This window comes from Amycolatopsis sp. NPDC049253 (assembly GCF_040678995.1).
Taxonomy (GTDB): Bacteria; Actinomycetota; Actinomycetes; order Mycobacteriales; family Pseudonocardiaceae; genus Amycolatopsis.
In genome coordinates this window covers 1-55,005 of sequence record NZ_JBFAQX010000004.1, presented here as the reverse complement: position 1 = coordinate 55,005, position 55,005 = coordinate 1, and the positions used below count along the sequence as shown (strand labels likewise).

At 72.1% G+C, this 55,005-nt stretch carries 54 protein-coding genes and 2 pseudogenes; 29 read left to right on the top strand and 27 right to left on the bottom strand.

The genetic code is table 11. The features are described from left to right. The first annotated feature begins 178 nt into the window (after window positions 1–178). The gene (locus AB0K15_RS10780; protein ID WP_364048124.1) at window positions 179–676 is read left to right on the top strand and encodes an ATP-binding protein; all 498 of its coding nucleotides are present in this window, start codon (window positions 179–181) and stop codon (window positions 674–676) included. Window positions 677–701: 25 nt separating this feature from the next. Here the strand turns inward: AB0K15_RS10780 and AB0K15_RS10775 are convergent, their stop codons facing one another. After that, a complete protein-coding gene (locus AB0K15_RS10775; protein WP_364048122.1) occupies window positions 702–1,328 on the bottom strand; it encodes a DsbA family oxidoreductase in 627 nt (208 codons plus the stop codon). A gap of 202 nt (window positions 1,329–1,530) precedes the next feature. Here AB0K15_RS10775 and AB0K15_RS10770 point away from each other — a divergent pair, with 202 nt between their 5' ends. Genes AB0K15_RS10770 through AB0K15_RS10760 form a run of 3 tightly spaced genes read left to right on the top strand, consistent with a single transcriptional unit; the run spans window position 1,531 to window position 3,876 of the window. Next, window positions 1,531–2,328, top strand: a complete 798-nt coding sequence (locus tag AB0K15_RS10770; protein ID WP_364048120.1) for a DUF3159 domain-containing protein — start codon at window positions 1,531–1,533, stop codon at window positions 2,326–2,328. Beyond that, on the top strand, window positions 2,325–2,678 hold the full coding sequence (locus tag AB0K15_RS10765; RefSeq protein ID WP_364048118.1) for a YciI family protein: 354 nt from the start codon (window positions 2,325–2,327) through the stop codon (window positions 2,676–2,678). Before AB0K15_RS10770 ends, AB0K15_RS10765 begins: the two co-directional genes overlap by 4 nt. A 7-nt stretch (window positions 2,679–2,685) precedes the next feature. Beyond that, on the top strand, window positions 2,686–3,876 hold the full coding sequence (locus tag AB0K15_RS10760) for an RNA polymerase sigma factor (protein ID WP_364048116.1): 1,191 nt from the start codon (window positions 2,686–2,688) through the stop codon (window positions 3,874–3,876). On the opposite strand, the gene AB0K15_RS10755 is transcribed toward AB0K15_RS10760, so the two are convergent. Next, window positions 3,873–4,727 carry an EamA family transporter gene (locus AB0K15_RS10755; protein WP_364048114.1) on the bottom strand — a complete coding sequence of 285 codons (855 nt, stop codon included), beginning with the start codon at window positions 4,725–4,727 and terminating at the stop codon, window positions 3,873–3,875. The genes AB0K15_RS10760 and AB0K15_RS10755 overlap by 4 nt on opposite strands. Before the next feature lie 83 nt (window positions 4,728–4,810). Between AB0K15_RS10755 and AB0K15_RS10750 the strand changes: the two genes are divergently transcribed. Both AB0K15_RS10750 and msrA read left to right on the top strand, forming a co-directional pair. Next, the gene (locus AB0K15_RS10750; RefSeq protein ID WP_364048112.1) at window positions 4,811–5,713 is read left to right on the top strand and encodes a LysR family transcriptional regulator; all 903 of its coding nucleotides are present in this window, start codon (window positions 4,811–4,813) and stop codon (window positions 5,711–5,713) included. After that, entirely contained in the window at window positions 5,710–6,210 is a 501-nt protein-coding gene (gene msrA, locus AB0K15_RS10745) for a peptide-methionine (S)-S-oxide reductase MsrA (RefSeq protein WP_364048110.1), read from the top strand. Before AB0K15_RS10750 ends, msrA begins: the two co-directional genes overlap by 4 nt. Here msrA and AB0K15_RS10740 read toward each other — a convergent pair. The 3 genes from AB0K15_RS10740 to AB0K15_RS10730 form a co-directional block, all read right to left on the bottom strand. After that, window positions 6,168–7,397 (bottom strand): MFS transporter, encoded by a 1,230-nt coding sequence (locus tag AB0K15_RS10740; protein ID WP_364048108.1) that lies wholly within the window; start codon window positions 7,395–7,397, stop codon window positions 6,168–6,170. The two genes, msrA and AB0K15_RS10740, sit on opposite strands and share 43 nt — an antisense overlap. Before the next feature lie 367 nt (window positions 7,398–7,764). Beyond that, window positions 7,765–8,478 (bottom strand): alpha/beta hydrolase-fold protein, encoded by a 714-nt coding sequence (locus tag AB0K15_RS10735; RefSeq protein WP_364048106.1) that lies wholly within the window; start codon window positions 8,476–8,478, stop codon window positions 7,765–7,767. Window positions 8,479–8,601: 123 nt separating this feature from the next. Continuing rightward, window positions 8,602–9,369, bottom strand: coding sequence for an SDR family oxidoreductase (locus tag AB0K15_RS10730; RefSeq protein ID WP_364048104.1), 768 nt, complete (start codon window positions 9,367–9,369; stop codon window positions 8,602–8,604). 81 nt (window positions 9,370–9,450) lie between these two features. On the opposite strand from AB0K15_RS10730, the gene AB0K15_RS10725 reads away from it, so the two are divergent. Then, window positions 9,451–10,353 (top strand): AraC family transcriptional regulator, encoded by a 903-nt coding sequence (locus AB0K15_RS10725; RefSeq protein WP_364048102.1) that lies wholly within the window; start codon window positions 9,451–9,453, stop codon window positions 10,351–10,353. 36 nt (window positions 10,354–10,389) lie between these two features. Here AB0K15_RS10725 and AB0K15_RS10720 read toward each other — a convergent pair whose 3' ends face one another. Beyond that, the gene (locus tag AB0K15_RS10720; protein ID WP_364048100.1) at window positions 10,390–11,982 is read right to left on the bottom strand and encodes an APC family permease; all 1,593 of its coding nucleotides are present in this window, start codon (window positions 11,980–11,982) and stop codon (window positions 10,390–10,392) included. A gap of 342 nt (window positions 11,983–12,324) precedes the next feature. Between AB0K15_RS10720 and AB0K15_RS10715 the strand changes: the two genes are divergently transcribed. After that, window positions 12,325–13,356, top strand: a complete 1,032-nt coding sequence (locus AB0K15_RS10715) for an LLM class flavin-dependent oxidoreductase (protein ID WP_364048098.1) — start codon at window positions 12,325–12,327, stop codon at window positions 13,354–13,356. A gap of 860 nt (window positions 13,357–14,216) precedes the next feature. Here the strand turns inward: AB0K15_RS10715 and AB0K15_RS10710 are convergent. The 3 genes from AB0K15_RS10710 to AB0K15_RS10700 are packed head-to-tail and all read right to left on the bottom strand — an operon-like array spanning window position 14,217 to window position 18,410. After that, window positions 14,217–15,875 (bottom strand): alpha-glucosidase, encoded by a 1,659-nt coding sequence (locus AB0K15_RS10710; RefSeq protein WP_364048096.1) that lies wholly within the window; start codon window positions 15,873–15,875, stop codon window positions 14,217–14,219. Window positions 15,876–15,895: 20 nt separating this feature from the next. Continuing rightward, window positions 15,896–17,086, bottom strand: coding sequence for an enolase C-terminal domain-like protein (locus tag AB0K15_RS10705; RefSeq protein ID WP_364048094.1), 1,191 nt, complete (start codon window positions 17,084–17,086; stop codon window positions 15,896–15,898). Between the two features lies 1 nt (window position 17,087). Beyond that, a complete protein-coding gene (locus tag AB0K15_RS10700; protein ID WP_364048092.1) occupies window positions 17,088–18,410 on the bottom strand; it encodes an MFS transporter in 1,323 nt (440 codons plus the stop codon). Window positions 18,411–18,541: 131 nt separating this feature from the next. On the opposite strand from AB0K15_RS10700, the gene AB0K15_RS10695 reads away from it, so the two are divergent. Further along, a complete protein-coding gene (locus AB0K15_RS10695) occupies window positions 18,542–19,576 on the top strand; it encodes a substrate-binding domain-containing protein (RefSeq protein WP_364048090.1) in 1,035 nt (344 codons plus the stop codon). A gap of 43 nt (window positions 19,577–19,619) precedes the next feature. Here the strand turns inward: AB0K15_RS10695 and AB0K15_RS10690 are convergent, their stop codons facing one another. Genes AB0K15_RS10690 through AB0K15_RS10675 form a run of 4 tightly spaced genes read right to left on the bottom strand, consistent with a single transcriptional unit; the run spans window position 19,620 to window position 23,768 of the window. After that, window positions 19,620–20,507: an amidohydrolase family protein gene (locus tag AB0K15_RS10690; RefSeq protein ID WP_364048088.1), complete on the bottom strand. Its 888-nt coding sequence runs from the start codon at window positions 20,505–20,507 to the stop codon at window positions 19,620–19,622. Continuing rightward, window positions 20,504–21,520, bottom strand: coding sequence for an amidohydrolase family protein (locus tag AB0K15_RS10685; RefSeq protein ID WP_364048086.1), 1,017 nt, complete (start codon window positions 21,518–21,520; stop codon window positions 20,504–20,506). The genes AB0K15_RS10690 and AB0K15_RS10685 overlap by 4 nt, the downstream gene beginning before the upstream one ends. Beyond that, entirely contained in the window at window positions 21,517–22,410 is an 894-nt protein-coding gene (locus tag AB0K15_RS10680; protein ID WP_364048084.1) for a DUF1932 domain-containing protein, read from the bottom strand. Before AB0K15_RS10680 ends, AB0K15_RS10685 begins: the two co-directional genes overlap by 4 nt. Then, window positions 22,407–23,768 carry an MFS transporter gene (locus AB0K15_RS10675; protein WP_364048082.1) on the bottom strand — a complete coding sequence of 454 codons (1,362 nt, stop codon included), beginning with the start codon at window positions 23,766–23,768 and terminating at the stop codon, window positions 22,407–22,409. The genes AB0K15_RS10680 and AB0K15_RS10675 overlap by 4 nt, the downstream gene beginning before the upstream one ends. Before the next feature lie 158 nt (window positions 23,769–23,926). Between AB0K15_RS10675 and AB0K15_RS10670 the strand changes: the two genes are divergently transcribed. From AB0K15_RS10670 to AB0K15_RS10660, 3 genes are read left to right on the top strand one after another with little or no spacing between them, the layout of a single operon-like run. After that, a complete protein-coding gene (locus tag AB0K15_RS10670) occupies window positions 23,927–24,580 on the top strand; it encodes a GntR family transcriptional regulator (protein WP_364048080.1) in 654 nt (217 codons plus the stop codon). A gap of 17 nt (window positions 24,581–24,597) precedes the next feature. Beyond that, on the top strand, window positions 24,598–25,302 hold the full coding sequence (locus AB0K15_RS10665) for a 4-carboxy-4-hydroxy-2-oxoadipate aldolase/oxaloacetate decarboxylase (protein ID WP_285967238.1): 705 nt from the start codon (window positions 24,598–24,600) through the stop codon (window positions 25,300–25,302). Next, entirely contained in the window at window positions 25,299–26,357 is a 1,059-nt protein-coding gene (locus AB0K15_RS10660) for a 4-oxalomesaconate tautomerase (protein ID WP_364048078.1), read from the top strand. The genes AB0K15_RS10665 and AB0K15_RS10660 overlap by 4 nt, the downstream gene beginning before the upstream one ends. 23 nt (window positions 26,358–26,380) lie before the next feature. On the opposite strand, the gene AB0K15_RS10655 is transcribed toward AB0K15_RS10660, so the two are convergent. Then, window positions 26,381–27,577 (bottom strand): MFS transporter, encoded by a 1,197-nt coding sequence (locus tag AB0K15_RS10655; protein WP_364048076.1) that lies wholly within the window; start codon window positions 27,575–27,577, stop codon window positions 26,381–26,383. Window positions 27,578–27,746: 169 nt separating this feature from the next. Between AB0K15_RS10655 and AB0K15_RS10650 the strand changes: the two genes are divergently transcribed. Both AB0K15_RS10650 and AB0K15_RS10645 read left to right on the top strand, forming a co-directional pair. Then, complete coding sequence (locus AB0K15_RS10650) at window positions 27,747–28,661, top strand: helix-turn-helix domain-containing protein (RefSeq protein ID WP_364048074.1); 915 nt, start codon at window positions 27,747–27,749, stop codon at window positions 28,659–28,661. Window positions 28,662–28,943: 282 nt separating this feature from the next. Beyond that, window positions 28,944–29,441 (top strand): nitroreductase/quinone reductase family protein, encoded by a 498-nt coding sequence (locus tag AB0K15_RS10645; RefSeq protein WP_364048072.1) that lies wholly within the window; start codon window positions 28,944–28,946, stop codon window positions 29,439–29,441. A 3-nt stretch (window positions 29,442–29,444) separates the two neighbouring features. On the opposite strand, the gene AB0K15_RS10640 is transcribed toward AB0K15_RS10645, so the two are convergent. Continuing rightward, entirely contained in the window at window positions 29,445–30,467 is a 1,023-nt protein-coding gene (locus AB0K15_RS10640; RefSeq protein ID WP_364048070.1) for an alpha/beta hydrolase-fold protein, read from the bottom strand. Between the two features lie 147 nt (window positions 30,468–30,614). Between AB0K15_RS10640 and AB0K15_RS10635 the strand changes: the two genes are divergently transcribed. Then, window positions 30,615–32,864, top strand: coding sequence for an FUSC family protein (locus tag AB0K15_RS10635; protein WP_364048068.1), 2,250 nt, complete (start codon window positions 30,615–30,617; stop codon window positions 32,862–32,864). Window positions 32,865–32,936: 72 nt separating this feature from the next. On the opposite strand, the gene AB0K15_RS10630 is transcribed toward AB0K15_RS10635, so the two are convergent. Next, window positions 32,937–33,353, bottom strand: coding sequence for a DUF302 domain-containing protein (locus AB0K15_RS10630; RefSeq protein ID WP_364048066.1), 417 nt, complete (start codon window positions 33,351–33,353; stop codon window positions 32,937–32,939). A gap of 148 nt (window positions 33,354–33,501) precedes the next feature. Between AB0K15_RS10630 and AB0K15_RS10625 the strand changes: the two genes are divergently transcribed. Genes AB0K15_RS10625 through AB0K15_RS10615 form a run of 3 tightly spaced genes read left to right on the top strand, consistent with a single transcriptional unit; the run spans window position 33,502 to window position 36,644 of the window. Then, complete coding sequence (locus AB0K15_RS10625; protein ID WP_364048064.1) at window positions 33,502–34,623, top strand: LLM class flavin-dependent oxidoreductase; 1,122 nt, start codon at window positions 33,502–33,504, stop codon at window positions 34,621–34,623. An 11-nt stretch (window positions 34,624–34,634) separates the two neighbouring features. Next, entirely contained in the window at window positions 34,635–35,975 is a 1,341-nt protein-coding gene (locus AB0K15_RS10620) for an NtaA/DmoA family FMN-dependent monooxygenase (RefSeq protein ID WP_364048062.1), read from the top strand. A gap of 42 nt (window positions 35,976–36,017) precedes the next feature. Next, entirely contained in the window at window positions 36,018–36,644 is a 627-nt protein-coding gene (locus AB0K15_RS10615) for a UdgX family uracil-DNA binding protein (RefSeq protein ID WP_364048060.1), read from the top strand. Between the two features lie 21 nt (window positions 36,645–36,665). Here the strand turns inward: AB0K15_RS10615 and AB0K15_RS10610 are convergent, their stop codons facing one another. Continuing rightward, window positions 36,666–37,058 (bottom strand): STAS domain-containing protein, encoded by a 393-nt coding sequence (locus AB0K15_RS10610; protein ID WP_364048058.1) that lies wholly within the window; start codon window positions 37,056–37,058, stop codon window positions 36,666–36,668. 172 nt (window positions 37,059–37,230) lie between these two features. On the opposite strand from AB0K15_RS10610, the gene AB0K15_RS10605 reads away from it, so the two are divergent. The 3 genes from AB0K15_RS10605 to AB0K15_RS10595 all read left to right on the top strand — a co-directional run bounded on the left by AB0K15_RS10605 (window position 37,231) and on the right by AB0K15_RS10595 (window position 38,233). Then, window positions 37,231–37,497 (top strand): DUF4235 domain-containing protein, encoded by a 267-nt coding sequence (locus AB0K15_RS10605; RefSeq protein ID WP_364048056.1) that lies wholly within the window; start codon window positions 37,231–37,233, stop codon window positions 37,495–37,497. 15 nt (window positions 37,498–37,512) lie between these two features. Beyond that, window positions 37,513–37,677 (top strand): hypothetical protein, encoded by a 165-nt coding sequence (locus AB0K15_RS10600; protein ID WP_364048054.1) that lies wholly within the window; start codon window positions 37,513–37,515, stop codon window positions 37,675–37,677. A 391-nt stretch (window positions 37,678–38,068) separates the two neighbouring features. Further along, window positions 38,069–38,233: a hypothetical protein gene (locus tag AB0K15_RS10595; RefSeq protein ID WP_364048052.1), complete on the top strand. Its 165-nt coding sequence runs from the start codon at window positions 38,069–38,071 to the stop codon at window positions 38,231–38,233. A 430-nt stretch (window positions 38,234–38,663) separates the two neighbouring features. On the opposite strand, the gene AB0K15_RS10590 is transcribed toward AB0K15_RS10595, so the two are convergent. From AB0K15_RS10590 to AB0K15_RS10560, 7 genes are all read right to left on the bottom strand, one after another. After that, window positions 38,664–39,401 carry an SDR family oxidoreductase gene (locus AB0K15_RS10590; RefSeq protein ID WP_364048050.1) on the bottom strand — a complete coding sequence of 246 codons (738 nt, stop codon included), beginning with the start codon at window positions 39,399–39,401 and terminating at the stop codon, window positions 38,664–38,666. Between the two features lie 25 nt (window positions 39,402–39,426). Beyond that, complete coding sequence (locus AB0K15_RS10585; RefSeq protein ID WP_364048048.1) at window positions 39,427–40,032, bottom strand: VOC family protein; 606 nt, start codon at window positions 40,030–40,032, stop codon at window positions 39,427–39,429. A gap of 100 nt (window positions 40,033–40,132) precedes the next feature. Continuing rightward, on the bottom strand, window positions 40,133–40,591 hold the full coding sequence (locus AB0K15_RS10580) for a DUF6328 family protein (RefSeq protein ID WP_364048046.1): 459 nt from the start codon (window positions 40,589–40,591) through the stop codon (window positions 40,133–40,135). 263 nt (window positions 40,592–40,854) lie between these two features. Further along, window positions 40,855–42,555, bottom strand: coding sequence for a hydantoinase B/oxoprolinase family protein (locus AB0K15_RS10575; protein ID WP_364048044.1), 1,701 nt, complete (start codon window positions 42,553–42,555; stop codon window positions 40,855–40,857). Then, on the bottom strand, window positions 42,552–44,684 hold the full coding sequence (locus tag AB0K15_RS10570) for a hydantoinase/oxoprolinase family protein (protein WP_364048042.1): 2,133 nt from the start codon (window positions 44,682–44,684) through the stop codon (window positions 42,552–42,554). The genes AB0K15_RS10575 and AB0K15_RS10570 overlap by 4 nt, the downstream gene beginning before the upstream one ends. Before the next feature lie 3 nt (window positions 44,685–44,687). Beyond that, on the bottom strand, window positions 44,688–46,025 hold the full coding sequence (locus AB0K15_RS10565) for an MFS transporter (protein WP_364048040.1): 1,338 nt from the start codon (window positions 46,023–46,025) through the stop codon (window positions 44,688–44,690). Further along, window positions 46,022–47,296 (bottom strand): lyase family protein, encoded by a 1,275-nt coding sequence (locus AB0K15_RS10560; protein WP_364048038.1) that lies wholly within the window; start codon window positions 47,294–47,296, stop codon window positions 46,022–46,024. Before AB0K15_RS10560 ends, AB0K15_RS10565 begins: the two co-directional genes overlap by 4 nt. Before the next feature lie 126 nt (window positions 47,297–47,422). Here AB0K15_RS10560 and AB0K15_RS10555 point away from each other — a divergent pair, with 126 nt between their 5' ends. Both AB0K15_RS10555 and AB0K15_RS10550 read left to right on the top strand, forming a co-directional pair. Further along, the gene (locus AB0K15_RS10555) at window positions 47,423–48,190 is read left to right on the top strand and encodes an IclR family transcriptional regulator (protein WP_364048036.1); all 768 of its coding nucleotides are present in this window, start codon (window positions 47,423–47,425) and stop codon (window positions 48,188–48,190) included. A 94-nt stretch (window positions 48,191–48,284) separates the two neighbouring features. Then, complete coding sequence (locus AB0K15_RS10550; protein ID WP_364048034.1) at window positions 48,285–49,325, top strand: membrane dipeptidase; 1,041 nt, start codon at window positions 48,285–48,287, stop codon at window positions 49,323–49,325. A gap of 24 nt (window positions 49,326–49,349) precedes the next feature. Here the strand turns inward: AB0K15_RS10550 and AB0K15_RS10545 are convergent, their stop codons facing one another. Further along, the gene (locus AB0K15_RS10545) at window positions 49,350–49,934 is read right to left on the bottom strand and encodes a hypothetical protein (RefSeq protein ID WP_364048032.1); all 585 of its coding nucleotides are present in this window, start codon (window positions 49,932–49,934) and stop codon (window positions 49,350–49,352) included. Next, the gene (locus tag AB0K15_RS10540) at window positions 49,931–50,386 is read right to left on the bottom strand and encodes a hypothetical protein (RefSeq protein ID WP_364048030.1); all 456 of its coding nucleotides are present in this window, start codon (window positions 50,384–50,386) and stop codon (window positions 49,931–49,933) included. Before AB0K15_RS10540 ends, AB0K15_RS10545 begins: the two co-directional genes overlap by 4 nt. Before the next feature lie 63 nt (window positions 50,387–50,449). Between AB0K15_RS10540 and AB0K15_RS10535 the strand changes: the two genes are divergently transcribed. The 5 genes and pseudogenes from AB0K15_RS10535 to AB0K15_RS10515 all read left to right on the top strand — a co-directional run bounded on the left by AB0K15_RS10535 (window position 50,450) and on the right by AB0K15_RS10515 (window position 54,034). Then, entirely contained in the window at window positions 50,450–51,268 is an 819-nt protein-coding gene (locus tag AB0K15_RS10535) for an enoyl-CoA hydratase/isomerase family protein (protein WP_364048028.1), read from the top strand. Beyond that, window positions 51,261–52,400 carry a CoA transferase gene (locus AB0K15_RS10530; RefSeq protein ID WP_364048026.1) on the top strand — a complete coding sequence of 380 codons (1,140 nt, stop codon included), beginning with the start codon at window positions 51,261–51,263 and terminating at the stop codon, window positions 52,398–52,400. The genes AB0K15_RS10535 and AB0K15_RS10530 overlap by 8 nt, the downstream gene beginning before the upstream one ends. Before the next feature lie 60 nt (window positions 52,401–52,460). After that, a pseudogene (locus AB0K15_RS10525) lies at window positions 52,461–52,748 on the top strand (FAD-dependent oxidoreductase); the annotation flags it as partial. A 241-nt stretch (window positions 52,749–52,989) separates the two neighbouring features. Then, window positions 52,990–53,295 (top strand): annotated as a pseudogene (locus AB0K15_RS10520) (FAD-dependent oxidoreductase); the annotation flags it as partial. 22 nt (window positions 53,296–53,317) lie between these two features. Next, window positions 53,318–54,034, top strand: coding sequence for an NAD(P)/FAD-dependent oxidoreductase (locus AB0K15_RS10515; protein ID WP_364049011.1), 717 nt, complete (start codon window positions 53,318–53,320; stop codon window positions 54,032–54,034). Between the two features lie 4 nt (window positions 54,035–54,038). Here AB0K15_RS10515 and AB0K15_RS10510 read toward each other — a convergent pair whose 3' ends face one another. Further along, entirely contained in the window at window positions 54,039–54,485 is a 447-nt protein-coding gene (locus AB0K15_RS10510; protein WP_364048024.1) for a hypothetical protein, read from the bottom strand. A gap of 186 nt (window positions 54,486–54,671) precedes the next feature. Here AB0K15_RS10510 and AB0K15_RS10505 point away from each other — a divergent pair. After that, window positions 54,672–55,005: transposase (locus AB0K15_RS10505; protein WP_364048022.1), on the top strand; the 334-nt coding region annotated here is incomplete at its 3' end.

Here is a 55,005-nt window from a genome sequence, read left to right as displayed (position 1 = left end):
TTCGCGGCCGGCACCCCGAAGCCGTGACCTGGGGCGTTCACCCAGCGAATCCGGATGCGTGAGGCGTGCGGACACGCACATCGACCTCCCGTCGCGAACCGGCGGGAGGTCGATGGCATGATGCCCCAACCGGTCCCGCCCGCGGAGGGCGGCAGTGAGCCGACGAGGAAGGTGAGGCTTGAGCACGCGCACCACCCAGGTGGACGATCTCCGACTGGTGGCTCAGCCCAGTGCGGTTCCGTGCACCGAGCTGTTCGTCCGCCTGATCCTGACCGACTGGTCGCTCCTGCCGATGCTGGACCAGGTCACCGCCACCACGTCGCGGCTCGTCGGCGACATCGTGGACCAGAGCAGCGCCGGCGCCCCCGCGTTCATCACCGTGCGCCTGCAGCTGCGCGGCGAGGTGCTGGTGGTCGAGATCGAGGACGACCTCGTCGGCCCGAACCCGCCGCGGACCGCGCCCGGCGAGCGGATCGGCGTCGAGCCCCTGCGCAACGGCCGCCTCACGTGGTGCGAGATGCCGCTGCCCGGCGGCATGACGGCGGGCCAGGTCCGCCTGCCGCGCCGCCAGGAACGCCGCACCCTCGTGGACGAGCCCGTGTCGGGCGCGCCGGTCGCCGCCGACCCGGAAGTGCTGGAACGGCTGCTCGACCGGCTCAGCGGCTGGTCCGGCTGAGCCGGTCGTCCACAGTGGACTCCGGTTACGCCGCGCGCTCGCTCCACGCGCGCTCGAGCGCCTGCGCGAACACCTCGGTGGCCTGACCACCCGCGACGCCGAAGCGCCGGTCCAGCACGAAGAACGGCACCCCGGTCGCGCCGAGCTGCGCCGCTTCCCGCTCCTCCGCGCGCACCGCGTCCGCGTAGGCCGCCGGATCGGCCAGTACGCGGCTCGCGTCGTCGCGGTCCAGGCCGGCTTCCACCGCCACGTCGAGGAGCGTGTCCCCGGTGAACAGCGGGCGTGCCTCGGCGAAGTTGGCCTTGAACAACGCGTCCACCATCGCGCGTTCCAGCCCGCGCTCGCGCGCGAGGTGCATCAGCCGGTGGGCGTCGAAGGTGTTGCCGATCTCCCGGTCCGACCGGTACCCGAGCCCGACCTCCGCGACGAGGCCGGCGAGGCGCTCCTCCATCTGCACCGCCTGTGGCCCGTACCTCGCGGTCAGCATCTCCTGCAACGGCTCCACCGTGTCGCGCGACGGGTCCAGCTCGAACGACCGGAACGTCACCTCCACCTCGTCCCGGTGCTCGAATCCCTCCAGCGCCGCCTCGAACCGCGCCTTCCCGAGGTAGCACCACGGGCAGATGACATCGCTCCAGATTTCCACGTGCATGCCCCCAGCCTAAGGACCGCGCAGGTGATCCAGAAGTACACACTCTCAGGTAAGCGGCCCTTTCCTGCGCGGCGGGGCAGCCGGGCGCGACAGGTGTGGGACGGCTCACCGCGGCGGGCCCACGCAGGGTGACCGCCCGGACCACCCGGCCGTGGGCCCAAGCTAGGAGTTTGCCTAGTTCCCGCCCGTTTCAATCGAACGTGTGGAGCGACCTGGGACGAAGACCGAAGCCCGGCGGGACGACGCCGGGTCCGCCTCCGAGTCACGGCCGCGCACGGCGTGGGAGCGGACGGGCGGGCTCGCGGGCCTGCTCGTGTCGTCGCTGCCTTCGCTGGTGTTCGTGATCGTGAACTCCTTCGCGGGGCTCATCCCGGGGATCGTGAGCTCCGTGGCGTCCGGCGTGCTGTTCGTGGTGCTCGCGGTGGTGTTGAAGAAGCCGTTGCAGCCGGCGGTGTCGAGCTTCGTCGGGGTGGCCATCACGTCGCTGATCGCGTTCCTCACAGGCTCGGCGAAGGGCTACTTCCTGTCCGACATCTGGTTCAGCCTCGCGAGTTTCGTGGTGCTGGCGGTGTCGATCGTCGTGCGCCGGCCCCTGGTCGGCGTGGTGTGGAGCCTGGTCAACAGCGAGAAGATGACCTGGCTCGCCGACCGGCGCTCGCGGCTGGGCTACGACCTGGCCACGGCCACGGCGACGCTGGTGTTCGCGTCGCGGTTCGTGGTGCAGCAGTACCTCTACGCCCAGGACCGCACGGGCTGGCTCGCGTTCGCCAAGATCGCGATGGGCAACCCGCTCACCGGCCTCGCGTTCGGCGCCGCCGCGTGGGCGATCCACTACGCGAGCAAACGCGAGAAGCTCCTCGCCGACGCGTGGGCCCGGCCGCAACACGGCAAAAGCGAGAAGTTTCGCCCTTCGTGGTGTCGAATGGCGTCGAGCCCGTTCGTGGGCAGGGTGAGGGACCGGCGAACGGGCCGGTCGCCCGAGCGAAGGAGCCCGCCGTGAAGCAGTACCTGCTCGCCGTCCAGCTCGACGAGAGCAAGCCGGACCCCGAGGAAGACTTCGAGCCGATGCTGGCCCGGACCGGCAAGGTCACCGACGACATGAAGGCCGCCGGGGTGTGGGTGTTCGTCGGCGGCCTGGAGCCCTCGCACGCGTCCACGGTCGTGCGCCCCGGCGACGGCACGGTCACGATCACCGACGGCCCGTTCGCCGAGACGAAGGAGCAACTCGGCGGGTTCTGGGTCATCCGGTGCGACGACCTCGACCAGGCGCTGGCGTGGGCCGAGAAGTGCTCGCTGGCCTGCGGGCAGGCGATCGAGGTGCGCCCGTTCGGCGAAATCCCGCAGCGCTGAGGCGCCGGTGGACCTCGACAGCGTCTACCGCGCGGAGTACGGCCCGTGCGTGGCCACGCTGACGCGTCTCCTCGGCGACATCGGGCTCGCCGAGGAGGCCGTGCAGGACGCGTTCGCGGTGGCGGTCACCAAATGGGCCGGCGGGCTGCCGCCCAACCCCGGCGGCTGGATCGTGACCACCGCCCGCAACCGCGCCATCGACCGCCTGCGCCGTGAGTCCACGCGCGAGGCGCGCCACGCGCAGGCGCTGCTGCTGAACCAGCCCGACGACCCGGCGGAGGTGGGGCCCGTGCGCGACGACCAGCTCCGCCTGATCTTCACCTGCTGCCACCCGGCGCTGTCGCCGCTCGCGCAGACCGCGCTCACCTTGCGGCTGCTCGGCGGGCTGGAGGTGCCGGAGATCGCGCGCGCCTACCTCGTGCCGGAGGCGACCGTCGCCCAGCGGATCGTGCGCGCCAAGAGGAAGATCCGCGACGCGGGCATCCCCTACCGGGTGCCTGGCGAATCCGACCTGCCCGACCGGCTGCCGCCCGTGCTCACCGTGCTCTACCTGGTTTTCAACGAGGGCTACACGTCGACGTCGGGCGAGCTGGTGCGGACGGACCTGTGCCGGGAAGCCCTCCGCCTGGCGCGGGCGCTCGCCGAGCTGATGCCGGACGAGCCGGAGGTACTCGGGCTGCTGGCGCTGCTCCTGCTCACCGAAGCCCGCCGGCCGGCGCGCGTCGGCCCCTCCGGTGAGCTGGTGGTGCTCGCGGAGCAGGACCGGTCGCGGTGGAACCGCGAGCTGATCGCCGAGGGACACGAGCTCGTGCGCCGCTGCCTGCGCCGGGGACAGCCAGGTCCGTACCAGCTGCAGGCCGCGATCAACGCCGTGCACACGGACGGGCCGGCCACCGACTGGACGCAGGTCCTGGCGCTCTACGACCAGCTCCTGCAGCACTCCCCCACCCCGGTCGTCGCGCTCAACCGGGCGGTCGCCGTCGCCGAGGTGCACGGTCCGGCTGCGGCGCTGGCCGTCGTGGACGAGCTGGACCTGCCGGGGTACCACCTGCTGCCGGCCACCCGGGCCGACCTGCTCACCCGGCTGGGCCGGATCGCGGAAGCCCTCGTCGCCTACGACGAGGCGATCAGCCTGGCCGGCAACGACACCGAACGCGCCTTCCTGCGGACGCGCCGGGGACGCCTGGCCGGAACCTAAGGCGCCGCAACGGGTTCCCGCGCGCCCGTGCGTTCGGCACCGATGCCCGCGACCACCACGAACAGCACTCCCGCGGCCGCGGCGAGGTCGGGCACCTGGTGGAGCACGAGCAGCCCGATGGTCATCGCGATCGCGGGTTCGAGGCTCATGAGCGTGCCGAAGGCCGACGCCGTGAGCCGCCGCAGCGCGAGCATCTCGAAGCTGAACGGCACCACCGGCAGCAGGATCGCGAGTCCCAGCCCGGCGAGCAGCAGCTCCCACGACAGGTGCCCGAACACCGCCGGCCCCTGCACCAGCGTGGCCACGAGCGCCGCCACCGGCATGGACACCGCGAGGCCGCGCACCCCCGACACCTCGTCACCGACGCGCTGCGTCAGCAGGATGTAGGTGGCCCAGCAGACCGCCGACGCGAGGGCGTAGCCGACGCCGAGCAGGTCCGCCCCGCCCTCCCAGGGTTCGGTCAGCAGCAGCACGCCGATCGCGGCGAGCACGGGCCACAGGCGTTTGCCGCCGCGCCCGCGCGTGATCGCGACCGTGAGCGGGCCGAGGAACTCCAGCGCGCTCGCGGTGCCCAGCGGCAGCCGCGAGACGGCGGCCATGAACAGCATCGTCATGCCGGCGGTGACGACGCCCAGCACCACGCACGCGAGCAGCGACGAACGGCTGAACGAAGACGGGCGCGGGCGGACCAGCACGAGCAGCAGCACCCCGGCCCAGGCGAGCCGCAGCCAGGCGGCGCCCTCGGGCCCGACGCGGTCGAACAGGCCGATGGACAGGGCCAGGCCCAGCTGCACGCAGAGCATCGCGGCGACGGCGAGTGCCGCCCCGGTGCGGGTGGAGGAGGAGAGCACGCGTCCAGGAGAACCGACGCCCACCGTTCATGTCCACGTGCCGATCGTGAACGTACTGTCCTGGAATCCTGGACAATGACGGTATGGACACCCGCAGGCTGCAGTTCCTCCTCGAGCTGTCGCGGCTCGGCTCGATGCGCGCGGTCGCCGATGTGCTCGGCACCACCACGTCGACGGTGTCGCAGCAGGTCTCCGCGCTGGCCCGGGAGACGGGGGCGCCGCTGCTCGAACCGCACGGCCGGCGCGTGCGCCTGACCCCGGCCGGGCGGCGGCTGGCCGAGCACGCCGTGACGATCCTGGCCGCCGTGGAGGCCGCGCGGGCGGACCTGGACCCGCACGCGGAGCCGGCCGGCACCGTGCGGGTGGCGGGTTTCGCGACGGCGATCCGGCGTGCTCTGCTGCCGGCGGCCGACCGGCTGGCGCGGACGCATCCACGGGTGCGGCTGGTGATCAGCGAGTACGAACCCGCCGAAGCGCTCGCCCAGCTGCTGACCGACGACATCGACCTGGCGCTGATCTACGACTACGACCTCGCGCCCGCGACCACGGACCGGTCGCTCGACGTCCGTCCTCTGTGGACCGCCGCGTGGGGACTGGGCGTGCCGGCGACGGACGCGCGCCGGGTGGTGGGCGAGGGCACGCTGGCCGTGTTCGAGGCGTTCCGCGACCACGACTGGATCGGCAACTCACGCAACCGCGCCGACGAGGACGTGGTGCGCACGCTCGCGTCGATGGCCGGGTTCACCCCGCGCGTCACGCACCTGGCCGACAGCCTCGATCTCGTGGAGGACCTGATCGTCGCGGGCCCCGGCGTCGGGCTCCTGCCGGTCGCGCGCCCGACGCGCCCGGAGGTGGCGCTGCTGCCCCTGACCGGGCCCGACGTGCGGCTGCGGTCGTTCGCGGCCACCCGGCGCGGGCGGGACGCTTGGCCACCGCTCGCGCTCGTGCTCGGCCTGCTGCGGCGCCGCTACGATGGCGAACCATGAGCACGGAAAAGGCGATCCTCGCCGGCGGATGTTTCTGGGGCATGGAGGAGCTGTTCCGCCACCAGCCCGGCGTCGTGTCCACGCGCGTCGGCTACAGCGGCGGCGACACACCCAACGCCACCTACCGCAACCACGGCACCCACGCCGAGGCCATCGAGGTCCTCTACGACCCGGCCACGACCGACTTCCGGAACCTGCTCGAGTTCTTCTTCCAGGTCCACGACCCCACGACGAAGAACCGCCAGGGCAATGACATCGGGATGAGCTACCGCTCCGCGATCTACTTCACGAACGACGAGCAGAAGAAGGTCGCCGAAGACACCATCGCCGACGTCGAGGCCTCCGGCCTCTGGCCCGGCAAAGTCGTCACCGAGGTCACCCCCGCCGGCGACTTCTGGGAGGCCGAGCCCGAACACCAGAACTACCTGCAGACCTACCCCAACGGCTACACGTGTCACTTCCCGCGGCCGGGCTGGAAGCTGCCCAAGCGCGCCTGAGCGAGCTCGGCGTCGCGGAAGGCGCCGGGCGAAAGCTGCCACCACACCACCGCGGCGCCGGCCAGCTGGATCAGCGCGCTCATCACCCACACCGCGCGCAGACTCACGTGCGCGGCGACGAACCCGCCCGCGAGCGCGCCGAGCGGCGTCAGTCCCCACGCGAGCGCGCGGTGGCTGGTGAGCACGCGGCCCAGCAACGGCGACGGCGTGAAGCGCTGGCGGGAGGACTGGGAGCAGACGTTCCACACGAGCGTGGTCGCCGTGAGGAACACGAGCACCAGCCCCACGACCGGCGGCCACGGCGGCACCACAGCGATGGCGAGCTGCGCCACCACCGCGCAGCTCTGCGCCAGCCGCATCGACCACGAGTAACCCAGCCGCCGCACCACCCAGTCCACCACGAACGACGACGCGACCCAGCCGACGGCCAGGCACGCGAGCAGCCCGCCGTAGCCGACGGGGCCGAGGTGCAGCACCTGTGTCGCGAAGAGCACCAGCATCGCGTTGCCCGCGCTCGCCGCGAACGACCCCAGTGCGACGGTGATCGTGATCGACCGAAGCAGCGGCGTGCCCACCAGGTACCGCAGCCCTTCGCCGATGTCGCGCAACGGATGCGCCGGCGACTTCACCGGCGGCGCCGACGGAATCCCGCGTACCAAGGCGAACGCCACGACCGCCGCCGCCGTGGCGCCCCACGCCGGAATCCCCGCCCCGATCCCCAGCAGCACCCCCGTCGCCGGAGGGACGACGAACTGCACCAGCCCCCGGTCGATCACCTGCAGCCGCGCGTTCGCCGCCGCCAGCCGGTCGGGCCCCACGACGTCGGGCACGAGCGCGCCGCTGGCCCCGTCGCCGAACACCTGCGCCGTGGTGACCACGAACGCCACCACCGCCACCACGGGCAGGCTCAGCTCGTGGAGCGACCCGGCCACCGCGAGCGCCACGACGGCGGCGGCCAGCACGGCGTACGCCCCGGCGAGCACCGCCGTCCGGCGCACCCGGTCGATCACGACACCCGCGAACAACGACAACACCAGCCACGGCGCCTGCCCGGCCACCGTCACCAGCGAGATCTCCCGCGGGTCGGTCGTGATCGACACGGCCAGCAGCGGAATCGCCGACAGCACCAGGCCTTCCCCCGCCGACCCGAACACCGCGACCAGCTGCAACCGCCCCCACGACCCCATACCGGCGAGTCTGGTGACGGGGTCAAGTGATTTTCTTGCCGGCCAGGCGTTTCCGGCGGCGAGAAGGTGCGCACTGGCGTTGATCGACGGTCGTGAGCATCGACGAGGCGGTAGAGCAGCCCGGACAGCAGGACGACGTCCGCGCTCGCGTAAGGCCACGCGAGTGCACACCGGTCGGGGGGCCGACGTCGAGCACTCGCAGCGCCTTCCTGTTCAGCACCAGGCGCACGAGTTCATCGCGACGCAAGCGAGAATCGGGCTCAGCCCACCGGCGGCCGCGGATTCGGAGCCGTCAGGCCGCGCAGAGCCCTGGCCAGTCGACCGCACCCCGCTACCGACCACGCCAAGGCAGCTCGCGGCGCTGCCGTCAGTGTCCGAACGCCCAGGCCACCATGAGCGGGAACTCCGCGGCCCAGAACGGGCCTCCGTGCTCGCCGGCCCGTTGCGTCAGCACGACGTCCGCGCCGGACAGGGCGTCCGCCCATCGCGTCGCGTTCCTCGCGAAGAACGGCTCCAGCGTGCCCGCAACGAGGTAGCCGCGCGGCAGCGGGCTCGTCATCGCGGCAGGCGGGCGGTAGCCGGCGCCGGGCGACGCGGAGAAGACCGCGCCGTAGACGTCCGGATGCCGAAGGCCCATCGCCAGCGAGAGCTCCGCACTCGCCGACACACCGCACACCGCCGTGCGTTCGGCGGGCAAGGCGACGCCGAAGCGCGACCGCACCCATCGGCGGACGTCCCCGGTGAAGAACCTCTCGTGCGCCGCGAACCGCTCCCGGTCGAACGAGGGCGAGTACTCCCGGATGCGCACCATCTCGTCCTCGTCGGCGCTCCGGTGGACGCCGACGATCATCGTGGGCGGCACGTCGGCGGTTTCGAGGTGCCCGCCCCACCACGAGATCAGCTGGCCGTCACCGGCGAATACGACCGCCTCGGGCGGATCCGGCGGCAAGTACACCGTGACCCGCCGTCCACCGTCGTACTCGAAAATCTCGGTGACCCATTCTCCCGCCGTCCGACGCGGCAGCGGCGGTTCCGACGCTGCCGCGGGATCGGCGCCGCCCGCGGCCGCTCGATCGCCCATGACCCACCCCTCGATCTTCAGCCCCCGCCGGCCGGTCGGCGGCACCCCGCAAGGTAGACCTGGACTCCGCGAACGTCATCCGGCAAGGGCGACCCGACCGGCCGTGCGACGGGCGAAACCGGCTCAGCCCACCGGCGCCGGTGCCGTCGTGGACCAGCCGCCGTCGACGGTGAGGGTGTGGCCGGTGACGTACGACGAGGCGGGGGACGCGAAGAACAACACGGCGGCCGCGACGTCGTCCGGCTCACCGACCCGGCCCAGCGGCACGGTTTCCAGGTACTTCGCCCGGGCCGAGTCGTCGTCGACGATCCAGGCGCCGAGGGTGGTGCGGACGGCGCCGGGGCTGACGGCGTTGAAGCGGACGCCGCGGGAGCCCCACTCGGCGGCCAGCGCGCGAGTGGCGGCTTCGGCGCCGGCGCGGAGTCCACTGTAGACGGACAGGCCGGGCAGGCCCTGGTGGGCGGCGCCCGACGACAGCGTGACGACACTGCCGCCGCCGCGCGCGGCCATGCCGGCGGCGGCGAGGCCGGACAGCACGATCGGGGCACGCAGGTACACGGCCCAGGCCTCGTCGACGTCGGCGAGCTGCAGCCGGTCGGCGAAACCCGCGCCCGTGCCGTTGCCGGCGTTGTTGACGAGGACGTCGACGGGGCCTGCGGCGGCGAGGATCTCGGCCGGGGCGTCGGGGCGCGCCAGGTCCGCGGCGACCACGTCGGCGTCACCCGGGAGCTCGCGGGCCACCGCGGCCAGGGAGTCAGCGGACCGGCCGACCAGCACCACGTGCGCACCCGCCTCCGACAGCACCCGGCTCACGGCGGCGCCGATCCCCCGGCTCGCGCCGGTGACGAGGGCGGTCCTGCCGGTCAGGTCGAACAGTTCGGTGATCTTCATGTGATCCACGCTAGAACCGCCGAACCGGACGAGTGTTACCTTCGGGTCCGCAATCGTTGTCCGATCGTCCAGGAGTACCCCATGGATCCGGTGGAGGACGTGCTCACCGCGATGCGGATCGAGCAGTCGCGGTACGTGCGGATCGAGGCCGGCGCGCCGTGGGGCATCGCCTTCCACGCGCCCGAGACCACCCGCCTCGTGCTGATCGCCTCCGGTTCGTGCGTGCTCACGGGTGAGCACGTGGGCGACCCGCGCCGGCTCGCGGCGGGCGATTGCTTCGTGGTGCGCGCGGGCGCTCGGTTCACGCTCGAGGACGAGCCCGGCCGCGAGGTCGTCGAGTGCGAAACCCTGCTCGCCGAGCCGGAACGCACCGTCGCGGCGCACGGCGGGACCGGTGTACGCACCGAAATCGTGTCGGGCCGGTTCTCGTTCGACGCCACGGCAGCCGAGCCGCTGTTCGCGATGCTGCCGCCGCTGTTCCTGCTCGACCTGCACGGCGAAGCCGGGGAGCAGCTGCGCGCGACGTTCGACCTGCTCGCCCGCGAGGAGGCCGGCGCGGGCCTCGGTTCCCGGCTCGTGACCAGCCGGCTCGCGGACGTGCTGTTCATCCAGGCCGTCCGCGCGTTCTGCGACAGCGGAGCCGGCAACCTGGGCTGGCTCGCCGCCCAGTGCGACCCGCGCCTCGCCGCCGCCACGCGCGCGCTGCACGCCGACCTCGCGCGCCCGTGGACCGTCGAGGCGATGGCCCGCGAAGCCGGCCTCTCGCGCTCGACGTTCGCGGCCGCGTTCCGGGCCGTGGTCGGCGAGACCCCGCTGGGCTACCTCACGTCGTGGCGGCTGCACCAGGCCAAGCGGCTCCTGCGCGAGACCGATCTCAGCGTCGCGCAGATCGCCGCTCGGGTGGGGTACGAGTCCAACGCCGCGCTCACCCGGGTGTTCAGCCGCCGCGAAGGCACGACGCCCGGTGCGTGGCGGCGCCGGTGACCGGTCTCCCGCCGGGGAAACCGGTCACCCGCGAGATCACTGCACGGCCAGCTCCAGCGACTCCCGCTCGACCGCCGCCTTCACCTTGTCGCTGTCCACCGCGACGTTCACGGCCCAGTAGAACACCGCCAGGCTGAACACGATCACCACCAGCAGATCGATCCACTCCGGCAGGGCGCTGATGTTGCCCGACTCGCCGTAGCGGCCGAGGTACCCGATCAGCACGTGCCCGGCGAGCCACGGCGCGATCCACTGCGCGGCCTTCCAGTCGATCGGGATCAGTTCCAGCTTGGAGCTCGTCGCGCGCGCGATGAGGAACAACACGAAGCCGATCACCACGGCGATCATGATCTTCCACGTGATGTCGAAGCCACCCCAGTAGATGATCAGGTTCGCGGCCACGAACCCCGCGGGCGCCAGCACCTTCGGCATCGGCGCGCGGTACGGGCGCGGGCGGTCCGGGTCGCGCCTGCGCAGCGCGATCATCGAGATCGGGGCGAACGCGTACATCAGCGCGGTGGCCGAGGTGATCACGCTGACCAGCGACTGCCAGCTCGGGAACGGCAGGAACGCGATCTCGCCGACCACGAACGACAGCCCGATCGACCACACCGGCACCCCGCGCACGTTGAGCTTGCCCAGGCCCTTCGGCAGCGTGCGCTCCCGGCCCATCGCGTACGCCAGGCGCGCCGACGTGCCGAGGTAGAGCATGCCCGTGCCGGCGGGGGAGACGAAGGCGTCGGCGTAGAGCACGTACGACAGCCAACCCGCGCCGGCCAGGGTTGCCAGCGTGGCGTAGGGGCCGAAGGAGCCTTGCGCGATCGGGTTGTCCCAGCCCTTGAGCAGCGCGGCCGGGTCGAGCGCGCCGATGAACGCGACCTCCAGCAGCAAGTAGACGATCGTGCCGATCACCATCGCGACGATGATCGCGCGCGACAGGTCCTTCTGCGGGTCGCGCGCCTCGCCGCCGACCTGCACGGCCTGTTCGAAGCCCTGCAACGCGAACACCACACCGACCGGCAGCGCCGCGAAGATGCCGTGGGCGCCGTGCGGGGCGAAGCCGCCGCCCGCGGTGAAGTTGCCCGGGTGGAACCGCAGCGACAGCAGCACGACCACGGTCAGCACCGGCACGGCGGTCTTCCAGATCACCGTCGCCGAATTGCTTTCCGACAGCAATTTCACGCCGACGAGGTTGATGAGCGTGAAGAGCGCCATCAGCAGCGTCGCCCAGCCGAATCCGCTCGCGGTGAGCGTGCCCGAGGGACTCAGCAGATTCAGGTGTTCTTTGATCCAGGTGACGTTGTCGAGGTATTCGAGACTCGCCTCGACCTCCACCGGCGCGAGCGCCACCGCCTGCAGCCACGCCACCCAGCCGCCGACGAACCCGCCGAGCACTCCGTACGCGAGCGCGGGGTACCGGGCCGTGCCGCCGGCGACCGGGTAGGCCGCGCCGAGCTCCGCGTGGACCAGGGCGAGCGTGGCCATGATGATCGCGGTGAGCACCCACGAAACGAGCGACGCGGGGCCCGCGACCTTCGCCGCCTTGAGCGCGCCGAGCAGCCAGCCGGAGCCGATGATCGAGCCGAGCGAGACGAACATCAGGCCGTAGAAACCGACCGATCTGCGCATTCTCGGCGAAGTGCCCGTGGATGCGGTTTTCTGGGCGGGTTCAACCATGGATGAGCCTCGATCCGAATGTTCGGGAACTTTGTCCGAATGATTCGCGCCAGTACCTGTTTTCAGGGTTTAGGGCAAGCCTCCGAATGCTTTTCTGACGCGATCACAACGCGCGATTCTGGCGTGCGCACCGCCGGAGTGGAACCTCCGCCCCGTTACAAGTTAGTTTCGGTCGGGGAAATCGGACTTCCCGTGAGATACCGACGAAGTGCTCCAGACCACACCGGTACCGGAACAATCCCGGCGGTGCCGAGGTTGATCTCCGGCAAGGACCCGGAGCCAGGAGGAACTGCCGTGCCGATCACCTCGGAACCGTTGCGCAAGCTGGGCTTCCTCACGATCGGGCTGTTCGACGAGGCCGCTCCCGCCGCCGGTCACGAGTCGACGCTGCAGGTCATCCAGCTCGGCGAGGAGCTCGGTTTCGACAGCGCGTGGGTGCGCCACCGGCACCTGCAGTTCGGCATCTCGTCGCCCATCGCGGTGCTGGCCGCCGCGACGCAGCGCACGAGCCGCATCGAGCTGGGCACCGCCGTGATCCCCCTCGGCTGGGAGAACCCGCTGCGCCTCGCCGAAGACCTCGCCACGGTCGACGTGCTGTCCGGCGGGCGCCTCAACCCGGGCTTGAGCGTCGGCGAGCCGCGCCACTACGACCACCTCGCGCCCGCGCTCTACCCCGACACCGCGGCGGCCGAGGACTTCAGCTACCAGCGCGTGGAACGCCTCCTGGGTTTCATCCGCGGCGAGAAGGCCACGGACTTCAGCGGCACCGAGGGCATCGAGGAGTACTCGCCCCGCGTCCAGCCGTACTCCCCTGGTCTCACCGACCGCCTCTGGTACGGCAGCGGCGGCACCCGCTCCGCCCGCTGGGCCGGCGAGCACCGCATGAACTTGCTGGCCAGCAGCGTCGTGCGGGTCGAGGGCCCCGACGCGACGGAGATCGACTTCGCCGCCATCCAGGCCGCGCAGATCCGCGAGTTCCGCGCCCACCACCCCCTCGGCGCCGACGCCCGCGTGTCCCAGGGCCTGGTCGTGATCCCCACCGACAGCGCGAGCCCCGAGCAGCGGGCGAAGTACGAGGCGTACGCCGCTTCCCGCCTGCCCCGCGTCGGCAAAGCCCACGGCCCCGCCCGCATGACCTTCGCGGAGGACCTGGTGGGCCCCTCGGCCTTCATCGCCGAGCGGCTCTACGCGGATGCCGCGTTCCGCGAGGTGTCGGAGGTCGCGTTCGCGCTTCCGTTCACCTTCGAGCATGCCGACTACGTGCAGATCCTGACGGACATCGCCACCCGGCTGGGCCCTGAGCTGGGCTGGAAACCGGCCGTCTGATCTTCGGCGGGAGCTCGCTCACAGGGGTGAGTTGCGGCCGGGACAACCCCGCGCGAGACCGCCCGCGGCTCACCCTGCGCGATGCCCCGTCGCGCACCGTGCGGGCACTGCTGGGTGTCGCCCACCCGGCAACCCGGGCGACAGAACCACCGAACAGCCCGCGCCGCGGCACCCTCGTGGTCAGCGTGGCCGACGATGCGGCGCCCCGATTCTTCCGTGCGCTGCTGGCTCCTCTCGAACCGGATGAAGGCCGCGATGGCGTTCCCCGGGTTGCGCATCAACTTCACCGGGCCGCACCTCGAGCTCCGGTTGCTCGATGTCGACGGCCGGGTCACCCCCCGCCGCGTCGTGGTCCGTGACATCGGAGAACACGACTGGGCACAGATTCGGTGCTCTCGCTGGTCGAAGATCTGTGCGACCCCGTGGCCGGGATTCTCGGGGAAAGCGTCGTTCTCGATGGGACACGAGGACCGGTCAAGCCTTCGGCGACATTCGTGCGAATCGTCGACCACAGCCCGACTCCGGACAGGTTCGTCGGCCGGCTGCGCGGCCAGGGCGAGCCCCCTGCGCTCGCTCTGCGCACCGTCGGCCGGCCGGGCGCGGCGGCGAACCGGTGACCACCGTTCCCCGAAACACCGACCGCCTCACCTTCCTGCAGCTGCTCGACCGGGTCCTCGCCTCCGACGAGCGCACTGGGCGCGCGGGCGCTGGTCCGGACCGTTTCGCTTTCCGTCGCCGCCCTGCACTCGTCTCGCGCTGCTCACGGTCAGCCTCGGTTCGACCGGGTTCGTCCGCCTCGCGACCGGTGTCGTTGCCTTGCCGGGTGCGGCGGCCGGGAGCGTCGCCGCCGTGGTGCGGCGTCAGCGGCGGAAGACGACGGCTTCCCAAGGGCGCAGCTGCTCTCCCACCGACACCGACCCCGGGTAGTTGCCCAGCACCAGCGACGCGCCGGACCAACCGTCCACAGCGGACGAAGGCACGTCCAGCGGCGAACCCGACCAGTTGGCCAGCACCAGCAGCCCGTGGTCACCGTCGACCCGCGTGAACGCGAACAACCGCGGATGATCGGGTTCCAGCAACGCGTACCGGCCCGAAACCACCAGCGGCTCCGCGTGACGCAGCGCGATCAACCGGCGGTAGTGCGAAAACACCGAAGCCGGATCGTCCACTTGCGACGCGGCATTGATCGTCACGTGGTTCGGGTTCACCCGGAGCCAGGGCGTACCCGAAGTGAAGCCGGCCGAAGAGGATGCGTCCCACTGCATCGGGGTGCGGGCGTTGTCGCGGGAGCGTGCGCGAAGGGCCGCCAGAACCGCCGCGGGAGACTGGCCCAGCGGACCGGTCGCCTCGAAGTAGTGGTTGCGGGACTGGATGTCGGCGAAGTCGTCGATCGAGGAGAACGGCACGTTGGTCATGCCGAGTTCCTCGCCCTGGTACACGTAGGGCGTGCCGCGGTGCAGGTGGAGGACGGTGGCCAGCGCTTTGGCCGACACAGAGCGCAGATCGCCGTCGTCGCCCCAGCGGGAGACGATGCGGGGCTGGTCGTGGTTGTTCCAGTAGAGGCTGTTCCAGCCGCGGTCGGCCAGACCCACCTGCCAGCGGGCGAGAGTGCGCTTCAGGGCCACCAGGTCGAACGGCCGCACGTCCCACTTGGAATGGCCCTGGTCGAGCTCCACGTGGTCGAACTGGAACACCATGTCGAGCTCGCGGCGCTCCGGATCGGTGAGCAGCTGCGCGTCGGAAACGGATGTACCGGGCGTCTCGCCGACCGTCAGGAGCCGGTCGGCGCGGCCGGCGAAGACTTCGCGGTACATCTCCTGCAGGAACTCGTGCAGGCGGGGACCGTTGGCGTACAAGGATTCCGCTTCGCCGTAGAGGTCGCCCGCGACCACGGGCGCGTCGGGCAGGGAAACGGGCTTCGCGATGAAGTTGACGACGTCCATGCGGAACCCGTCGACGCCGCGGTCGAGCCACCACCGCATCATCCGGTGGATCTCCCGGCGCATCTCCCCGTTCTCCCAGTTGAGATCCGGCTGCTTGCGCGAGAACAGGTGCAGGTAGTACTCCCCCGAATCCGGGTCCTGCTCCCAGGCCGGGCCCGAGAAGCGCGAGCCCCAGTTGTTGGGCTCGCGGCGCCACCAGTACCAGTCGTGCCGGGGGCTCGCGGGGTCGCGCGACTCGACGAACCACGGGTGCTCGTCGGACGTGTGGTTCACGACGAGGTCCATCACCACGCGGATGTCGCGCGCGTGCGCTTCGGCCAGCAGCTCGTCGAAGTCGGCGAGCGTGCCGAACACCGGGTCGATGCCGTAGTAGTCGCTGATGTCGTAGCCGTTGTCGTCCTGCGGCGACGGGTACACCGGCGAAAGCCACACCACGTCGACGCCCAGCGTGCTCAGGTGGTCGAGCCTGCCGATGATGCCGCGCAGGTCGCCGATGCCGTCGCCGTTCGAGTCGGCGAAGCTGCGCGGGTAGATCTGGTACACGGTGGCCGTCTGCCACCAGCGAGGCGTGTTCATTCCCCTGCTTTCCCGATAGCTCAAGCGAAAACGACGTCGTCGGCCTCGGCGCGGGCCGGGTCGAGCTCCATGCCCAGCCCCGGCGCGTGCGACGGAGTCAGCACCCCGCCGACCGGGTTCACCGGTGAAGCCAGGAACAGCTGGTGCACCTGGTTCCACTTCACCAGATCCTCCTGGTACGGCGTGTGGGCCGGCGACTGCGTCAGCGAGAAGTGCAGCGTCGCCGGCGCGGAGTGGCCGTGCGGGATCACCTGGAGGTCGTGGGCCGTGCCGTAGGCCGCGATCTTCAGCGCCTCGGAAAGCCCGCCGCACCAATACAGATCGGGCTGCAGCACGTCCAGGGCGCCGGCGTCCACGAACCGCCGGAAGCCCCACCGCGTGTACTCGTGCTCCGCCCCGGCGAGCGGCACCGCCAGCCGCTGCCGCAGCAGCGCGTACCCGTCGATCCGGTCCGGCATCACCACTTCCTCGAGCCACCGCGGCCGGAACTCGGCGATCCGCGAAGCCAGCTCCGTCACGTAGGTGACGTCCATCGACTGCCAGCAGTCGAACATCAGGTCGTAGTCCTCGCCGACGGCCTCGCGCAGCGTCCGTACGAGAGCGACGTTCGCGCGCAGCCCCTCGTACCCGCTCGCCGGGCCGTGGCGGAAGAACCACTTCTGCGCCCGATACCCGCGATCACGGAACTCCACCGCCCGCTCGCGCACGCGATCGAGATCCTGCACCGAGAAGCCGAGCATCGACGCGTACGCGGGCACCTCGTCGCGCGTCGGCCCGCCGAGCAGGCGGTGTACCGGCTGCCCGAGCCACTTGCCGCGCAGGTCCCACAACGCGTTGTCCACCGCGCTGATCGCCAGCATCGGCTGGCCGCCGCGGCCGTGCACCTGCGCGCGGTGCAGCTGATCCCACAGCTGCTCGCCCGCGATCGGGTCGCGGCCGAGCAGCAGCGGCCGCAGCTCGTGCGCCACCAGCCACGCCACCGTCTCCGGCACGGGCCCGGCGCGCCCGACCAGGCCCTCGTCGGTCTCGATCTCCACGAAGTACGTGGAGATCTCGAACCCGCCGGGCCGCTGCACGCCGCCCTCGTGGTCGTCGCGGGTGCGGTACTCGGGGTAGACGTCGAGGGGGCGAACCAGCCGTTCCTCCCACAGGTCGCCGTCGGTCGGCAGCACACCCTTCAGCCGCCGCAACCGCACTTCGGCGATGCGCACGTCAGACCTCCTGCTTCGGCGCCGAAACGGAAACCACGGCCTGCCGCTCGGGCCGCCAGACCAGCAGGATCACCGTGACCGCCAGGATCGCGACCACCGCCATCGCCGCGAGCCACAGCAATCCGCCGTCGAAGCTGCCGGTCTTCGCGTCGATCGCCCCGATCACCGCCGGGTTCACGACGCTCGAAAGGTTGCCCAGCGCGTTGATCAACGCGATGCCGCCCGCGGCCGCCGCCCCGGTGAGAATCGCCGTCGGCAGGCCCCAGAACGTCGGCAGCACCCCGAACACGCCGAACGCGGCCACGCACAGCGCCACGAGCTTCACCACCGGTGCGTCGAACAGCGCCGACGCGACGAGCCCGACGAGCGACACGCCGAGCGCGACGTACAGGCTCGTCGCCCTCAGCCCCGGCCGGTCGGCCAGGCGCCCGAGCACCAGCATGCCGATGAGCCCGAACACGTACGGAATCGCGGCGACGAACGTGGTCGCGGTGTTCCCGAGCCCGAACGGCTTGAGGATCTGCGGCAGGAACGTGGACACCGCGCCGTTGAGGTTCGTCAGGCCGTAGTACGCGACGGCGAACATCAGCACCTTCGGGCTCAGCAACGTCTTCAGCACCTTGCGCCGGGTGCTGCCGCGCGTGCCCAGCGCCTCGCGTTCGGCGGCCTCGCGCGCGAGAGTGCCGACGAGCCAGGCGCGTTCCTCCTCGTCGAGGAACTTCGCCTTGTCCGGGCTCTTGGGCAGCAGCCACGGCATCATGATCCCCATCAGCACGGCGGGCACACCCTCGATCAGGTACACCCACTGCCACCCGTGCAGGCCGAGCCAACCCTCGAGGTCGAGGATCAGCCCCGACAGCGGCGTGCCGATGATCAGGGCCACCGGGATGCCGGCGGTGAACGTCGCCATGATGCGGCCGCGGTGCGCGGCCGGGAACCACAGCGTCAGGTAGAAGATCACACCCGGGAAGAAGCCGGCTTCGGCCGCACCGAGCAAGGCGCGCGCGACGTAGAGGCTCGGCACGTCCCACACCAGCGCGTGGGCGGCGGAGATGATCCCCCAGGTCACGAGGATGCGCGCGATCCACCAGCGAGCCCCGAACTTGGCCATCGCGAGGTTCGAGGGCACCTCGAGCAGCACGTAGGGCACGAAGAACACGCTCGCGGCGAACCCGAACGCGGCGGCCCCGATCCCCAGGTCGGCGTTCATCGTGAGCGCGGCGACCCCCAGGTTCGCGCGGTCGATGATCGCCAGGAAGTAGCCGATGATCAAGACTGGCAGCAGTCTCAGCGACAGCTTCCGCACCACACGTGACTCGAGCATGGATCCTCCGCCCACGAGCAACCGGACGCCTCGGCGCGTCCACCGGAAACGTTACCGGAAACGTTTCCGGGGCGCCAGTGGGTGATCGACCCGCGATACTGTGAGCGACAACCTGAAGGGATGGGGGACGCATGGGCCGGGTCGGGATCCGGGAGCTCGCGGCCGAGCTCGGCATGTCGATCAGCACCGTGTCGCGCGCGATGAACTCCCGCGGCGAGGTCAGCGAGGCCACGCGCGAGCGCGTCCGCTCGGCCGCGGAGCGCCTCGGCTACCAGCCGAACCAGTCCGGCCGCACGCTGCGCCGCGGCGCGACCGGCACCGTCGCGCTCGTGATGCAGACCAACACCGCGCGCACCGCGATGGGCGAGACGTTCTACTTCAGCGTCTGCGACGGCCTGCAGCAGGAGCTCTCGAAACGGTCGATGGACTTGGTGCTGCTGCCGGTCGGCCCGGCCAAGGACCCCTACCGGTACCTGGTCAACGCCGTCGACCGGCACATCGCCGACGCGTACGTCATCTCCAACACCCACCGCGTCGACCGGCGGGTGGAGCTGCTGACCGAGCGCGGCGTGCCGTTCGTGGCGCTCGGCCGCGGCGGGCCCGAGGGCCACGCGTGGCTCGACCTGGACTTCGAGGGCGTCGCGGCGGAGACGGTGGAGCGGCTCGTGGCCGCCGGGCACACGCGGATCGCGCTGGCCTCCGACGACGGAGACGTGAACAGCACCTGGGAGTACACGCGCGGCTGCCGGCAGGCGCTGGCCGCTCACGGACTCGAGCCCGCCGCCGAGATCCGCCTGCCCGACACCCCCGAGGGCGGCGGGTTGCTGGCCGAACGCCTGCTGGCGATGGCGCCGGCGCCGACGGCCGTGATGCTGGCGCAGGAGACGCTCGCGCTCGGGCTCTACCGGCGCTTCGCCGAGGCCGGCGTGCGGCCGGGCGTCGACCTGGCCGTGGTGGGGTTCCGCAAGAACCCGGTATGCGACTACCTCGTGCCGGCGCTGACCACGTTCGCGGTCTCGCTGGAGGCGTACGGGCGGCGGCTCGGCGAGATCGTGCTCGCCCGCGTCGCGTCGGCGAAGGACCCGGTGCAGGAGGTCTGGCCGATGACGATCTCCCCCGGCGACAGCGACACCGCTCCCCCGCGCGTCGCCGAGCGGCTGGGCTGAGCCGGACCGTCCACTTCGGACGGCCCGGCTCAGTCTGCCGTCTTCAGTCTGCCCAGTACAGCCGCATCGGGTTGTCCACCAACAGCTTCTGCCGAGCCTCGGCGCTCGGCGCGATGCGGGGCACGAAGTCGACCAGCGTGCCGTCGTCGGGCATGTGGCTCTTCATGTTGGGGTGCGGCCAGTCCGTGCCCCACAGGACGCGGTCCGGGAACTCCTCCACGAGCGCGCGGCCGAAGGGCACCACGTCGTCGTAGGGCGGGCCGGCCACCGTCAGGCGTTCCGGGCCGGTGACCTTGACGTGGAAGTTCGGGTGCTCGCGCAGCAGGGTGCGGAAGCGGCCGAACTCCGGCCCGTCGACGGGTTTCGTGACGTCGGGGCGGCCCATGTGGTCCACGAGGACCGTGGTCGGCAGCGAGGTGAAGAGGTTCCACTTCTCGGCGAGGTCGGCGGCCTCGAAGTACACGACGATGTGCCAGCCCAGTGGCGCGATCCGCGCGACCAGGTCGTGGTAGTACGCGTCGGGCTTCGGGTCCACGAGCCGGCGGACGAAGTTCAGCCGGATGCCGCGGACGCCGGCCGCGTGCAGCCGGGCGAGCTCCTCGTCGGACTCGGTGCCGCGGATCGTCGCGATCCCGCGGGAGCGCTCGCCCGCCGCGCCGAGGGCGTCGACCAGTGCGCTGTTGTCGGCACCGTGGCAGGTCGCCTGCACGATCACCTGGCGGTCGATGCCCAGGAAGTCGCGCAGGGCGAACAGCTGCTCCTTGCCGGCGTCGGTCGGCGTGTACTTGCGCTCCGGCGCGTAGGGGAACACGTCACCCGGGCCGAACACGTGCGTGTGCACGTCGACGGTGCCGGGCGGCAGCACGAAGGCCGGCTTCGACGGGTCCGGGTCGTAGGAGAGCCAGCCGGGGTCGGCCGTGAACGCGCTCACACGCCCCTCGCCTTCAGCGCCTGGTCCAGGCGCGGGTAGACACGGCGCACGTTGCCCTCGTACACCTTCGTCTTGTCCTCATCGGACAGTCCGAGCGCGTCGACGTAGCGGCGGGTGTCGTCGAAGTGGTGCCCGGTGCGCGAGTCGATGCCCCGCACGGCGCCGACCATCTCCGAGCCGAACAGCACGTTGTCCACGTTGATCACGTCGAACAGCAGGTTGATGCCCGGCTGGTGGTACACGCAGGTGTCGAAGAAGACGTTCGGCAGCACACCCTCGTCGGGCTCGGGGCGGCCGAGCATGTCGGCGAGCCCGCGGTAGCGGCCCCAGTGGTAGGGCACCGCTCCCCCGCCGTGGGGGATCACGAAGCGCAGGTCCGGGAAGTCGGTGAACAGGTCCGACTGCAGGAACTGCATGAACGCGGTGGTGTCCGCGTTGAGATAGTGCGCGCCGGTGGCGTGGAAGCTCGGGTTGTCCGAGGCCGACACGTGCACCATGGCCGGCACGTCGAGCTCCACCATGGCCTCGTAGAACGGGTACCAGCTCTTGTCCGTGAGCGGCGGCGCGGTCCAGTGCCCGCCGCTCGGGTCGGGGTTGAGGTTGCAGCCCACGAACCCGAGCTCCTCCACGCAGCGGCGCAGCTCGGCCACCGAGTGCTCCACCGGCACGCCCGGCGACTGCGGCAGCTGGCAGACGCCGATGAACTTCTCGGGGTAGAGCGTGGTGACGCGGTGGACGAGGTCGTTGTTCACCCGCGCCCACTCGGTGCTCACGGCCTCGTCGCCGATGTGGTGGCCCATCGCCGAAGCGCGCGGCGAGAACACCGTGAGGTCCACGCCGCGGTCGGCCATCAGGCCGAGCTGGCCCTGCACCGATTCGCGCAGCTCGTCGTCGCCGATCTCCGGGTATGCCGGGGCGGCGGTGCCCGCGCCGTACGCGGCGCGCTGCGCGTCCCGCCAGCTCGTGTGGGCCGCGGGCACGGTCGTGTAGTGGCCGTGACAGTCGATGATCACTCGGTGTCGCCTTTCCGGTCTTCTTCGGACATTCGCGTGCGGACCGCGTCGAGCAGCGGGAGCAGCCGCTTCTCCAGCTCGCCCAGGTCCGCGGGGCGGTGGGCCGCCGCCCAGTCCTGGCGGCGCGCGATCGCCTCCGCCATCACGGGCTCGACGCCGGTCTCGGCCACGGTCACCGCGGCCTCCCGCAGCTCCTCGGCGCGGCGGACACCGTGCTCCAGCGAGCGGGAGATCATGTACGCGGCGAGCTGCTCCCAGTCGTCGGAGGGCAGCAGGTTGGACAGGGAGCCGAGCACACGCCCCTCGACGCCCCATTCGCGCGCGGCGAGCAGCGACTCGGCCAGCAGTGCCTCCACGCCCTTGATCACCACGGAGCGGCACAGCTTGGTCGCGGCCGCGCGGCCCACGACGTCGGCGTAGACCTCCATCCCGGTGAACCCGAGCGGCCGAGCGAACTCCGCGAACTCGGCGGCGTGCGGGCCGCCGAGCAGCATCGGCGCGGCGAGGCGCTTGGGGTTGATGGGCGACATCACGGCGGCCTCGACGTAGCGTCCGCCGGCCTTCTCGATCACCTCGGCCGAGGCTTGCTTCTGGCCGGGTGCCGCGGAGTTGAGGTCGAGGAACCAGCAGCCCGCGCGCAGCCCGTCGGCGATCGACTTCGCCGCCGTGAGGTCGTTGGCCGCGGTCACGGCGCTGATCACCAGATCGGCTTCGCGGACGGCGTCGTGCGCGTCCACAGCGGACCCCAGCCCGAACCGTTCCGCGTTGCGCGCGGCGGCGCTCGCCGGATCCGCCAGCGCCACGTCCCACGCGGTGAGCTCCACCCCGGTAAGGTCTTCCGCGAGCACGGCACCCACCTCACCGAGGCCCAGCAGTGTCGTGGTCGTCATGCGCTCACCGGCCTCGCCTGCGGCTGGCCCGCGGTCGCGGCGCCGAGGTCGACGTCCTTGGTCTCCGGGCCGAGCAGCGAGCCGACGAGCACCAGCGCGCCACCGAGCACCAGCAGGGCCGCGGCGGTGAGGCCCGACGGCATGATGTGCCCGAGCCAGTCCTGGTAGTAGGCGTAGAACGACGTCAGGATCAGCGGCATGCTGTAGCCGAGGCCGAACCCGCTGCCGCGCACGGCGGGCGGGAAGCGCTCGCACAGGTACGACGGCGTGACGGCAAACGTGCTGCCGCCCGAAATCCGGATCACGAACGTGAGCAGCAGCACCGCGCCGAAGCCGGACCACCAGCCGAAGCTGATCGTGGCGAACGCGGCCGCGCAGACCACGCCGATGCCGACACCGGACCACGCGAGGAACTTGCGCCGGCCGATCTTCTCCGACCACGCCCCCAGGAACGGGAACAGCACGGAGTGGATCGCCTGCACGATCACGAGCGCGGCCGTGACCTGCGTCGCCGACACGTGCGCCTGGTACTGCAGGGCGCTGGGCAGCAGGCCGGAGGCGAGGTTCGAGGCGAACCAGATGCCGCTCATGATCACGAACACCTGCAGGAACTGCTTGCGCGAGGAACCCACGAGCACGTCGCGGATCGGCGTGCGCGACTTCTTCGCCGACTTCCACGTCTCGGACTCCTCGACGGTGCGCGAGAAGTACCAGCAGAACACCGCACACAGCAGCGCGCCCACGAGGAACGGCACCCGCCAGCCCCACTGCGAGTAGGCCGAGTTCACCCCGCCCGAGGGTGCGATGCGCAGCATCACGAACGTCACCAGCGAAATGGCGCAGTACGAGATCGGGAAGCCCATGCCCACGAGGCCGCCGTACCAGCCGCGCTTGCCGGTCGGGGCCGCCTCCATGGCGAGCGGCGTGGCGCCGGTGTACTCGCCGCCGAGGAACACACCGTCGATCAGGCGCAGCACCACCATGAGCACCACGCCGAGCAGGCCCACGGCGTGGTAGCCGGGCAGCAGCGCGATGAGCAGCGTGCAGATGCCGCACCCGGTGATCGACCACAGTGTCACGCGGCGGCGCCCGACCTTGTCGGCGAGGCGCCCGAAGATCATCGAGCCCAGCGGGCGGCCGATGAGGGTGGCCACGAAGATCAGCGACGTGATCACGGCCCGGCTGCCCGCGGACACCGAGGGCGGGAGGAAGTAGTTCATCGCGGGCGTCAGCGCGACCACCGGCAGGTACACGTCGAACATGTCGACGAAGAAGCCGAAGGAAGCGCCGATGACGGCGTTGCGGGTCGAAGTCTTGGCCCCCGAGGCGGCGGGCGGTGACGTGGCCGGTCCGGTCATCGTCGTGATCATCTCCTGTCGTGCCGGGCGCGTCTTCGCGGCCGGGGTGGTCCGGGGGAACGTAACTCGCCGACCCGGATCGTCACAAGAGTCGTCTACGAAATTGTTGACAATCTCGTATGGGATGCTTAGCGTCACCATCGAGGAGAGGAGCCGGGATGACCACCACGCCCAAGGAAGGGGAGGCCGGCAAGCACGCCGCACTCGACGCGCTGCGGGCCGCCCTGCTGGCAGGCGACGTCGTCCCGGGGCAGCGGCTGGTGGAGGCCGAGCTGGCCGAGACCTTCGGCGTCACGCGCGCGAGCATGCGCGCGGCCTTGATCGACCTCACCGCGGAAGGCCTGGTGGAGCGTATTCCGCACCGCGGGGCCCGGGTGCGGGTGGTGTCGATCGAGGAGGCCGTGGCCATCACCGAGTGCCGCATGGTGCTCGAAGGCCTGTGTGCGGCCAAGGCGGCGGAGAAGGCGACCGACGACGAGATCGACTCGCTGCGCGAACTGGCGGTGCGGCTCCGGTCGGCCGTCGACGAGGGCGAGTCGATGAAGTACTCGGAGCTCAACCGCGAGCTGCACCGCACGGTGCGGGAGATCGCGGGACAGACCGTGGCCGCGGAGATGCTGGAGCGGCTCCACGGCCAGATCGTCCGCCACCAGTTCCGGCTCGCCATGCGCGCGGGCCGGCCGCACGTGTCGCTGCCCGAGCACCTGGCGATCATCGACGCGATCGCCCGCCGCGACCCGGACGCCGCCGAGCAAGCGGCTCGGGCGCACCTGCGCAGCGTGATCACCGCGCTGCGCGAGACCGACAACTGAGCGATGGAGCAGGCTGAATGAACAACGTGGTGGTGACCGACGTCCCCCGGGCGCCCGGCGACAAGATCGACGAGCTGGCCGGCTTCGGGGTCGCCACGGTGCACGAGGCGCTCGGGCGCGTCGGCTACGTCGGCACCGAGCACCGCCCGCTGCACCGCGGCTCCCGCATCGGCGGTTCGGCCGTGACGGCGCTGTGCTGGCCCGGCGACAACATGATGATCCACGCCGCGGTCGAGCAGTGCCGGCCGGGCGACATCCTCGTCGTCACCACCGCTTCCCCGTCGACCGACGGGATGTTCGGCGAGCTGCTCGCCACGTCGCTGGTGTCGCGCGGCGTGCGGGGTCTCGTGATCGACGCGGGCGTGCGTGATGTCGCGGAGCTCAAGGAAATGGGCTTCCCGGTGTGGTCGAGGGCGATCAGCGCGCAGGGCACCGTGAAGGCGACGGCCGGTTCGGTCAACGTGCCGGTGACCGTCGGCGGGCAGACCATCCACGCCGGCGACGTGATCCTGGCCGACGACGACGGCGTGCTGCGAGTCGCGCAGGCCGACGTCGAACGGGGCATCACCGCGTCGAAGGCGCGGCTGGCCAAGGAAGAAGCCACCCGGGCCGCCCTGGCCGGCGGCGAGCTGGGGCTCGATCGCTACGGGCTGCGCGAGAAACTCGCTTCGCTGGGCGTGCGGTGGGTGACCGCCGAGGAGTACGCAAAGGAGCAGGCGTGACGGGCCTGCCGTGCCTGCTGATGCGCGGCGGCACGTCGAAAGGCGCGTACTTCCGCGCCGAGGACCTGCCCGCCGACGCGGCGGAGCGCGACGACCTGCTGCTGCGCGTCATGGGCAGCCCCGACCCGCGCCAGATCGACGGCATCGGCGGCGCCCACCCGCTCACCAGCAAGGTGGCGGTGGTGTCGCCGAGCACCTCGCCCGACGCGGACGTCGACTACCTGTTCCTGCAGCTCGGCGTGGCCGAGGCGACCGTGACCGACCGGCAGAACTGCGGGAACCTGCTCGCGGGCGTCGGCCCGTTCGCGGTGGAGCGCGGCCTCGTGCCGGCCGGCGACGGCGAGACGACCGTGCGGATCCGGATGGTCAACTCGGACAGCACCGCGGTCGCCCGCTTCCCCACCCCCGGCGGCGTCGTCGAGTACGCGGGTGACACGGCGATCTCCGGCGTGCCCGGCACCGCGGCGCCGGTGGTGCTCGACTTCGCCGACACCGCCGGGTCGACGGGCCACGGGCTGCTCCCGACCGGGCACCTCGTGGACACTGTGGACGGTGTGCCGGTGACCTGTGTGGACAACGGCATGCCCGTGGTCGTCGCACGGGCCGCCGACTTCGGGCTCACCGGCTACGAGACCGTCGATCAGCTCAAGGCCGACACCGAGCTGCGGGAGCGGATCCAGTCGCTGCGGTTGCGGGCGGCCGAGCTGATGGGCCTCGGCGACGTGCGCGAAAGCTCGGTCCCGAAGACCACGCTCGTCGCGCCGCCCGTCGACGGCGGCACGATCTGCACCCGCACGTTCATCCCGCTCGAACCGCACACGTCGATCGGGGTGCTCGGGGCCGTCAGCGTGGCCACTGCGCTCCTGCTGGACGGCGCGGTCGGGCACGAGCTGGCGAAGCTGCCCGGCACCTCGCGCATCGACGTCGAGCACCCGACCGGCCACCTTCAGGTCGAGGTCGAGGTGGACGCGGGCCAGACCCCGCCGCGGGTCCGCCGCAGCGGGGTCGTGCGCACGGCCCGGAAGCTGTTCGACGGCACGGTTTTCCCGCGCTGACGCCACTCCCCGGGGGACGCCGCTCAGGCGCCCCTGGGGAACGCGTGCTCGCGGCCGCCGACCACGGCCACCGCCGCGAAGACCAGCAGCACCAGCGAAGCCCCCGTGATCGACGCCGTGCCCAGGCCCGCGATCAGGAGCCCGCCGACGAGACCGCCGAGGGCGATCGAGCCGGAGAAGAACGAGATCACGATCGACTGGGCGACGTCGGCGGCTTCGCCCGTCGCGTTGATCGCGCCACCGATGAACAGGCTGGGCGAGCTGCCGAACGCCAGGCCCCACGCCGCCGCGGCGAGGTAGACGAGCACGGGCACACCCGAGAACACCGCCAGGACCAGCACGCTGACCGCGAACAGCAGGGTGCTCGCGACGATCAGCTTGCGCAGGTGGTGATCGATGTGCGCGCCGACCACCACCACGCTCAGCACGGACGTGACGCCGAAGGCGAACAGCACCCACCCGGCCTGGCTCCCCATGCCCGCGAACCGCAGGAAGTCGGTCACGTAGGTGTAGAGGATGTTGTGCGCCACCATGTACGTGGTGAGCGCGAACAGGATCGTGCGCAGCCCGGGCATCGCGAGGACCTGGCGGAGCGTGAAGCGTTCGTGGCCCGCCTGGCCGGGCAGGCTCGGCAGGAGAACGGCGAACCAGAGCAGGTTGAGCAGGCTCAGCGCCGCCGAGACCCAGAACGCCGTCTGCCAGCCCCCGAAGGTGCTCAGCCACGTACCGACCGGGACACCCAGGGCCAGTGAGATGGGCGTGCCCGCCAGCGCGATGGCGATCGCCCGGCCCTGCACGCCGGGCGGCGACAGGCGCGCGGCGTACCCGGCGAGCTGTGTCCAGACCAGCGCGGTGCCGAGGCCGGCGACGAACCGGATCACCATCGTGAAGGTGTAGTCGGTGGACAGCGCGGTGAGGGCGTTGGTCACGGCGACGGTGCCCAGCGCGACCTGCAGCACGGTCTTGCGCGACCACTTCGCGGTCAGCCGCGACAGCGGGATCGCGGCGAGCGCGGTGGCGGCGGCGTAGATCGTGACGATCTGGCCGGTGGCCGCGACGCTCGTGTGCAGCGTCCGGCTGATCTCGGGCAGCAGGCCGGCGGGCAGGCACTCGGTGAGGATGCCGATGAACCCGGCGAGGAAGAGGCCGAACAGGGCCTTGCCCGGGAGCCGGTCCCGGCCGCGCGCGGTGACGGGCGAAGCTGTGGTTGTCTCGGTCATCTCACTGATCCCTCTCACTGGTGCCGGCCGTTCGGCGGGCACGGGTTCACCGTGCGCCGGGCGCGAGGGGTTACCCAGGTGCCCGTTTCGCGTACGTCCCGCGTGCCTACTACTGGCGGGGACAGGCTCGGGAGCAGCGATTTCGTGGTCCGGGCGCGATACTGGGGACATGGCCACGCACCCCCGCCCCGAGCAGGCGCTGGACCCGCGTGAGGAGCTGAGCGAGTTCCTCCGGTCCCGGCGCGCCCGTCTCAAGCCGTCCGATGTCGGGCTGCCCGAGTACGGCCGGCGCCGGCGCGTGCCGGGGTTGCGCCGTGAGGAGCTGGCGCAGCTGGCCGGGGTTTCCGTCGCGTACTACACGCGGCTGGAGCAGGGCAACAGCCGCAACGTCTCGCTCGAGGTGCTCACGGCGATCTCGACCGCGCTGAACCTGTCGGAGACCGAACACGCACATCTGCTGCACCTGGCCAGGCCGCAGCAGCGCAAACGGACGGCACCGCGGCAACGGCAGCAGGTCCGGCCCGTGCTGCAGACGATGCTCGACGCGATCGAGAGCGTGCCCGCGTACGTGTGGGGCCGCCGCACCGACGTGCTCGCCTGGAACAGGACGGCGTCGGCGCTGTTCGGCGACTGGGCCGCGCGGGCGCCGGAAGACCGCAACTGGGCGCGCATCGTCTTCCTCGAGCCGGCCGCACGCAGCCTGTACTCGGATTGGCGCACCAAGGCGGCCGACGTCGTCGGGCAGCTGCGGCTCGATGCCGGGCAGCACCCGAACGACCCGCTGCTCGCCGAGCTGGTCGGGGAACTGTCGGTGAAGAGCGAGGAATTCCGCACGATGTGGGCCGCGCACGACGTGAAGCGCAAGACGCACGCGACGATGCGGCTGCGGCACCCGCTCGTGGGCGAGCTGACGGTGCACTACGAGACGTTCACGCTGCCCGAAGACCAGGACCAGGCGTTGTCGGTGTACCACACCGAGCCCGGTTCGAAATCGCAGGAAGCGTTGCGGCTGCTGGCGAGCTGGGGCCCGGACGCGGCCGCCCCGGGCGGTCACGCTCGCGCGTCGGAGGCTTCGAAGCACTAGCCTGGACCGCGTGACGTCCGACTACACGTCCACAGTGGACATTGCCCGGCCCGCCGGCGACGACCGCACCGCCGAGCAGTGGGCGCGTGCCGTCTGGGAGGACGCGCCGGCGCCGCTGCGGGCGCTCCTGCGCGGGGGCTGGTGGTGCCTCCGCCTGCGGATCGAACCGGGGCCCGGCCGCGTGCTCGGCTGGGCGGTCGTGAGCTCCGAGCCCGGCAGCGTGGTGCTCAAGGCGCCGTCGGCGGTGCTGACCGCGCGCAACTCCGTCGAGGTCGCACGCGGGTGCGCTGGACCACCACCGTGCGGTTCGACCGCGCTCCGGCCCGGGAGCTGTGGGCCCTCGCGGCGCCGATCCACGCGGTGGTCATCCCGTGGCGGCTGCGCGAAGCCGCCCGGCGCGGCAGCGGGTGGCACCGGCTGGTGACGACGTTCCAGCGCCGCGTCGGCAACCCCGTGCTGTCACGGCTGCCCGGCCAGGTCCTGCTGGAGACCACGGGCCGCAGGTCGGGCGTCTCCCGCCGCACCCCCGTCGGGGGCCGGCGCACCGGCGACGAGTTCCGGCTGGTGTCGGAGTTCGGCACCCGCTCGCAGTACGTCCGCAACCTGCAGGCCGACCCGCGTGTCCGAGTGCGGCTGCGCGGGCGCTGGCACCACGGGACCGCCCACGTCCTCCCCGGCGACGACGCCGTGGCCCGGCTGAAGTCATTGCCGCGCTTGAACAGCGTCGGGGTGCGGACCTTGGGCGACAACCTGCTGACGGTGCGCGTCGACCTGGAGTGAGCGCTAGCGCGCCAGCCGCTCCGCGAGCCACTTCAGCGCCGGCGGGTAGCGGTAGTCGATGCCGCCGTGGCCGGCGTCGAAGAGCTCGAAGTGCAGGCGGTCCTCGGGCAGACCGGCCTTGAGGAGCTCGTCGCGGAACGCCGTGGCACCGAGGTCGAGGAACCACTCGTCGCGGGTGCCGGCGTCGATCCAGACCGAGTCCAGCGAGCGCAGCGTCTCGGCGTGGGCGGGGGCCATGCGGACCGGGTCCCAGGCGAGCCACCGCGCCCAGACGTCCGGGTCGAGCACGCCGGTCACCGCGTCGAAGGGCAGCTCGGGTGTGCCGTCCTCGCGCGCGGAGAAGCACGCGGCGACGCCGAGGGCCACGAGCAGCGACTCGTCACCCGGTTTGGTGAACGCCGGGCGGGAGCGGAAGTCGTCCCACCAGCGGAAGATGTCGTGGTCGTACTCGCGCAGCACGCGCGCGGCCTTGCCGAACTCGGGCACGTAACACAGTTCGTAGAGGGTGTCACCGGCGTGCGTGGCGAGCGCGCCGAACAGGTCGGGGCGCAGCATCGGCGTGATCATCGCGCCGAAGCCGCCGGACGACTTGCCGGTGATCGCGCGGGACTCGCGCACCGGGATGGTCCGGTAGTGCGCGTCGACCCACGGCACGATCTCGTCGCAGAGGTACGAGTGGTAGCGCCCGGTGCCGGGCGAGTCGACGAACTGCGAGCCGCCGTAGGAGGTCCACGCGTCGACGTAGACCACGACGCAGGGCGGCGCGCCGTCGGCGAAGACGGCGTCGGCCGTTTCGAGGAACGGCCGGCGGAACGCGGTGTGGTTGGCCCACATCGTCACCTGGCCGGTGTAGCCCTGGATCACGTAGATCACCGGGTAGCGCGCGCCGGAGTCGTCGTAGCCCGGCGGGACGTACACCCACAGGGGCCGCTCGTGCGGGTCGCCGAGCGGGTTGCCCCGCAACAGCTCCGAGGTGATCGTGTGGCGGTCGAGCCGGCCGGCGAGCGGGGCGTCCCAGGGCAGCATGGGGACAGTCAACCAGGTCCGCGCCCTGGGTGGCGGCGTTCCACAGTGGATCCGGGCCCGTTCGGGGTTCTTGACACACGCGGTTTTGCCCGACCATGCTCGCGTCCGGGCCTGGTGCCCCCTCGACGGCGGGAGGCACGGCGGGCCATGACGGTTCTCGGGTGGCTGCGAAGCCGGGACAACAACCTCTCGGCGCTGCGCCGCACGGGCCGGGCCGCGATCATCCTGCCGTCGCTGTTCGCGGTCGGGAATCTGGTGCTGGGCAGCGCGCTGACGGGCCTGTTCGCGTCCGTCGGCTCGGTGGCGCTGCTGCTGTTCGTCGACTTCGGCGGCCCGATCCGCGACCGCGTGTTCGCCCAGGGCGCGCTCGTGCTCGCCGGCGGCTTGCTGATCTCGCTGGGCACGCTGGTGTCACGGGTCGTCTGGCTCGCGGCGGCGACCACGGTCGTGGTGGCGTTCGTGGTGCTGTTCTCCGCCGTGGTGAGCTCGGTGATCGCGAGTGCGACGACGTCGCTGCTCGTGTCGTTCATCCTGCCCGCGACGCTGCCCGGCTCCCTCGCCACACTGCCCGACCGGCTGCTCGGCTGGGGCATGGCCGGGGTCGTGTCGATGGCCGCGATCGCCGTGCTGTGGCCCTCGCCAGTGCGCAACCCGCTGCGGATCGCGACGGCCCGCGCGTGCGCGCTGCTGGCTCAGCGGCTGCGGACCGAGGTCGAGTGCGTGCGCTGCGGGTTCCTCCCGAACGTGGTGGCGCAGGTCGACGACGTCGTCGCGGAGTCGAGTGCCGCCGTCGCCGCGTTGCGGGACTCGTTCTTCGGGACGCCGTACCGGCCGACCGGGCTGACGACCTCGACGCGCACCCTCGTGCGGCTCATCGACGAGGTCGTGTGGCTTGAGGAGATCCTGGCGCGGATGCCCGTCGCCGAAGGCCACGGCGCCACGACGGCGGCGGTGTCGGAGGTCAAGCTGGCCGCCGCCGTGCTGCTCGACCACGGCGCGGGCCTGCTGAAGGCGGTGGCAGCGGCGCCCGACGACCTGATGGTCGAGCTCGCGCGGCTGCGGGACGCGCGCGGGGAGATGGAGGCCACCGCGACGTCGGCGCTGCCGGACCCGGACACGGCGGAGTTCGTGACGTCGCTCGAACCGAGCTTCCGCGCGCAGGAGATGAGCTTCGCGATCTCGGCGATCGCACAGAACATCGAGCTGACCGTCGCGGCGCGCCGGCGAACCTGGTGGGAGCACCTGATCGGGCGGCGGCCGGACGGCGCGGGTTCGGCGTTGTCGTCGGTGCAGGAACGGACGGGCGCGCACGTCTCGTGGAACTCGGTGACGCTGCACAACAGCGTGCGCGGCGGCATCGCGCTCGGGGCGGCCGTGCTCATCGCGGAGCTGACCGGGGTGGAGCACTCGTTCTGGGTCGCGTTCGGCACGATGGCGGTGCTGCGGTCCAACGCGCTGAGCACCGGGCAGAGCGCGGTGCGGGCACTGCTCGGCACGGTCGCGGGGATCGTCGTGGGCAGCGTGCTGATCCTGCTGCTCGGCCACGACACGACGGTGTTCTGGGCGCTGCTGCCGATCGCGGTGGTGTTCACGGGGCTCGCGCCCGCCGTGATCTCGTTCGCCGCGGGGCAGGCCGGGTTCACGGTCGTGCTGTTGCTGCTGTTCTCGCTGATCCAGCCGGCGGGGCTGCGGATCGGGCTGGTCCGGGTGGAGGACGTGGCGCTCGGGTGCGCCGTGAGCCTCGTGGTGGGCGTCGTGTTCTGGCCGCGCGGCGCCGCGGCCGAGCTGCGGCGCGCCGTCGCGGACGGGCTCGCCGAAAGCGCCCGCTACCTGCGCGGCGCCGTCGAGTACGGCGTGAGCCGCTGCGACGCGCTGGTCCCCGCGACCGCCGATCCCGGCGACGAGAACCGCCGTGCCGCCGCCGCGGCCCGGCGCCTCGACGACGTGTTCCGCATCTTCCTCACCGAACGCGGCCCGAAGCACGTGCCGCTGGCCGACGTCGCGGCGATGATCACGGCCGTCGCGGTGCTGCGCCTGACCGCCGAAGCCGTGCTGGACCTGTGGCGTCGCGAGGCCGGGGGCCCCGGCGGCGACCGCGCCGCCGCTCGCGCCGAGGTCCTCGCCGCGAGCAACGAGCTGGCCCGCTGGTACGAGGCCACCGCCGACGCCCTCACCGGGTCCGGCGTCGTCCCGCCGCTGAAGTCCCGCGACCCGGCCGCCGACGCTCGCCTCCTGACCGCCGTCCACCGCGACCTCTCCGGCGACGATCACCAGGGCACCGCGACCGCCGTGAAGATGATCTGGACCGCCGACCACCTCGACGCGGCCCGCCGGCTGCAGCCCACGCTGGTCGGCCCGGTGACGACGGCTGCGCGGCATTCGTCGCTGCTGAGCTGAGGCGCGGCTTCGGGGCGCGCCCACGGCGGCCGGCGGCCGCGCGGAGCTCGTCGCGGCCGGAGCCGAGGAGCGCTACTCCGTCGCCTTCCCCACCAGCGTCGTGAGCCCCTTGCCCAACGCGGCGAGCGCCGCGGCGCTGGCGTCGCCCAGGTTGTGGCGCTCGGCGAGCCAGCTGGCGTCGTTGTAGGTGACGTGGACGCCACCCTGCTCGTCTTCCCAGGCGAGTGTCTTCAGGGGCAGGTCGAGGCCGCTCGTGGGGCCGTCGGCGAGCAGCGGGGTGCCGCCGCGGCCGTGGCCGAACACCAGCAGCTCCATGGGCCGCAGCTCGAGGCCCGCGGCGACCGCGTTGGCCGCGTGGTCGATGCGCGCGAACACGATCAGCCCCGCGTTCTCGGCCAGCTCCACGAGCCGGTCGACGGTCTCCGCCACCGGCCGGCTGCTCGCGACCGTCACCAGGCCTTCTCCCGCCATCACCACTCCCTCGTCCACGCCGGGTTCCCGCGTGGACGCTACTCCCCCGCGTTATTCCCGATCGGGCGGGAAAACCGCGCCTTTCCCAATGGCTGGTTGCGGCTGCCACGCCCCCGTGTCCCGGCGCACACTGCGAAGGCAGGCCGAGCGGAAAGGACGCGCACACATGGCAGGTGGACCCTTGCTCGCCGTCGCCCTGGAGGGGGCCGGCTGGCACCCGGCGGCATGGCGGGAGCCGGCGGCACGGCCGGCCGAGCTGCTGACGGCCGGGTACTGGACCGGCTTGGTGCAGGAGGCCGAAGCGGCGAAGCTGGACTTCGTCACCTTCGAGGACTTCCTGTCCCTGCGCACCGACGCGCGCGGCCCGTTCGAGGACCGCACCGACGTCGTCCAGGGCCGGCTCGACGCGGTGCTGATCGCTTCGCGCGTGGCCCCGCTGACCTCACGCATCGGCCTCGTGCCGACGGCCGTCGTCACCCACACGGAGCCGTTCCACCTTTCGAAGGCCATCGCGACGCTCGACTACGTGAGCGGCGGCCGCGCGGGGGTGCGTGTGCAGGTGTCGCGTCACGAGGAGGAGTACCGCAACTTCGGCCGTCGCGAACCGGCCGAGGCCGCGGACCTGTTCGACGAGGCCGCGGACTACGTCGAGGTGCTGCGCCGGCTCTGGGACAGCTGGGAGGACGACGCGGAGATCCGCGATGTGGCCACCGGCCGGTTCGTCGACCGCGGGAAACTGCACTACATCGACTTCGAGGGCCGCTGGTTCTCGGTGAAGGGCCCGTCCATCACGCCACGGCCGCCGCAGGGCCAGCCGCCCGTCGCCGCCCTGGCGCACAACGAGCGTGCCTACCGGCTGGCCGGCGAGGCCGCCGACCTCGTGTACGTGACGCCGCAGGACCGGGCGGACGTCGCGCGGATCCGGGCGGACGTGGACGAGCGCCTGCGCGTGTTCGCCGACCTCGTGGTGTTTCTCGACGACAAGCCGGGCGCCGCCGCCGACCGCAAGGCGCGCCTCGACGACGTCGCCGGGGCCGAGTACACCTCCGACGCGCACGTCTTCACCGGCACGCCCGCCGAGCTCGCCGACCTGCTGCTCGACTGGCACGCCGCCGGCCTGACCGGGTTCCGGCTGCGGCCGGGCGCGCTGCCCGACGACCTCACCGCCGTCACGCGCGGGCTCGTGCCCGAGCTGCGCGGGCGGGGCGCGTTCCGCCACGACTACGAAGCCGCCACGCTGCGGGGCCTGCTCGGCCTGCCCCGCCCCGCGAACCGCTACGCCGCCTGAGGAGGGACCCGATGACCGAGCCGAAGCAGATCCACCTCGCGGCGCACTTCCCGGGCGTCAACAACACCACCGTGTGGAGCGACCCGGAGGCGGGCAGCCACATCGAGTTCAGCTCGTTCGTGAAGCTCGCGCAGACGGCCGAGCGCGCCAAGTTCGACTTCTTCTTCCTCGCCGAAGGCCTGCGGCTGCGCGAGCAGAACGGCCTCATCTACGACCTCGACGTCGTCGGGCGCCCGGACACGTTCACCGTGCTCTCGGCGTTGGCCGCCGTCACCGAGCGGCTAGGGCTCGCGGGCACGATCAACTCGACGTTCAACGAGCCGTTCGAGGTGGCACGCCAGTTCGCCTCGCTCGACCACCTCTCGGCCGGGCGCGCGGCGTGGAACGTCGTGACCTCGTGGGACGCCTTCACCGGCGAGAACTTCCGCCGCGGCGGCTTCCTGCCGCAGGACCAGCGGTACTCGCGGGCCGAGACGTTCCTGCGCACGGCCTGGGAGCTGTTCGACTCCTGGCGCGGCGACGAGGTGCTCGCGGAAAAGGCGAGCGGCCGTTTCCTCGCCGACGCCCACGCCGGCGCCTTCTCCCATCACGACGAGCACTTCACCATCGACGGCCGCTTCCCCGTGCCGCGCGCGCCGCAGGGCCGGCCGGTCACGATCCAGGCCGGCGATTCCGACGAGGGCCGCGAGTTCGCCGCCGCCACGGCCGACGCGATCTTCAGCCGCTACGGCACGCTCGAGACCGGCCGGCCGTTCTACCGCGACGTGAAGGGACGCCTCGCGAAGTACGGTCGCACTCCCGACCAGCTCGTGATCATGCCCGCCGCGACCTTCGTCCTCGGCGACACCGACGCCGACGCCGACGAGAAGGCCCACGAGGTGCGCCTGCAGCAGGTCAGCGAGCAGACGGCGATCAAATTCCTCGAACAGCTCTGGAACACCGACCTGTCCCAGCACGACCCGAACGGCCCGCTGCCCGACTTCGACCCGGTCGTCGGGGAGGACCTGATCTCGAAGGGCCGGGCCAGCGTGCGGATGTACCGGGACCCGCTGGCGACGGCGAAGGAGTGGCGCCAGCTCGCGGAAGCCAAGAACCTGACCGCGCGGGAGGTCGTCATCGAGGTCACGGGGCGCCAGACGTTCATCGGCTCCCCGGCGACCGTCGCCGGCTCCATCGACGACCTCGTGCAGAACGACGCCGCCGACGGCTTCATCCTGGTGCCCCACGTGACGCCGGGCGGGCTCGACGAGTTCGCGGACACCGTGGTGCCGCTGCTGCAGGAGCGCGGGGTGTTCCGGACGGAGTACTCGGGGACGACGCTGCGGGACCACCTGGGGCTTTCGCGGCCCTGACGCCGTGGGTCTGCCGGCCGGGGGGCCGGGTAACCGGCGGCCATGCCGACGACCCGCGCGGACGGCGCCGCACCGCCGGACACCGCCGACCTCACCCGCCTGCGCCGGGCGGCCGCGGACTGCACGGGGTGCGGGCTGCACCGCGCCGCCACGCAGACGGTGTTCGGCGAGGGACCGTGCCGGGCCGAGATCCTGGTCGCCGGCGAACAGCCCGGCGACCAGGAAGACCGGCGGGGCAAGCCGTTCGTCGGCCCGGCAGGCCGGCTCCTCGACGAGGCGCTCGCCGAAGCCGGCTTTCAGCGCGAAGTCCTTTCCGCCACCAACGTGGTGAAGCACTTCAAGTTCACCGAACGCGGCAAGCGGCGAATCCACGAGAAGCCGTCGCGCGCGGAGGTCGTCGCGTGCCGGCCGTGGCTGGTCGCCGAGCTGCGCGCCGTGCGGCCGCGGTCGCTGCTCCTGCTGGGCGCCACCGCGGCCCAGTCGGTGTACGGCCCGTCGTTCCGGATCACCCGGCAGCGCGGCGAGCCCTCGGCGCCGCCCGACGAGCTCGCCGGTCTCTGCACCGTCGCCGTCGCCACCGTGCATCCGTCGGCGGTGCTGCGAGCGCCCGACCGGGAGACCGCGCGGGCGGAGGTCGTCGCGGATCTGCGAGCCGCCCGCGAGGGGTGAGGACCGCCGCCCGGCCGGACGTCACGAACGCAGGCGCGACACGATCCCCAGCCACGCCTTCGCGTCGGCCAGGTCGTGGTGAACCTGCAGCACGCGGGCGAGCCCGAGCATCCGCAGCGGACGCAGCACCGCGAGCCGGCCGGTGACGATCGCGTAGGGCACCGCCGCTGCGCGGGCGGCCTCGTGGGCCCGGACGAGGGTGCTGATGCCGTCGGACGAGCAGAAAGTGACCTCACGCAGGTCGATGAGCAGCACGTGGGGCCCGAGTTCGAGCTCCACGGCCAGCTGCTCGGCGAGCCGGCCGGCGATCGTCGCGTCGACGTCGCCGCGGACCACCACGGTCGTGTCCTCGGCGGTGGTGACCACGACGACGACCGGCGGGTTCGCGGGGTCCTCCGGCAGCGGTTCCGCCATGGCAGGCCTCCCTCCACACATCGGCGGAGACGCCCGGTGCGCGGGCCGGCCGGTCTCCGGAGTCCTCGGCACGGGCCGGGACGACGGCAGACGGCTGCTGGTTGAACCGCGGTCACCGGAGCCTACGCCGGCCGGAGGTTGAGCCTCGTTCGCACCGGGGTACCCGTCCGGCATGAAGAAGACGCTGTACAAACCGTTGAACTTCGCCGTCAGCTCCCTCGGCGGCCTGGTCGCCGGCCAGGTCTTCAAACTGCTGTGGCAGCGGATCGCCGGCGAGGACGACACCCCGAACGCGACCGACAAGCATCGGGGCTGGCAGGAGATCCTCATCGCCGCGACCCTGCAGGGCGCCATCTTCGGCGCGGTCCAGGCCGCCGCCGAACGCGCCGGCGCGCTCGGCTACGAAAAGGCCAGCGGCGAATGGCCCGGCGACGACTGACCGGCGGGAGCGACCGTGGACGACAAACGACCCACCCCCGAACCCGCCGACGAGGACTCGAGCGGCAACCGTCCGCCTGCTTCGCGGCGGGACGAACGGGAGACTCCGCTGGAGGACGAGCACGGCCGGTCCCGCCCCGGGCACCCGAACGGTGGGGAGAACTTCCGCGGCAACGACTGAGCGGCCGACCCCGGTCAGGGCCCCCGGTGTCGTCGGGCGGAGAGGTCGGCGTGTCACGTCGGCACCGGTTCGGGATCGGGGTGGCGCGCGGCGTGAACGCGGTTCACCGACGCATCGCACACTTTGTCGCCCATCGTCCACATCGGACTCCCATCGTGCCGGGATCGCCCGAAAGTGCTGGTCTTCGGGCGTGTTGAGGCGCGTCGGGCACCTTCGGATTCGTCCTGGAGGCGCAGACAGTCGGGCGTTGCGGCCGGTCCGCCGCGCCGGCGCCGATCGGTAACCGGCCGGATACGCAACCCCTCACCTTCCGGGTGAAGCGGAGTCGCGTTTGCTTGCCGCGGGGGCGGGTATCCGGAATCGTTGTGGGGCAATGAGAACGGAGGCAACCATGACCATGGCCGACCAGGAGATCCGACAACAGCCGGACGCGGACGACGAAACCGCGCCGCGCACCGCCGAGCTGCCCGGGCAGAACCGCTGGGAGAACGGCAACGAGATCCGGATCGCCGCCCAGCGCGCCGGACGCGAATGGCAGCAGCCGGAAACCGACTGACCTGCCGTTACGACCACTCCCCGTCCCCGAGCACTGCTTCAGGCGTGACCTGACCGCCCCTGCGGTGCACCCTCGGCGGACCGGCTTCGACTCGTGCACGAGACGGGTCGAACCGGCCAGGTGACCGCGGCGGCCACGCGGTGCTCGCCACCGCCGACCACGACCGCCGCGGCCGACGGTGGCGGCCGCCCACGAAGCGGCCGCACCGGCTCACCGAAGCCGAGTCGACCTTCCGATCTCACCCCCACGATCCGCCCCTGACGCGCGTGACCGCGACACGACCAGCGGCTCCTCGACCGTCGTTCACCGGGCTCGCCCCGGCCGGTCGCCGCGCCCGCAGCCGTGGCCATTCGCCCTGCCACACCGAACGAACAGTCCTCAATGGACCGACAGCAAGAATCCGCGGGCCCGCCCGACCATGGCCTGAGGGTCAGAACGCGAACTGCTGCCCACCGTCGATGTCGTACGTCGCGCCCGTCAGGGCCGTATTGGTCATGAGGTGCACGGCGAGGGCGCCGACGTCCACCGGGGTGACGACGCGGCCGATGGGCAGCGCGGCGCGCAGTTCGGCGCGGCGGGCGTCCAGGGCCTCACCGAGCAGCGACGCGGACAGGGGCGTGTCGACGAAGCCCGCGGCGATCAGGTTCACGCGCACGGGTGCGATCTCGAGGGCCAGCGTCGCCGCGAAGGGGGGCAGTGCGGCGGTGGCCGAGGACGCGATGCCGAGGGCGCGGCTCACCCGCCGGCCGCCGGTGCCGCCCATCAGGACGAGCGAGCCGCCCGGTGGCATCTTCGGGGCGGCGTTGCGGGCGGCTTCGAGGCCGACCACGAGGTGGTCGCTCAACGCGTCGCGGATCTCCGCCGCGGACATCGTCAGCAGCGGGCCGTAGTGCGGCGCCCCCGCGGTGATCATGATGTGGTCGACGGCGGGCAGGCCCTGGAAGAACGCGGCCATCGCCGCGGGGTCGGTCGCGTCGAAGGCCGCGGTGTCCTGCGCGCCGACGTCGGCCGCGGCTTTCTCGAGCTTCTCCGGATCGCGCCCGGTCAGCACGACCTGCGCGCCCTCGGCCCGCGCGAGCCGCGCGGTCTCCAGGCCGATCCCCGCACTGCCCCCGATGACGACGACGGTCTGGCCCGCCAGACCCCGCCCGCGCTCGACGTCCGTCATCCGTCCTCCGTGATCGAGACAAGCCTCAGAGCGGCAGTTCCGTGCCCGCCTGCTCGGCCACCATGTACCGGCTGTACCACTCGGGCCAGTTCGCGTCGGCCTGGCCGGTGCGTTTCTCGTGCTCGCCGTGCGCCACCGACGCGCGGCGCATCGCGTCGGCCAGGTCGCTCACCGACGCGAACGACGTCTCCGCCGCGTCGACCCGCCCGGGCAGCCGCGTGGTGACCTCCTGCAGCTGCCACTGGTTCCCGTCGGGATCGGCGAAGGTGGCCTGCGACCGGTAGCTGGTGCGATCCGGGTCCAGCCCGGGCTCCGGTCCGTCCGGGCCGAAGTGGAAGATCTCGCCCACGGCCACGCCGGCGACGACCAGCGCGGCGCGCGTCGCCTCGATGTCGGAGACGACGACGTACCCCTTCGCCGACCCGGGTTTCGCATCCGTGAGGTTCGTCCCGAACTGCACCGAGCACGGCGACCCGTGCGGCGTCAGCTGCACGACCCATGGCGGCGTCTCGTCCAGCCGCCAACCGATTCCCGTGTAGAACGCCTTGGCCCGCTCGACATCCGCGACGGGAACCACGAGCACCTCGACCTTCATGTCGACGTTCTCGAGCCCGCTCTCCGACGTGGTCATCCCGGCCTCCCGTGGCAACGCAGGCGCCCCAGCGTAGCCGCTGCGCTCCAAACCGGGCCGGGCGTTGAAAATCTCTCCGCCGATCGGGTTCGCCCGCCACTCACTCGCGGCTGAGCAAGCGCGGCGCAACACCCCAGAACACGACGAAGAGCAACAACGCGAAGCCGGCGACACCGAACATCGCCGCCGCGCCGTACACGACCCGAGCGATGAGCGCGACCGTCACCGTGATGGCCAGCGCCAGGCACACGAGCCCGGCGACCACTACCCGGTTGCCCGCGGTGAGGATGCGCTCGCGCCGGCCCGTCCGGAACAGCAGCCGGTGCCAGGCCGCGGGTGCCGTCAGCAACGCCGTCGAAGCCACCGCGAGCACGACGGCGGCCATGTGCAGGCCTTTCTCGAACCCGCTCGCGTCGCGGAACAGGGAGGTGAAGACCACCGAGAGCAGGAACCCGAACAGGATCTGCACCCCGGCCTGTGCCACCCGCAGCTCCTGCAGGAGCTCGTTCACGTTCCGCCCGAGCCTTTCGTCGTGGGTTTCGCCCGTGTGTTCCGTCACCCACTCGAGTGTAAGCACGACCGGCGAGGACGGCAGCGCTTCGCCCGCCGCGCCAAGGTTTCACCCGCGCGCGACGGGGTACACGATTTTCAGGCGCGGCACGCGGCCCCACCCTGGCCGCGCCGACCGGGCGTCGCCGGTCCACGAGGTCGGCGACGCCCTTCCACCCGCCCGGGAACGACCGTCCTCATCGGACCTCGTCGGAATCCAGGCCTCCGCAGCGGGGATTCGCCCGGGTACCGGGAGCGAATCCCCGCCGCGGATCAGGCTCCGCGCGTCGCGGTCAGGGCCTCGAGGTCGACCGTCACGCCGTACACGTCGAGTGCCTCCGCCACCGAGAGCAGCTCGTCACGGACGTCGCGCAGCACCGCCTCGACCGGACGGTCCACAGGGGACCCGTGCCCGCCGCCGCCCGCCGTGCGGAGGATGACCGTCGGGGCACCGGCGTCGAACGGCAGCGCCCCCAACCGGGCCGACGTCTCGGCCACCGGCACGGCGATGCCGTCCACCCGCGCCTCGGTCGGCCGCGCCGCGAGGCCGCCGGCGAGGCCGAACGGCGGATGGCTCTGCTGGTGACACCCGGCCGCCAGGGTGAGCCCGTTCGCGGCCCGCGGCGGCCGCAGCGTCACCAGCTGCCCGTGCCCGCCGCGGAACCGGCCCGCGCCGGCCGTTCCCGGCGCGAGCTCCTTCCGCTCGATCCGCGCCCCGGTGGTGGTTTCGTAGATCTCGACCGGGATGTTCGACGAGCTCGTCGGGTAGCAGATCGCGTCGACCCCGTCGCCGCCGTGGCCCGCCCCGAGCCCGCCACCGGCGAAGGCGAGCGAGCTGACGGGGACGTCGTGCGCACCGGTGCCGATGAGCCGCAGGCTGCTCTTGAACCCGCCCGCCGCGGGGATCCGCTCGGGCAGCACCCCGGCGAGCGCGCCCTGCACGAGCGGGATGACGTGCCAGCCGACCTTCGTCCGGTCGTTCACCGACGCCGGGTGCACGGGGTTGAGCACGGAGCCCTCCGGCGCCTGCACCCGCACCGGCCGGAACAGGCCCTGGTTGCTCGGGATCTGCGGGGTCAGCAGGCAGTTCAGTGCATACGTGGTGCGCGCGGTGGTGAACGTCAGCGTCGAGTTGATCCCGCCGTGCGGGTGCTGCGGCGGCACGCGCACGTAGTCGACCAGCAGGTCGCTCCCGGACACGACCAGCTCCACGCCCAGCGTCAGCTCTCCGTCCAGCTCGTCGAACGTCAGCTCGAAAGGGTAGGTGCCGTCCGGAATGGACTCGATGGTCGCGCGCATCGCCTTCTCCGCGCGGGACTGCACGGCGTCGGACAGCTGCTGCAGATCGTCGAGACCGTACTCGTCGAGCAGGTCGACGGTGTGCGCGGCGGCCACGGAGTTCGCGGTCACGATCGCGTTGAGGTCACCGATCACCAGCTCCGGCGTGCGCACACTCCCCCGCAGCGTCGAGAACACGGCTTCGTTGCGCACGCCCGCGTCGTACAGCTTCAGCGGCGGGAAGTACACGCCCTCCTCGTACACGCTGCGGGCCTCGGACTGGTTGAGCAGGCCGCCGATGTCGCTCACGTGCGCGATCGACCCCGCGAACCCGACCACACGCCCGTGCTTGAAGAACGGCGTCACCACGGCCACGTCCGGCAGGTGCCCGGCGCCGATCCACGGGTCGTTGGTGAACAGCACGTCGCCCTCGCTCAGCGTTTCGGCGGGGAACGTCTCCAGCAACGCCGCGGTGAGGTGCGGCAGGGTGAGGTTGAACGTCGGGTTGCTGGTCACCGCGTGGGCGACGGACCAGGCGCGGGCGTCCATGATCTCGCAGCCGAGGTCGTTGCCGGTGGACACGACGGTGCTGAACGCGGTGCGGCGCAACACGGTCTGCATCTCGTCGGCGAGCGTCACCAGCCGGCCCCACACCACTTCCAGGGTGATCGGGTCGTCGAAGACGGATCGGTTCACAGCTGTGCCTCCGTTCGGGTGACCACCAGGTTGCGGTACTCGTCGACGACGGCCGTGCTCCCGGGTGCGACGAGCACCGTGGACTCGCGTTCCTCGACCAGCGCCGGTCCCGGGACGGACATCCCCGGCTCCAGCGTGTAACGGTCGTACACCGGGGTGTCCACGGAGGACTCCCGTTCGATCCAGTACGCCGGCCGCGTGCGCAGCGGCACCGGATCCCCCGCCGCACCGGCGCTGCGCCGCTCCACCGCGACCTCGGCGAGCCGGCCGCTCGCGACCACGCGCCACGTCATCACCTCCACCGGGATGTCGTCGTGCGCGTGACCGTAGAGATCGGTGTAGGCCTCGAGGAACCGGGTGCGGACCTCGTCGCGGCACGACGCGTCGAGCTCGCCGCCGGGCAACGGCACGGAGATCTCGTTGATCTGCCCGGCGAACCGCGCCGACACCTGGCGCTCGAGCGTCACGTCCGCGCGGGGCACCCCGGCCTCGGCGACCACGTCGCGGCCCTGCTCCTCCAGCTCGGTGACGAGCCGGCCGACGGCGGCCCAGTCGGTGGTGTCCAGCAGCTGCGGCTGCGAGCGCGAGAACTCGAACGACACCGGTGCGACGAGGAACCCGATCGCCGAGAGCACCCCGGCGGCGAGCGGGTAGACGATCCGCTCGTTGCCCAGCAGCCGGGCCACCGACGCGGCGTGGATCGGGCCCGCTCCCCCGGACGCGAGCAGCGCGTAGGACCGCGGGTCGCCGCCGCGTTCGACGATGTGCAGCTTCGCCGCGGCGGCCATGTTCTCCACCACGAGCTGGTGGATGCCCCACGCAGCCTCCGTACGGGAGACGCCGAGCGGCCCGGCGACGTGGTCGTCGATCGCGCGTTCGGCGGCCACGCGGTCCAGCGCCATCTCGCCGCCGAGGAAGCTCGCGGGGTCGAGGTACCCGAGCACGAGGGCGGCGTCGGTGACCGTCGGCAGGGTGCCGCCGAGCCCGTAACACGCGGCGCCGGGCGCGGCGCCCGCGGACTGGGGACCGACCTTGAGCAGGCCGAGCTCGTCGATCCACGCGATGCTGCCGCCACCGGCGCCGATCTCCAGCATCTCCACCGACGGGAACTGGATCGGCAGGCCGGAGCCCTTCTTGAACCGGTGCACCCGCGCGACTTCCAGCTGGTGCGAGATCGCGGGCCTGCCGTCCTCGATGAGGCAGATCTTCGCCGTGGTGCCGCCCATGTCGAACGCGATCAGGTCGCGTTCGCCGCACAGGCCGCCGTAGTGCGCGGCGCCGATCGCGCCGCCCGCGGGTCCGGACTCGATGAGCCGCACGGGCAGCTCCGACACGGTCTCCACCGTCGCGATCCCGCCCGAGGACAGCATCAGGTACAGCCGGCCGCGGTAGCCGGTGTCGGCGAACGCGGTCGCCAGCGTGCGCAGGTACTCGCGGGTCAGGGGGCGCACGTAGGCGTTGGCCACGGTCGTGCTGGTGCGTTCGTACTCACGGATCTCGGGCGCGACCTCGCTGGAGACGGAGACGTCGGCCTCGGGCCAGAGCTTGCGCACCAGGTCCGCCGCCGCGCGCTCGTTCTCGGAGTTGCGGTAGGAATGCAGGAACGAGATGGCGACGCTGGAGAGTTCCGGCGCGCCCGGATCGCCGCGACGGTCCTTCGCGTCCTCCTCGCGGATCCGCGCGAGGGCCGCGGCGACGTCGGCTTCTTCGACCTCGGCGACGATCTCACCGGTGTGCTCGGTCCGTTCGCCGATCTCGCGGCGCAGGTACCGCGGCACGAGCGGCTCGGGGAAGCGCAGGGCCAGGTCGTAGATGTCGTAGCGCTGCTCGGTGCGCAGCGCCAGCGTGTCGCGGAAGCCCTCGGTGGTCAGCAGCGCGACCTTGGCGCCCTTGCGTTCGATCAGCGCGTTGGTCACCAGGGTGGTCCCGTGGATCACGTTGGTCAGTGCCTCGGCGCCGACGCCCGCGCGCTCCAGCAGTGTCCGGGAACCGTGCAGGAACGCGCGGGACGGGTCGTCGGGCGTGGTGAGGCACTTGAAGATCTCGAGCGCGCCCGTTTCGGTGTCCAGCAGCGCGAAGTCGGTGAACGTGCCGCCGATGTCGAAGGCCAGCCGGTAGGTGGGTGCCACGGGTCAGGATTCCTTTCGCTGGCCGGCGAGGGGCCGGGCGCCGGTTTCGATGGCGAAGCCGCGGCTTTCGGGGATGCCCTTGACGAGGAACGGGAGCGCGATCACCGCGATCAGCACGCCGTAGAGGGCGGGCAGGAGCTTGCCGCCGGCGTCGAGCAGCACGGCGTCGAGCAGCGGCGCGGTGCCGGCGAACACGGCGTAGGAGAAGGTGTAGGCGATCGAGCCGGCCGAGTAGCGGACCTCGGGCGGGAAGACCTCGGCGTTGGTCACGTTCCCCGCGGCCTGCACGCCGGCGACCGGGATCACGAGCAGCGCCTGGGCCACGCAGACCAGCGGCAGGTTCCCGCCCGCGATCAGCAGGTACGCCGGCACGGTGAGCACGGGGATCGCGACGGCCGCGGTGATCATCACCGGCTTGCGGCCCACCCGGTCGGTCAGGGCGCCGAACCCGACGCACGACACGGCGAACGTGACGAACGCGAAGAGGCTGATCCACAGCGCCGTGGTCGAGGAGATCCCGGCGACCTTCGTCATGTACGTGGGCATGTAGCCGAGCAGTGTGTGGAAGCCGACCCCGACGAGCGCGTAGAAGACGATCAGCACGCCGATGGTGCGGCCGTGACGGCGCAGAGTCCCTCCGAAGGAGACAGCCGGCTTCTTCCGCGCCCGCAGGTGCACGCCGGTTTCGGCCAGCCGCAGCCGCAGGTAGATGCCGCCGCACGCGAGCAGCCCGCCCGCGACGAACGGCCAGCGCCAGCCACCGGAGGCGTAGAAGTCCTCGTCCAGGCGGAACAGCAGCACCACCAAGGTCGCGACGGCCGTGCCGACGCTGCCGAAGCACGACACGATGTTCACGTACAGGCCGCGCTTGCCGTCCGGCGCGGATTCGGCGGCATAGGTCGCGGCGCCCGTCAGCTCACTCGCCGCCGCGAAGCCCTGCACCAAGCGGCACAGCGTGAGCAGCAGCGGTGCGGCGAAGCCGATCGTCGCGTACGGCGGGATCACGCCGATGAGCGCGGTGGACAGTCCCATGAGGACCAGTGAGACGGCCAGCGCGGTGCGGCGGCCGTGGCGGTCGCCGACACGGCCCATCACCACGCCGCCGATCGGACGGGCGAAGAAGGACACGCCGTAGATCGCCAGCGTACCGAGCAACGCCGCCGTGGGGTTGTCGCCCGGGAAGAACTGGGTGGCGATGATCGCGGTCGAGAACCCGTAGAGCGCGAAGTCGAACCACTCCACGAAGGTGCCGACCGACAACGCGAAGGTGGTCTTCGCGGTCATTCTCGCCACGGCGGCCGGCTCGGTGGCGCCGGGGCCGGTGCGTGCCATCGGTTTCATGAGGACTCTCCTGCGGAGGCGGAGGTGGCCGCGCCGACGGCGGTTCGGTAGCCCGCCGTGGTCGCGAGGGTCACGTACTCGTCGAGTGCGCCGGTGGCGTTGCGCGCCACGGCTTCCTCGTCCCACTGCAGCCGGGCCACGCACTTCTCGCGGAAGATCGTGGCCGCGGCGGCGAGGTCCTCGAACGCGCGGACGAGCGCGTCGAGGACCACCGGTTCCATCACGTTCAGCTCGAGCTCGCCGGCGTCGGCGGCCGCGTCGACGGTCGCGGCGGCCCCGCGGACGCGGAAACCGAGCTGCAGCACCAGCTCCGGCACCACGGGGTTGACCTTGCCCGGCATGATCGACGAGCCCGCCTGCAGCTGCGGCAGCCGCACCTCGCCGAGGCCGCCGACCGGGCCGGAAGACAGCAGGCGCAGGTCGCGGGCGATCTTGCCGAGCACGCCGGACGCGCGGACGAGCGCGGCGGCGACGGCGGCGTAGGCGTCGAGGTGGGCCAGGGCGTCGAAGTAGTCCTCGGCGGGTTTCAGGGCGCGCCCGGACAGCTCGGCGAGGTGGCGCACGGCCAGTTCCGCGTAGCCGGCGGGGCTGCCGAGGCCGGTGCCGACGGCGGTGGCGCCGAGCGGGACTTCCGCCAGAGCAGCCACGGCGTGGTCGAGGGCCGCGCTCGTGCGGCGGATCGCGTGAGCGTGGCCGTGGTGGGTCTGGGCGACGGTGAGCACCACGGCGTCCTGCAGACACGTCCGGCCGAGGCGCACGAGCGCGCCCTGGTCGGCCGCGAGCCCGTCGAAGGCGTCGGCGAGGTGGCTCAGCGCCGCGGTGACGGGTTCGGCCAGCTCCGTCAGCGCGAGCGCCATCGCGGTGGGATAGGTGTCGTTCGTGGACTGCGACCGGTTGACGTGGTCGTTGGGGTGCACCGAAAGCGGCTCGCCCGACTCGCGCAGCAGCTGCTCGGCACGCGCCGCGAGGACCTCGTTCACGTTCATGTTGGTCGAGGTTCCGCCGCCGCCCTGCACGAGCGTGAGCGGGAACTGGCCGCGGTGGTGCCCCACGCCGACCTCGTCCGCGGCGTGGGTGATGGCGTCGGCTCGGGCGGGATCGAGCACGCCGAGCTCCGCGTTGGCCCGGGCGGCGGCCGCCTTGACCTGGGCGTACGCGGTGAGGAAGGCCGGCACGTCGGCCAGGCGGCGGCCGTGGGCCGGAAGGTGGGCGAGCGCCTTGCGGGTCTGTTCTCCGAACAGTGCGGCCCCGGCAGGGGCGGTGATGGACATGGCCGGGGAGTCTGCGATCCGCTGTCCGTCCGACGCCACGGGTGTTGCCGCGAGAGCACCCTGAATCGTCTCAGTGTGCCCTGGTGACCACTTGTGTAGCTTTCACAGCACCACTACCGTCGGGGCATGGCCGAAAACTCCGACACCTCGACCGTCGGCCGCGTGGCCGCCGTGCTCCGCACCCTCGGCGAGGACGAGCGCCGCCCCGAGCTGTCCGGGGCCGAGATCGCCCGCCGCGTGGGCCGTGAGCGCAGCCAGATCTCGCGGATGCTGAAGGCGCTGGCCGCGCACGGGCTCGTCGAGCAGAACCCCGAGACGCGCGGGTACCGGCTCGGCTGGCAGCTGCACGTGCTCGCGGCGCGCGCCGGCGACCAGCGTCTGCTCGGCAGCGGCTCGGCCGTGCTGCGCGCGGTGGTCGTCGAGACGGGCGAAAGCGCGCTGCTGTCGATCCTGCAGGGCGACCAGTCGTTCACGATCCTGCGCGAGCGTTCGCCGCACACCGTGCAGGCCGGGGGCTGGGTCGGGCGGACCTCACCCCTGCACGTGACCGCGTCGGGCCGCGCGCTGATCCTCGACCACGAGGACGACGACATCCGCGCGCTGCTCGCCCGCACGCCGCCGGGCGAGTTCGGCCCGCGCGCGCTGCGCAGCGTGGCCGAGGTGCTCGAACGGCTGCACCACGAGCGGCAGGAGAGCTGCACCGTGGCGATCGACGAGCTGGAGGGCGGGCTGCTCTCGGTCGGTGCGCCCGTGCGGGACGCGACCGGGCGGATCATCGCCTCGCTCAACGTGTCCGCGCCGACGAGCCGGGCGCTGGACCGGCTGACCGAGCTCAGCGCGACGACCAAGGTCGCCGCCCGGCGGCTGAGCGCCATCATGAGCCGGGCGTCCTGAGTCGTGCTCTCAGAGCATCACCACGTGACGGCACAGCCACCGCCCCCCTAGACTCGCCGGCGATTCCACAGTGGACCGTCGAGGAGTGCTTTTCATGACCGAAGGAGTGGCCCTGCACCACGACGCCGTGGTCGCAGACGCGCACAACGACCTGCTCATGCTCTGCTCGCGCTACCCCGCCGACCGGCAGGCCGGGTACTTCCGCCGCGTCTGGCTGCCGCAGCTGCGCGCCGGCGGCGTCGACCTCCAGGTGCTGCCGGTGTTCCTCGAACCCGAGTTCCGTCCCGAAGGGGCGCTGCGCCAGACGCTGCGGATGATCGAGACCGCCTGGCGCGTCGAAGCCGGCAACCGCGATGCCGTCCGGATGTGCCTCACCGGCGACGACATCCGCGAGACCCTCGCCGACGGCCGGATCGCGCTCGTCCTCGCGATGGAAGGCTGCGAAGCCGTCGGCCTCGACGTCGGCCTGTTCGAGACGCTGCACCGGCTCGGCGTGCGGATGGCGTCGTTCACGCACTTCGGGCGCACGATGCTCGCCGACGGCTCGGCCGAGGACGACACGGGCGGGCGCCTCACGAGCGCGGGCGTGGACGCCGTGGCGGTGTGCGAGGAGCTGGGCATCATGCTCGACGTCTCCCACCTCGGCGCCACGTCCACCGACCACCTGCTGGAGCTCGCGACCCGGCCGCCGGTCGCGTCGCACTCCTCGGCCTTCGCGGTGCGCGCCCACCACCGCAACCTCACCGACGCGCGCCTGCGCGCGATCGCCGAATCCGGCGGGGTCGTGGGGATCAACGTCCTGGCCCAGTTCGTCGACGAGCACGAGCACACCATCGCCCGCGTCGCCGACCACATCGAGCACGCCGCGGACGTCGTCGGCGTCGCCCATGTGGGCCTCGGCCCCGACTTCATCAAGGAGGTCTCCGACAGCCTCCGCCGCGCCGACGAACGCTCCTGGGACGACCGCACGGCCCGCGAGTTCGTGCCCGGCCTCGAAGGGCCCGCCGGACTCCCCCGCATCACCGCCGAGCTCCACCGCCGCGGCTGGCCCGAGCCCGACGTGCGCCAGGTGCTCGGGCTCAGCTTCCACGACTTGTTCCTCAAGGAGCTCGGAGTTCCGGGGGCCGCTCGCTAACCGGTCCCGCACTGTCCATTGTGGTCAGCCGAGCATGCGCAGCGTCTCGTCCCACAAGCGCGCCGCCAGAGCCGGTTCGATCGCGTACGGCGCGACCCCACCGGCGCCCGGCGTGGAGTTCGGCTGGACCGGCGCGAGGGCGGCGACTTCGAAGTACCGGCCGGTGATCCCGGCGACGAGCGGCGAACCCGCGAGCAGCACCGACGTCACCGCACCCTGTTCGGGGGTCTTCCAGCCCGGCGGGACGGCGAGGACGTGGCCCCGGTCGTCCATGGCGCCGACGAAGCCGAGCTGGGCTTCGTCGAGGTGGCGCCGCCGGTTGGTCATGATGCCGCCCGGGTGCAGCGCGTTGACGGTGATGCCGTCGGCTGCCCAGCGTCCGGCGAGGGCGAAGGCGAAGGCGAAGGCGAAGGCGAAGGCGAAGAGGATCATCGCGGTCTTCGAGCGGGCGTAGGCGGTCCACGCTTCGTAGGGCGTGCGCTCGAAGTGCGGGTCGTCGAAGTCCACCGCGGACATGAGGTGGGCCGAGGACGCGACGTTGACCACGCGGGCATCGCCGCACAGCGGGCAGGTCCTCGACGGCGTCGGGGTCGCGGACCGCGACGTCACGTCGGCGTCGGCGGCCGCCAGGGTGCGGGCGGTGCCGAGGCCGATGCCGGACGCGCCTCCGGTGACGACCGTGCGGCGGCCGGTGAGATCGACGCCGCCGAGAGCGAGGCGGCGCGGGCCGGCGTGACGCCGGCGGAGTCGATCGCGGCCCTCGCGACGCGCGCCGGATCGCCCGGAGCGTCGCCGGTGAGGGTGCCGGCGCCTCCGAGGTACCGGCGAACCCGGCCGACGCGCGTGGTCTTGGAGACGTCGAGCGGTTCGGCGACGGTCATCGCCGCCCCGAAGCCTGTGCGGACGGTGCCGCGCTCCACCATCGTGATGCCGACGCCGAAGGGCGCGACCTCACCGATCACCGACTCGTGGAACCTCACCCCGCCCGAGATCGGCCACGACCCGGCCGCCCGCCTCGAGCGCCACCGCGAGGCCGTGCTGCGCGCGACCACCGCCGTCATGGCCGAACTCCTCGGCCGGCGGTGCAGACTGAGCTCTGATCACCCACGAGCGGAGGGAGCCGCATGAGCCGGTACGCGCGTTTCGAGCACCTGAGGGTCGACGGGCCGGACGAGGACGGCGTGGTCGAGCTGGTGCTGGACGGGCCGAACCTCAACGCCGTCAGCGAGGCCGCGCACGGCGACCTGGCCGAGATCTGGCGCGAGTTCGACCGCGACCCCGCGGTGAACGCGGTGCTCCTGCGCGGCGAGGGCAAGGGGTTCTCCGCCGGCGGGTCGTTCGACCTGGTCGAGAAGCTGACCACCGATTTCGAGGCCCGCTCGCGCACCATGCGGGAGGCGCGGGACCTCGTCTACAACATCATCGACTGCTCGAAACCGATCGTTTCGGCGATCCACGGCCCGGCCGTCGGCGCGGGGCTGGTGGCGGGGGTGCTCGCGGACGTGTCGGTGGTCGCGAAGACCGCGAAGATCGTCGACGGGCACACACGGCTCGGTGTCGCGGCCGGGGACCACGCGGCGATCTGCTGGCCGCTGCTGTGCGGGATGGCGAAAGCCAAGTACTACCTGATGACCTGCCGGCCGATGACCGGCGAGGAGGCCGAGCGGATCGGCCTCGTTTCGCTGTGCGTGGACGAAGAGGCGGAGCTGCTGCCGACCGCGCGTGACCTCGCCCGGGAGCTGGCGCTCGGCGCGCCGAACGCGATCCGGTGGACGAAGCAGAGCCTCAACGCGTGGTACCGGCAGATCGCCGGCGCGATCTTCGACTCGTCGCTGGCGCTGGAGTTCTACGGGTTCGCCGGGCCGGAAGTGCGCGAAGGCCTGGCGTCGCACCGGGAACGCCGCAAGCCCGACTTCACCGGCCGGGGCGGTGCCGATGCCTGAGGCACTGCTCGACGGGCTGCGGGTGGTCGAGATCTCCAGTTACGTCGCCACTCCCCTGTGCGGCCTGACCCTGGCCCAGCTCGGCGCCGACGTCGTCCGCGTCGAACCTCCGGGCGGCGCGCCCGACCGCACGCGCTGGCCGCTCGCCGACTCGGGCACGAGCCTGTACTGGACCGGGCTGAACAAAGGGAAGCGCGCGATCTCGGCGGACCTGGCGTCCGAAGTGGACCGGCAACGGGTGGCCGACCTGATCGTCCACGGTGGACCGTGTGTCGTCGTCACCAACACCGACCGGCATCCCGAGCTCACGCATGCCGCGCTGTCCGCCCGGCGTCCCGACGTGATCCACGCGCTGCTGGCAGGCCGCTCCGACGGCGGCGCCGCCGTGGACTACACCGTCCAGGCCGCCACCGGGTTCCCGCTCGTCACCGGCCCGGCCGACGTGCCCGGGCCGGTCAACCACGTCCTGCCCGCGTGGGACCTCGCCGCCGGTCTGTACCTCGCCACGGGCCTGCTCGCCGCCGAGCGGCGCCGGCTGCGGACCGGGCAGGGCGCGGCGTTGCGCGTCGCGCTGGAGGACGTCGCCCTCGCCACCGCGGGCAACCTCGGTTACCTCGCCGAAGCCCAGGTCACCGACCACGAACGCACCAAGTCCGGCAACGACATCCACGGCACCTACGGCCGCGACTTCACCACGGCCGACGGCGTCGCGGTCGTGGTCGTCGTCCTGACCGAACGCCACTGGGCGAAGCTGCTGGCCGCCACGGGCCTGACCGCCGCGTTCGCCGCTCTCGGCGACTCCCTCGCGATCGACTTTTCCGGTGAAGCCGCCCGCTTCGAACACCGCGACCTCATCTCGGCGCTGCTGGCCCGCTGGTTCGCCGCCACGCCGTTCGCCGACGCCGCCAAGGCCCTCGACGCCCACCGCATCCTGTGGCAGCGTTACCGCACGTTCGCCGAGGTCGGCCGCGATCCCGAGCTGGCGGACCACGACCTCTTCGCACCGCTCGACCAGCCCGGCGTCGGCCCGCACCTGGCGCCGAAATCACCGGTCGTGGTCGACGGCGCGCGCCTCGGCCCGAGCCCGGCGCCCTCGGTCGGGGAGCACAACGCGGAGGTCTTCGGCCCGTAGCACCCGGATTCGCCCACGAGCCCGGACACGAGGAGGACCGCCGATGCGCGAGGGAGACCGGTGAGCACGTACGACGCGATCGTGATCGGGGGCGGGCACAACGGGCTCGTCGCGGCGCTCTACCTCGCGAAGGCCGGCTGGTCCGTGGCCGTCGTGGAGCGCAACGCCGGTGTGGGCGGGGCGATCGCCAGCGGGGAGGTGACGCTGCCGGGGTTCGAGCACGACCTGTACTCGACCAACCAGAACCTGTTCCTCGGTTCCGCGGCCCACGCCGACTTCGGCGCGGACCTCACCCGGCTCGGCCTGAGGTTCCGGGTCACGCACCGGCCCTACTCCAACGTCTTCCCCGACGGGCGGAGCCTGGGCGTCCACCACGACCACGCGAAGACCCTCGAAGGCCTCGCCGCCCACTCGGCGGCCGACGCCGAGGGATTCGACCGCCTTTACGGGGGTGTACCGGCGGTTCGCCCCGCACCTGTTCGCGCTCTACGGCTCCGCGCTGCCGTCGAAAGCCGCCCTCCGGGAGGTCGCGCGGCTGGTCCGCAAGCAAGGGGTGAGCGGTGCGCTCGACCTGGCCCGGACGCTGCTGATGAGCACCCGCGAGCTCGGCGAAACCTGGTTCGAGACGCGCGAAGCGCAGGCGATGGCCGCATGCTGGGGCATGCACCTCGACTTCGCCCCGGACGTGAGCGGCGGCGCGATGTTCCCGCTGCTGGAGCTGTTCGCCGACATGGACAACGGCATGTCCGTCGTCGAAGGCGGAGCGCAGCGGCTCCCCGACGCACTCGCCGCGCTGCTGGTCGAATACGGCGGCGAAGTCCACACAGGACTCGAGGTCGACGGGGTACTGCGCGAGAACGGCCGCGCCGCCGGAGTGCGGACAGCGGACGGCACCCGGCTGCGGGCGGCGGGCGGTCGTGGCCAACGTGGGACCACGAGCGTTGTACGGGAAGCTGCTCACCGACGTCCCCGAAGACCTGCGGCGCAAGGCGGAGAACTTCCGCTACGGCCCCGCCACGCTGATGCTGCACCTCGCTCTCGACGGCCCGCTCCCCTGGGCCGCCGGCGAAGACCTCGCCGAGTTCGGTTACGTCCACGCCGCGCCCTACGTCGACGACCTCGCCAAAACCTACGCCGAGGCCCAGGCCGGGCTCCTGCCCGCCGACCCGCTGCTGGTCGTCGGCCAGACCACCGCCGTCGACCCGACACGCGCTCCCGCCGGCAAGCACGTCGCGTGGCTGCAAGTCCGCACCGTGCCCTCGGTCATCCGCGGCGACGCGGCCGGCCCGATCCGTGCGACGACCTGGCCGGAAGCCGCCGAGCCGATGGCCGAACGCGTGCTCGCGAAGCTCGAGCGCTACGCCCCCGGCACGTCGGCCCGGATCGCGAAGTACGCGGTGCACACACCCCAGGACCTCGAAGCCGCCAACCCGAACCTCGTCGGCGGCGACAGCGACCACCTGCCGCAGAACTTCCTGTTCCGCCCGCTCGGCTGGGGCCACCACGGCTACCGCACGGCGGTCGACGGGCTCTACCTCACCGGCGCGGCGACCTGGCCGGGCGCCGGCACCAACGCGACGTCCGGCCGGCTCGCGGCCCAACGCGTGCTCCGGGACGCGAAGCGCCGCCGCTGACGGCTCACGCGCGGTCCTTGTTCACCACGCGCAGCACCAGCCACTGGTCGAACCACGCCCCCACGGTCGCCACCACGAGCATCACCAGGCCGAGGATCAGGTGGGTGTAGCTGTGCAGGGGCGCGACGCTGTCGGTCAGCCGGGTCAGGCCGACCTGCACGAGCAGCCGCGCCACGAAGAGCGTCGCCACCAGGCCCAGCGCCTGCTTGCGGCGCCACACGGCCCGCAGCAGCTGCCGTCGCCGCGCGAGCATCGTGGACCACAGCACCACGTGGACCGCGAGCACGACCAGCGGCAGCAGCGCCACCCACGGGTACCGGTCCTGGAACTGCACGGTGAGGTCCCCGCTCGCCGCGAGCAGCCCCACCAGCAGGAAGTACCACGCGGGCAGCCCGGTGATCCTGCCCTCCGGAAGCCGCTGCCCCTGGGGGATGAAGTCCGTCTTCAGCATCGGGATCTCCTTCGTGTGCCGATGCGTCGAGACTCCCGCAACCGGCGCCGGCGAAGATCGACCGCGCGGACGAACCTCGGCCGCCGTCTCATACCTGCGTACGAGACGCGCGGCCAGCCCGGGGCCGGCTCGACGTGCGACACGGCGTAGCCGCGTGTCTGGCAAAGGTTCCGATCGTTTGCTGAGATGCTGCTCGGTGTGTCGCGGTTTCAGTTGCTGTCAGACGATCAGTGGGCGCTGATCGAGGACTTGTTGCCAGTCCGTACTGGCAAGCAGGGTCGGCCGTTCTCGGATGCCAGGTCGATGGTCGAGGGAATCATCTACCGCTATCGGTGCGGGATTGCGTGGCGCGATGTGCCCGCGGTGTTCGGTTCGTGGCAGACGATCTGGACCTGGCACCGCCGGATGGCCGGGAACGGCACCTGGGACACGGTGCTGCAGCGGCTGTTGGCCACGGCAGATGCGGCCGGGGTGGTGGAGTGGGCGGTGTCGGTCGACTCCACCATCGCGCGGGCGCATC

Excerpts from the sequence above, each read along its gene's own strand:
- AB0K15_RS10555 (WP_364048036.1), top strand. The coding sequence starts at position 47,423 with ATGGCCGAAAACTCCGACACCTCGACCGTCGGCCGCGTGGCCGCCGTG.
- AB0K15_RS10720 (WP_364048100.1), bottom strand. The coding sequence starts at position 11,982 with ATGCGCAGATCGGTCGGTTTCTACGGCCTGATGTTCGTCTCGCTCGGC.
- AB0K15_RS10590 (WP_364048050.1), bottom strand. The coding sequence starts at position 39,401 with ATGACGGACGTCGAGCGCGGGCGGGGTCTGGCGGGCCAGACCGTCGTC.
- AB0K15_RS10615 (WP_364048060.1), top strand. The coding sequence starts at position 36,018 with ATGCCGACGACCCGCGCGGACGGCGCCGCACCGCCGGACACCGCCGAC.
- AB0K15_RS10550 (WP_364048034.1), top strand. The coding sequence starts at position 48,285 with ATGACCGAAGGAGTGGCCCTGCACCACGACGCCGTGGTCGCAGACGCG.
- AB0K15_RS10620 (WP_364048062.1), top strand. The coding sequence starts at position 34,635 with ATGACCGAGCCGAAGCAGATCCACCTCGCGGCGCACTTCCCGGGCGTC.
- AB0K15_RS10610 (WP_364048058.1), bottom strand. The coding sequence starts at position 37,058 with ATGGCGGAACCGCTGCCGGAGGACCCCGCGAACCCGCCGGTCGTCGTC.
- AB0K15_RS10625 (WP_364048064.1), top strand. The coding sequence starts at position 33,502 with ATGGCAGGTGGACCCTTGCTCGCCGTCGCCCTGGAGGGGGCCGGCTGG.
- AB0K15_RS10675 (WP_364048082.1), bottom strand. The coding sequence starts at position 23,768 with ATGACCGGACCGGCCACGTCACCGCCCGCCGCCTCGGGGGCCAAGACT.
- AB0K15_RS10670 (WP_364048080.1), top strand. The coding sequence starts at position 23,927 with ATGACCACCACGCCCAAGGAAGGGGAGGCCGGCAAGCACGCCGCACTC.
- AB0K15_RS10725 (WP_364048102.1), top strand. The coding sequence starts at position 9,451 with ATGGATCCGGTGGAGGACGTGCTCACCGCGATGCGGATCGAGCAGTCG.
- AB0K15_RS10510 (WP_364048024.1), bottom strand. The coding sequence starts at position 54,485 with ATGCTGAAGACGGACTTCATCCCCCAGGGGCAGCGGCTTCCGGAGGGC.
- AB0K15_RS10635 (WP_364048068.1), top strand. The coding sequence starts at position 30,615 with ATGACGGTTCTCGGGTGGCTGCGAAGCCGGGACAACAACCTCTCGGCG.
- AB0K15_RS10585 (WP_364048048.1), bottom strand. The coding sequence starts at position 40,032 with ATGACCACGTCGGAGAGCGGGCTCGAGAACGTCGACATGAAGGTCGAG.
- msrA (WP_364048110.1), top strand. The coding sequence starts at position 5,710 with ATGAGCACGGAAAAGGCGATCCTCGCCGGCGGATGTTTCTGGGGCATG.
- AB0K15_RS10565 (WP_364048040.1), bottom strand. The coding sequence starts at position 46,025 with ATGAAACCGATGGCACGCACCGGCCCCGGCGCCACCGAGCCGGCCGCC.
- AB0K15_RS10740 (WP_364048108.1), bottom strand. The coding sequence starts at position 7,397 with ATGGGGTCGTGGGGGCGGTTGCAGCTGGTCGCGGTGTTCGGGTCGGCG.
- AB0K15_RS10535 (WP_364048028.1), top strand. The coding sequence starts at position 50,450 with ATGAGCCGGTACGCGCGTTTCGAGCACCTGAGGGTCGACGGGCCGGAC.
- AB0K15_RS10605 (WP_364048056.1), top strand. The coding sequence starts at position 37,231 with ATGAAGAAGACGCTGTACAAACCGTTGAACTTCGCCGTCAGCTCCCTC.
- AB0K15_RS10680 (WP_364048084.1), bottom strand. The coding sequence starts at position 22,410 with ATGACGACCACGACACTGCTGGGCCTCGGTGAGGTGGGTGCCGTGCTC.
- AB0K15_RS10665 (WP_285967238.1), top strand. The coding sequence starts at position 24,598 with ATGAACAACGTGGTGGTGACCGACGTCCCCCGGGCGCCCGGCGACAAG.
- AB0K15_RS10530 (WP_364048026.1), top strand. The coding sequence starts at position 51,261 with ATGCCTGAGGCACTGCTCGACGGGCTGCGGGTGGTCGAGATCTCCAGT.
- AB0K15_RS10730 (WP_364048104.1), bottom strand. The coding sequence starts at position 9,369 with ATGAAGATCACCGAACTGTTCGACCTGACCGGCAGGACCGCCCTCGTC.
- AB0K15_RS10595 (WP_364048052.1), top strand. The coding sequence starts at position 38,069 with ATGACCATGGCCGACCAGGAGATCCGACAACAGCCGGACGCGGACGAC.
- AB0K15_RS10650 (WP_364048074.1), top strand. The coding sequence starts at position 27,747 with ATGGCCACGCACCCCCGCCCCGAGCAGGCGCTGGACCCGCGTGAGGAG.
- AB0K15_RS10695 (WP_364048090.1), top strand. The coding sequence starts at position 18,542 with ATGGGCCGGGTCGGGATCCGGGAGCTCGCGGCCGAGCTCGGCATGTCG.
- AB0K15_RS10655 (WP_364048076.1), bottom strand. The coding sequence starts at position 27,577 with ATGACCGAGACAACCACAGCTTCGCCCGTCACCGCGCGCGGCCGGGAC.
- AB0K15_RS10560 (WP_364048038.1), bottom strand. The coding sequence starts at position 47,296 with ATGTCCATCACCGCCCCTGCCGGGGCCGCACTGTTCGGAGAACAGACC.
- AB0K15_RS10775 (WP_364048122.1), bottom strand. The coding sequence starts at position 1,328 with ATGCACGTGGAAATCTGGAGCGATGTCATCTGCCCGTGGTGCTACCTC.
- AB0K15_RS10700 (WP_364048092.1), bottom strand. The coding sequence starts at position 18,410 with ATGCTCGAGTCACGTGTGGTGCGGAAGCTGTCGCTGAGACTGCTGCCA.
- AB0K15_RS10540 (WP_364048030.1), bottom strand. The coding sequence starts at position 50,386 with ATGACGGCGGTGGTCGCGCGCAGCACGGCCTCGCGGTGGCGCTCGAGG.
- AB0K15_RS10750 (WP_364048112.1), top strand. The coding sequence starts at position 4,811 with ATGGACACCCGCAGGCTGCAGTTCCTCCTCGAGCTGTCGCGGCTCGGC.
- AB0K15_RS10640 (WP_364048070.1), bottom strand. The coding sequence starts at position 30,467 with ATGCTGCCCTGGGACGCCCCGCTCGCCGGCCGGCTCGACCGCCACACG.
- AB0K15_RS10710 (WP_364048096.1), bottom strand. The coding sequence starts at position 15,875 with ATGAACACGCCTCGCTGGTGGCAGACGGCCACCGTGTACCAGATCTAC.
- AB0K15_RS10735 (WP_364048106.1), bottom strand. The coding sequence starts at position 8,478 with ATGGGCGATCGAGCGGCCGCGGGCGGCGCCGATCCCGCGGCAGCGTCG.